At 70.8% G+C, this 57406-nt stretch carries 54 protein-coding genes and 1 tRNA gene (1 of these 55 running past the window's edge); 19 read left to right on the top strand and 36 right to left on the bottom strand.

Features of this window, described 5'->3' with window-relative positions; all coding sequences use genetic code 11:
- Nucleotides 1–84: 84 nt before the first annotated feature.
- Nucleotides 85–543 (top strand): GNAT family N-acetyltransferase, encoded by a 459-nt coding sequence (locus KZ829_RS01985; RefSeq protein ID WP_220142140.1) that lies wholly within the window; start codon nucleotides 85–87, stop codon nucleotides 541–543.
- Between the two features lie 378 nt (nucleotides 544–921).
- Here KZ829_RS01985 and KZ829_RS01990 read toward each other — a convergent pair whose 3' ends face one another.
- The 4 genes from KZ829_RS01990 to KZ829_RS02005 all read right to left on the bottom strand — a co-directional run bounded on the left by KZ829_RS01990 (nucleotide 922) and on the right by KZ829_RS02005 (nucleotide 3869).
- On the bottom strand, nucleotides 922–1227 hold the full coding sequence (locus KZ829_RS01990) for a hypothetical protein (protein ID WP_308285303.1): 306 nt from the start codon (nucleotides 1225–1227) through the stop codon (nucleotides 922–924).
- A gap of 191 nt (nucleotides 1228–1418) precedes the next feature.
- Nucleotides 1419–2255 (bottom strand): Bax inhibitor-1/YccA family protein, encoded by an 837-nt coding sequence (locus KZ829_RS01995; RefSeq protein WP_220142141.1) that lies wholly within the window; start codon nucleotides 2253–2255, stop codon nucleotides 1419–1421.
- A gap of 177 nt (nucleotides 2256–2432) precedes the next feature.
- Nucleotides 2433–2518: transfer RNA gene (locus KZ829_RS02000), tRNA-Leu, on the bottom strand.
- Nucleotides 2519–2573: 55 nt separating this feature from the next.
- Nucleotides 2574–3869, bottom strand: coding sequence for an NAD(P)/FAD-dependent oxidoreductase (locus tag KZ829_RS02005; RefSeq protein WP_246635000.1), 1296 nt, complete (start codon nucleotides 3867–3869; stop codon nucleotides 2574–2576).
- On the opposite strand from KZ829_RS02005, the gene KZ829_RS42585 reads away from it, so the two are divergent.
- Nucleotides 3810–4004: a hypothetical protein gene (locus tag KZ829_RS42585; RefSeq protein ID WP_229794917.1), complete on the top strand. Its 195-nt coding sequence runs from the start codon at nucleotides 3810–3812 to the stop codon at nucleotides 4002–4004. The genes KZ829_RS02005 and KZ829_RS42585 overlap by 60 nt on opposite strands.
- A 15-nt stretch (nucleotides 4005–4019) precedes the next feature.
- Here the strand turns inward: KZ829_RS42585 and KZ829_RS02010 are convergent, their stop codons facing one another.
- The 14 genes from KZ829_RS02010 to eno form a co-directional block, all read right to left on the bottom strand.
- Nucleotides 4020–4586: a hypothetical protein gene (locus KZ829_RS02010; RefSeq protein ID WP_229794893.1), complete on the bottom strand. Its 567-nt coding sequence runs from the start codon at nucleotides 4584–4586 to the stop codon at nucleotides 4020–4022.
- Nucleotide 4587: 1 nt separating this feature from the next.
- Nucleotides 4588–5943 (bottom strand): DUF58 domain-containing protein, encoded by a 1356-nt coding sequence (locus KZ829_RS02015; protein WP_220142143.1) that lies wholly within the window; start codon nucleotides 5941–5943, stop codon nucleotides 4588–4590.
- Nucleotides 5936–6976: an AAA family ATPase gene (locus tag KZ829_RS02020; RefSeq protein WP_246634898.1), complete on the bottom strand. Its 1041-nt coding sequence runs from the start codon at nucleotides 6974–6976 to the stop codon at nucleotides 5936–5938. Before KZ829_RS02020 ends, KZ829_RS02015 begins: the two co-directional genes overlap by 8 nt.
- Nucleotides 6939–7517 carry a hypothetical protein gene (locus tag KZ829_RS02025; RefSeq protein ID WP_220142145.1) on the bottom strand — a complete coding sequence of 193 codons (579 nt, stop codon included), beginning with the start codon at nucleotides 7515–7517 and terminating at the stop codon, nucleotides 6939–6941. The genes KZ829_RS02020 and KZ829_RS02025 overlap by 38 nt, the downstream gene beginning before the upstream one ends.
- A gap of 49 nt (nucleotides 7518–7566) precedes the next feature.
- On the bottom strand, nucleotides 7567–8268 hold the full coding sequence (locus KZ829_RS02030) for a DUF4129 domain-containing protein (protein ID WP_220142146.1): 702 nt from the start codon (nucleotides 8266–8268) through the stop codon (nucleotides 7567–7569).
- 46 nt (nucleotides 8269–8314) lie between these two features.
- Nucleotides 8315–9067, bottom strand: coding sequence for a uracil-DNA glycosylase (locus KZ829_RS02035; RefSeq protein WP_220142147.1), 753 nt, complete (start codon nucleotides 9065–9067; stop codon nucleotides 8315–8317).
- Between the two features lie 60 nt (nucleotides 9068–9127).
- Nucleotides 9128–9553, bottom strand: coding sequence for an LppU/SCO3897 family protein (locus KZ829_RS02040; RefSeq protein ID WP_220142148.1), 426 nt, complete (start codon nucleotides 9551–9553; stop codon nucleotides 9128–9130).
- 517 nt (nucleotides 9554–10070) lie between these two features.
- The gene (locus KZ829_RS02045) at nucleotides 10071–11132 is read right to left on the bottom strand and encodes an HAAS signaling domain-containing protein (RefSeq protein WP_220142149.1); all 1062 of its coding nucleotides are present in this window, start codon (nucleotides 11130–11132) and stop codon (nucleotides 10071–10073) included.
- Complete coding sequence (locus KZ829_RS02050; protein ID WP_183222961.1) at nucleotides 11129–11458, bottom strand: PadR family transcriptional regulator; 330 nt, start codon at nucleotides 11456–11458, stop codon at nucleotides 11129–11131. The genes KZ829_RS02045 and KZ829_RS02050 overlap by 4 nt, the downstream gene beginning before the upstream one ends.
- Before the next feature lie 70 nt (nucleotides 11459–11528).
- Nucleotides 11529–12443: a Ppx/GppA phosphatase family protein gene (locus KZ829_RS02055; protein WP_220142150.1), complete on the bottom strand. Its 915-nt coding sequence runs from the start codon at nucleotides 12441–12443 to the stop codon at nucleotides 11529–11531.
- Nucleotides 12444–12495: 52 nt separating this feature from the next.
- Nucleotides 12496–12990, bottom strand: coding sequence for an amino-acid N-acetyltransferase (locus tag KZ829_RS02060; RefSeq protein WP_183222959.1), 495 nt, complete (start codon nucleotides 12988–12990; stop codon nucleotides 12496–12498).
- Complete coding sequence (locus KZ829_RS02065; protein ID WP_183222958.1) at nucleotides 12987–13490, bottom strand: DUF501 domain-containing protein; 504 nt, start codon at nucleotides 13488–13490, stop codon at nucleotides 12987–12989. The genes KZ829_RS02060 and KZ829_RS02065 overlap by 4 nt, the downstream gene beginning before the upstream one ends.
- A gap of 10 nt (nucleotides 13491–13500) precedes the next feature.
- Complete coding sequence (locus tag KZ829_RS02070; RefSeq protein WP_220142151.1) at nucleotides 13501–14046, bottom strand: FtsB family cell division protein; 546 nt, start codon at nucleotides 14044–14046, stop codon at nucleotides 13501–13503.
- 101 nt (nucleotides 14047–14147) lie between these two features.
- Nucleotides 14148–15431 carry a phosphopyruvate hydratase gene (gene eno / locus KZ829_RS02075; RefSeq protein WP_220142152.1) on the bottom strand — a complete coding sequence of 428 codons (1284 nt, stop codon included), beginning with the start codon at nucleotides 15429–15431 and terminating at the stop codon, nucleotides 14148–14150.
- Nucleotides 15432–15604: 173 nt separating this feature from the next.
- Here eno and KZ829_RS02080 point away from each other — a divergent pair, with 173 nt between their 5' ends.
- Together KZ829_RS02080 and KZ829_RS02085 are read left to right on the top strand one after the other, a co-directional pair.
- A complete protein-coding gene (locus tag KZ829_RS02080; protein WP_220142153.1) occupies nucleotides 15605–16291 on the top strand; it encodes a hypothetical protein in 687 nt (228 codons plus the stop codon).
- Nucleotides 16292–16435: 144 nt separating this feature from the next.
- On the top strand, nucleotides 16436–17131 hold the full coding sequence (locus tag KZ829_RS02085; RefSeq protein WP_220142154.1) for a hypothetical protein: 696 nt from the start codon (nucleotides 16436–16438) through the stop codon (nucleotides 17129–17131).
- Between the two features lie 113 nt (nucleotides 17132–17244).
- On the opposite strand, the gene KZ829_RS02090 is transcribed toward KZ829_RS02085, so the two are convergent.
- Genes KZ829_RS02090 through mfd form a run of 4 tightly spaced genes read right to left on the bottom strand, consistent with a single transcriptional unit; the run spans nucleotide 17245 to nucleotide 24322 of the window.
- On the bottom strand, nucleotides 17245–18861 hold the full coding sequence (locus KZ829_RS02090) for a DUF885 domain-containing protein (RefSeq protein WP_220142155.1): 1617 nt from the start codon (nucleotides 18859–18861) through the stop codon (nucleotides 17245–17247).
- Between the two features lie 10 nt (nucleotides 18862–18871).
- The gene (locus KZ829_RS02095) at nucleotides 18872–19831 is read right to left on the bottom strand and encodes a nucleoside triphosphate pyrophosphohydrolase (RefSeq protein ID WP_220142156.1); all 960 of its coding nucleotides are present in this window, start codon (nucleotides 19829–19831) and stop codon (nucleotides 18872–18874) included.
- A complete protein-coding gene (locus KZ829_RS02100; protein ID WP_220142157.1) occupies nucleotides 19828–20643 on the bottom strand; it encodes a hypothetical protein in 816 nt (271 codons plus the stop codon). The genes KZ829_RS02095 and KZ829_RS02100 overlap by 4 nt, the downstream gene beginning before the upstream one ends.
- A 55-nt stretch (nucleotides 20644–20698) precedes the next feature.
- Nucleotides 20699–24322 (bottom strand): transcription-repair coupling factor, encoded by a 3624-nt coding sequence (gene mfd, locus KZ829_RS02105; protein WP_220142158.1) that lies wholly within the window; start codon nucleotides 24320–24322, stop codon nucleotides 20699–20701.
- Nucleotides 24323–24585: 263 nt separating this feature from the next.
- Here mfd and ppc point away from each other — a divergent pair, with 263 nt between their 5' ends.
- A complete protein-coding gene (gene ppc, locus KZ829_RS02110; RefSeq protein ID WP_220142159.1) occupies nucleotides 24586–27384 on the top strand; it encodes a phosphoenolpyruvate carboxylase in 2799 nt (932 codons plus the stop codon).
- A gap of 95 nt (nucleotides 27385–27479) precedes the next feature.
- On the opposite strand, the gene KZ829_RS02115 is transcribed toward ppc, so the two are convergent.
- The 8 genes from KZ829_RS02115 to KZ829_RS02150 all read right to left on the bottom strand — a co-directional run bounded on the left by KZ829_RS02115 (nucleotide 27480) and on the right by KZ829_RS02150 (nucleotide 34753).
- On the bottom strand, nucleotides 27480–28136 hold the full coding sequence (locus tag KZ829_RS02115) for an SMI1/KNR4 family protein (RefSeq protein ID WP_308285305.1): 657 nt from the start codon (nucleotides 28134–28136) through the stop codon (nucleotides 27480–27482).
- Nucleotides 28137–28194: 58 nt separating this feature from the next.
- Entirely contained in the window at nucleotides 28195–29373 is a 1179-nt protein-coding gene (locus KZ829_RS02120) for a hypothetical protein (RefSeq protein WP_220142160.1), read from the bottom strand.
- Nucleotides 29370–29585, bottom strand: coding sequence for a hypothetical protein (locus KZ829_RS42590; protein ID WP_246634899.1), 216 nt, complete (start codon nucleotides 29583–29585; stop codon nucleotides 29370–29372). Before KZ829_RS42590 ends, KZ829_RS02120 begins: the two co-directional genes overlap by 4 nt.
- A gap of 419 nt (nucleotides 29586–30004) precedes the next feature.
- Nucleotides 30005–30715 (bottom strand): ABC transporter permease, encoded by a 711-nt coding sequence (locus KZ829_RS02130; protein ID WP_220142161.1) that lies wholly within the window; start codon nucleotides 30713–30715, stop codon nucleotides 30005–30007.
- Nucleotides 30715–31668 (bottom strand): ABC transporter ATP-binding protein, encoded by a 954-nt coding sequence (locus tag KZ829_RS02135; RefSeq protein ID WP_220142162.1) that lies wholly within the window; start codon nucleotides 31666–31668, stop codon nucleotides 30715–30717. Before KZ829_RS02135 ends, KZ829_RS02130 begins: the two co-directional genes overlap by 1 nt.
- Nucleotides 31665–32522 carry an ABC transporter permease gene (locus KZ829_RS02140; protein WP_220142163.1) on the bottom strand — a complete coding sequence of 286 codons (858 nt, stop codon included), beginning with the start codon at nucleotides 32520–32522 and terminating at the stop codon, nucleotides 31665–31667. Before KZ829_RS02140 ends, KZ829_RS02135 begins: the two co-directional genes overlap by 4 nt.
- Complete coding sequence (locus KZ829_RS02145; protein WP_220142164.1) at nucleotides 32515–33429, bottom strand: ABC transporter ATP-binding protein; 915 nt, start codon at nucleotides 33427–33429, stop codon at nucleotides 32515–32517. Before KZ829_RS02145 ends, KZ829_RS02140 begins: the two co-directional genes overlap by 8 nt.
- A gap of 79 nt (nucleotides 33430–33508) precedes the next feature.
- The gene (locus KZ829_RS02150) at nucleotides 33509–34753 is read right to left on the bottom strand and encodes a glycosyl hydrolase (RefSeq protein WP_308285306.1); all 1245 of its coding nucleotides are present in this window, start codon (nucleotides 34751–34753) and stop codon (nucleotides 33509–33511) included.
- Nucleotides 34754–34922: 169 nt separating this feature from the next.
- Between KZ829_RS02150 and cysC the strand changes: the two genes are divergently transcribed.
- The 8 genes from cysC (at nucleotide 34923) to KZ829_RS02190 (ending at nucleotide 44925) form a co-directional block, all read left to right on the top strand.
- The gene (cysC, locus tag KZ829_RS02155; RefSeq protein WP_220142165.1) at nucleotides 34923–36443 is read left to right on the top strand and encodes an adenylyl-sulfate kinase; all 1521 of its coding nucleotides are present in this window, start codon (nucleotides 34923–34925) and stop codon (nucleotides 36441–36443) included.
- A 96-nt stretch (nucleotides 36444–36539) separates the two neighbouring features.
- Nucleotides 36540–38234: a Wzz/FepE/Etk N-terminal domain-containing protein gene (locus KZ829_RS02160; protein ID WP_220142166.1), complete on the top strand. Its 1695-nt coding sequence runs from the start codon at nucleotides 36540–36542 to the stop codon at nucleotides 38232–38234.
- Nucleotides 38231–39598: a hypothetical protein gene (locus KZ829_RS02165; RefSeq protein WP_246634900.1), complete on the top strand. Its 1368-nt coding sequence runs from the start codon at nucleotides 38231–38233 to the stop codon at nucleotides 39596–39598. The genes KZ829_RS02160 and KZ829_RS02165 overlap by 4 nt, the downstream gene beginning before the upstream one ends.
- Before the next feature lie 47 nt (nucleotides 39599–39645).
- The gene (locus KZ829_RS02170) at nucleotides 39646–40824 is read left to right on the top strand and encodes a hypothetical protein (RefSeq protein ID WP_308285307.1); all 1179 of its coding nucleotides are present in this window, start codon (nucleotides 39646–39648) and stop codon (nucleotides 40822–40824) included.
- Nucleotides 40825–40828: 4 nt separating this feature from the next.
- Nucleotides 40829–41707, top strand: coding sequence for a sulfotransferase domain-containing protein (locus KZ829_RS02175; RefSeq protein ID WP_220142168.1), 879 nt, complete (start codon nucleotides 40829–40831; stop codon nucleotides 41705–41707).
- A complete protein-coding gene (locus tag KZ829_RS02180; RefSeq protein WP_308285308.1) occupies nucleotides 41704–43206 on the top strand; it encodes an MATE family efflux transporter in 1503 nt (500 codons plus the stop codon). Before KZ829_RS02175 ends, KZ829_RS02180 begins: the two co-directional genes overlap by 4 nt.
- A complete protein-coding gene (locus tag KZ829_RS02185) occupies nucleotides 43203–43937 on the top strand; it encodes a class I SAM-dependent methyltransferase (protein WP_220142169.1) in 735 nt (244 codons plus the stop codon). The genes KZ829_RS02180 and KZ829_RS02185 overlap by 4 nt, the downstream gene beginning before the upstream one ends.
- The gene (locus tag KZ829_RS02190) at nucleotides 43930–44925 is read left to right on the top strand and encodes a glycosyl hydrolase (RefSeq protein WP_220142170.1); all 996 of its coding nucleotides are present in this window, start codon (nucleotides 43930–43932) and stop codon (nucleotides 44923–44925) included. The genes KZ829_RS02185 and KZ829_RS02190 overlap by 8 nt, the downstream gene beginning before the upstream one ends.
- Here the strand turns inward: KZ829_RS02190 and KZ829_RS02195 are convergent.
- Entirely contained in the window at nucleotides 44915–45289 is a 375-nt protein-coding gene (locus tag KZ829_RS02195; protein ID WP_220142171.1) for a VOC family protein, read from the bottom strand. The two genes, KZ829_RS02190 and KZ829_RS02195, sit on opposite strands and share 11 nt — an antisense overlap.
- 109 nt (nucleotides 45290–45398) lie before the next feature.
- Here KZ829_RS02195 and KZ829_RS02200 point away from each other — a divergent pair, with 109 nt between their 5' ends.
- On the top strand, nucleotides 45399–45980 hold the full coding sequence (locus tag KZ829_RS02200) for a DUF4262 domain-containing protein (RefSeq protein ID WP_220142172.1): 582 nt from the start codon (nucleotides 45399–45401) through the stop codon (nucleotides 45978–45980).
- Between the two features lie 3 nt (nucleotides 45981–45983).
- Here the strand turns inward: KZ829_RS02200 and KZ829_RS02205 are convergent, their stop codons facing one another.
- Complete coding sequence (locus KZ829_RS02205; RefSeq protein ID WP_220142173.1) at nucleotides 45984–46769, bottom strand: WecB/TagA/CpsF family glycosyltransferase; 786 nt, start codon at nucleotides 46767–46769, stop codon at nucleotides 45984–45986.
- A gap of 62 nt (nucleotides 46770–46831) precedes the next feature.
- On the opposite strand from KZ829_RS02205, the gene KZ829_RS02210 reads away from it, so the two are divergent.
- The 4 genes from KZ829_RS02210 to galT all read left to right on the top strand — a co-directional run bounded on the left by KZ829_RS02210 (nucleotide 46832) and on the right by galT (nucleotide 50607).
- Entirely contained in the window at nucleotides 46832–47764 is a 933-nt protein-coding gene (locus KZ829_RS02210; protein ID WP_220142174.1) for a sulfotransferase, read from the top strand.
- Nucleotides 47764–48678 carry a glycosyltransferase family 2 protein gene (locus KZ829_RS02215; RefSeq protein ID WP_220142422.1) on the top strand — a complete coding sequence of 305 codons (915 nt, stop codon included), beginning with the start codon at nucleotides 47764–47766 and terminating at the stop codon, nucleotides 48676–48678. The genes KZ829_RS02210 and KZ829_RS02215 overlap by 1 nt, the downstream gene beginning before the upstream one ends.
- Before the next feature lie 70 nt (nucleotides 48679–48748).
- On the top strand, nucleotides 48749–49525 hold the full coding sequence (locus KZ829_RS02220) for a DeoR/GlpR family DNA-binding transcription regulator (RefSeq protein WP_183222931.1): 777 nt from the start codon (nucleotides 48749–48751) through the stop codon (nucleotides 49523–49525).
- A complete protein-coding gene (gene galT / locus KZ829_RS02225) occupies nucleotides 49522–50607 on the top strand; it encodes a galactose-1-phosphate uridylyltransferase (protein ID WP_220142175.1) in 1086 nt (361 codons plus the stop codon). The genes KZ829_RS02220 and galT overlap by 4 nt, the downstream gene beginning before the upstream one ends.
- Before the next feature lie 64 nt (nucleotides 50608–50671).
- Here the strand turns inward: galT and adhE are convergent, their stop codons facing one another.
- Nucleotides 50672–53245 carry a bifunctional acetaldehyde-CoA/alcohol dehydrogenase gene (gene adhE, locus KZ829_RS02230; protein ID WP_308285310.1) on the bottom strand — a complete coding sequence of 858 codons (2574 nt, stop codon included), beginning with the start codon at nucleotides 53243–53245 and terminating at the stop codon, nucleotides 50672–50674.
- 160 nt (nucleotides 53246–53405) lie between these two features.
- On the bottom strand, nucleotides 53406–54623 hold the full coding sequence (locus KZ829_RS02235) for an NADP-dependent isocitrate dehydrogenase (RefSeq protein ID WP_220142176.1): 1218 nt from the start codon (nucleotides 54621–54623) through the stop codon (nucleotides 53406–53408).
- Nucleotides 54624–54815: 192 nt separating this feature from the next.
- Here KZ829_RS02235 and KZ829_RS02240 point away from each other — a divergent pair, with 192 nt between their 5' ends.
- Nucleotides 54816–55457, top strand: coding sequence for a hypothetical protein (locus KZ829_RS02240; protein ID WP_220142177.1), 642 nt, complete (start codon nucleotides 54816–54818; stop codon nucleotides 55455–55457).
- Nucleotides 55458–55526: 69 nt separating this feature from the next.
- Here KZ829_RS02240 and mdh read toward each other — a convergent pair whose 3' ends face one another.
- Complete coding sequence (mdh, locus tag KZ829_RS02245) at nucleotides 55527–56477, bottom strand: malate dehydrogenase (RefSeq protein ID WP_183222928.1); 951 nt, start codon at nucleotides 56475–56477, stop codon at nucleotides 55527–55529.
- 122 nt (nucleotides 56478–56599) lie between these two features.
- Nucleotides 56600–57406, bottom strand: partial view of a bifunctional phosphoribosylaminoimidazolecarboxamide formyltransferase/IMP cyclohydrolase gene (gene purH, locus KZ829_RS02250; RefSeq protein WP_220142178.1) — the 3' portion only. 753 nt of this gene lie beyond the right edge of the window; the window shows 807 of its 1560 coding nt (coding positions 754–1560); its start codon lies beyond the right edge, outside the window; its stop codon occupies nucleotides 56600–56602.

The raw sequence follows: 57406 nt of genomic DNA on the forward strand, positions 1-57406 counted from the left end.
GCCTGGCGGCTCCTGAACGGCCACCCCCACCCGGCGACGTCCGTGCGTGGTCACCCTCGAACCCACACCCCGTACGGTGCCCACATGCCGCCCACCCTGGTCCGAGTCACCCCTGAGCACGCCGGCTTCCCCGCCGCAGCCGCCCTCTTCGACGACTACCGGGTCCACTACGGTCGCCCTTCCGACCCGTCGGCCACCGCCGGCTGGCTCACCCGTCAGATCACCACCTACGGTCTGACCCTGACCGTGGCCCTCCAGAGCAGCCGCCCCGCCGGCCTGATCACCACCCTGGTCCTTCCCGCCTCGCTGCGCCTGGGCCAGGTCCGTTCCGTACGCGACCTCTTCGTCGACCCCGCCCAGCGGCGCGACGGAGTCGCCCGCACCCTCATGGAACACGCCATCGCCGAAGCCCGGGCCGCCGGCGCCCTGCGCATCTCCCTACAGACCGAGCCCGGCAATACCGCGGCCCAGGCCCTCTACGCCGAACTCGGCTTCCGCCCGGTCCCCGACCTCGACTCCCTAACCCTCCCGCTGACTTCCTGACCCCACACCACCCACACCCGCAACCGCCACCCGGCTAGAAACCCGGCTGGCTGTCAGGGCTGTCTCAAGCCGTGCGAGACAGCACTGAGCGCCAGCTGAGCAACACCGGCTGGCTGTGGGGGCTGTCTCGAAGCGCTTGAGACAGCGCTGACGGCCCGCTGAGCAAGATCGACCACAGCGCGTGGTCGCCGGAAAGGGACGCGCCCCGGCGGGCGACGGCCTTGACCATGCAGGTGGACCGGCGGGCGCGCTACGGCCTGGAGTGGGCAGCGCCTCGCGGTGCTCGGCGGGACGGGGAAGTGCGGTCGGGTGCGGGCTTTCCCGTACGAATGATGGGTTTTGAAGTCTGGGTGTTGAAATGCCGCTTTGCGGAGAGTGTCAGAGGGCGCGGCGGGTGTCGTCGACCGCGGTGGTGGCACGGGTCAGCAGGTCGGTGGAGGGGGCGGCGGCCAGAAGGTCGTCGGCGAGGACCCGAAGCTGGTCGCGCAGGACCAGGTCGTGGATGTGCGGGACTTGGCGGGTGGGGCGGGACTCGGCCTCGGCGCTCAGGTCGGCCAGGCGCTGCACCAGGTCCTGGACCAGCCGGGAGCGCGTGCCGATGGTGGCGGCGGCTCGCCAGCGTGGCTGGTCCCAGTGGTGGACCAGCGTGAGTAGCCGCTCGATGGAGGTGGCGAAGTCGGGCACCCGGCGACGATACCCGGACAGCTCCGGCGAAGAGATTCCCGCAAAGGCTCCGACGCGAACGGCTCCGGGAAGGCTTCGGGACAAGCGGAACCCGCCCGGCACAGGGCACGGGCGGGCTCGCGTCAAGCGGGGGACAACGCCCGGTTCGCGGGGAGGCGAGCCGGGCGTTGCTCGCGACGACGGACGAACCGTCAGTCGTCGCCTTGGAAGAAGCTCAGCAGGCGGAGGATCTCGATGTAGAGCCAGACGAGGCCCACCAGGATGCCGAACGCCGCGGTCCAGGAGTAGCGCTGCGGCAGACCCATCCGCACGCCCTCCTCGATCTCGTTGAAGTTCAGGATGAAGCTCAACGCGGCGACCACGATGCAGACCAGGCTGAAGATGTAGCCGAGCGGACCGTTGTCACGCAGACCGGTGTTGACGTCGAAGAGCGCCAGCACGAAGTTGATCAGCATGACCGCGAAGAGGCCGGCCATGACCGCGATCATCCCGCGGATGAACTTCGGCGTCGCCCGGATGACGCGAGCCTTGTAGAGCCCGGCCATCAGGAAGAACACACCGAAGGTGGCGACCACTGCCTGGAGGACGATGCCCTGGTAGCCGAGGATGTTCTCGAAGGCCTTGCTGACCATGCCGACGAAGACACCCTCGATGACCGCGTAGGTCAGCACGAGAGCGGGGTTGGCCATCCGCGAGAACGAGATGACCAGGCCGAGAACCAGGCCGACCAGCGCCGCGCCGATCCACGCGGGACCGATCAGGGCGTCGGGGATCAGGTTCCACGCGGCGACCGCGGAGATGCCGGTGACGCCGAGAAGCAGCACGGTCTTGACGACGACGTCGTCAATGGTCATCGGCTGAACGGCCGGAGGAGCGGAAGGGTAGCCCGCCGCGGTGGGGTAGGGATCGCCGTAGGCCGGCTGACCGTAACCCGGCTGCGGGGCCGGCCCATATGGCCCGTACCCGGCCGCTCGCTCCCGCTCGGCCGCCTGGCCAAGGCGCGAGAGCACCGGGTTCGATGTCTTCACTGTTTCCAGCCTCCCTTGAGGTTACGGCGCTGTGCCTGTCGTTCCAGGGTAAGCCGTATGTCCACATCCCGCTGCTTCCAGTAGCTGTGAGCCAGCTGAAAATGACCGACGTCAGTGCTGGTCAGCGGCATTGCGCTCAAGATCGCGGCCGCGGCGTGACGCCGCGGCCGCGGTAGATGGTGCCCGGGGCGGGTCTCGAACCCGCACGCCTTTTCGGGCAGCCGCTTTTAAGGCGGCCGTGTCTGCCATTCCACCACCCGGGCGGCTTGCGAACACCGTAGCTGGTGCCGCCCAGGCAGTGGAAACGGCATTACCGGATCAGCGGGATCCGGCGCCCACCTTCTTCTCCCGCGGCAGCTCGACCGGCGGGGTCACCTCGGTGAACTCCTCACGCGGGCGGTGCAGCTGGCCCAGCGCCACGGTCTCCCGCTTGAGGAACAGCGCCAGCGTCCAGTCGGCGAGCACCCGGATCTTGCGGTTGAACGACGGGATCCGGCTCACGTGGTAGGTCCGGTGCATGATCCACGCCGGGTAGCCCTTGACCTTGATGCCGTAGACGTGCGCGACACCCTTGTTCAGGCCGAGGCCGGCGACACCGCCGACGTGCTTGTGGCGGTACTCCTTCGGGGCGCCGCCGAGGATCACCTGAACGATGTTGTCGGCGAGCACCCGCGCCTGGCGGACCGCGTGCTGGGCGCTCGGCGAGCACCAGCCACCGGGGTTCGTCAGGTCGGGCACCTGCGCGCAGTCACCGGCGGACCAGGCGCCCTCCAGGACCTCACCGGTCTCGGTGTCGGCGACCTGGAGGGTGGGCAGGCAGTTGACGTGCCCCTTCGGCCCCAGCGGCAGGTCGGTGTTGGCCAGCATCGGCGACGGCTTGACACCGGCCGTCCAGACGAGGGTCTCGGCCCGGAACGAGTCACCGTCGGAGAGCTCGATCCGGCCGTCGGCGCACGACTTCAGGAAGGTGCCCAGACGCAGGTCCACGCCGCGGGCGGCGAGCTGGCGAGCGGTGTACGCGCCCATCTCGGGACCGACCTCGGGCAGGATCCGGTTGGTGGCCTCGACCAGGATGAAGTGGACCTCCTTGGGGTCCAGCTCCGGATAGTATTTCAGCGCGTCGGAGACCACGTCCTGCATCTCGGCGAGCGCCTCGATGCCGGCGAAGCCGCCACCGACGAACACGAAGTTCAGCGAGGCCTTGCGCACCTCTTCGTCGGGCGTCACGGCCGCGACGTCCAGCCGGTCGAGGATGTGGTTGCGCAGGTAGATGGCCTCGCCGATGGTCTTGAGACCGATGCCCATGTCACTGAGGCCGGGGATCGGCAGGGTCCGCGAGACCGAGCCGGGCGCCACGATGATGTGGTCGTACTCCAACTCGTAGGCGGGACCGTCGATCGGCTGGACGCTCACGGTCTTGCGCGCGTGCTCGACCCGGGTCACTTCACCGGAGACGATGCGGCACTTCTTCAACTCCCGGCGCAGCGGCACCACAGCGTGTCGCGGCGAAATGTTACCGGCCGCCGCCTCAGGCAGGAACGGCTGGTAAGTCATGTGCGGAACAGGGTCGATTACGACAACCTCGGCCCGATTGCGGTTCAGCTTCTTGGACAGGCGGAGGGCGGCGTAAAGCCCGACGTGACCTGCTCCTACGACGACGATGCGCGGCGGATTCACGCCTCTATTGTCGCGCGGGTGAAGCGATTAATGCGTGGTTCTGTGACGATCACAACGGCGGAAGTCAAGTGACCTAACACTCAGAATTCACCCGCGACGGACCATACGTGCTAGGACCATTGTCACGGCTGCGGCCGCGGCCAGACCGGCGAGCGTGGCCAGTTGGAAGGCGTCGCCACCCAGGTCGGCGGTCAGGCCGAGAGCCAGGACGATGACCACCGCGGAGATCAGCACCACGATCAGGGCACGGCCCAGCCAGAGCGCCGGCACGTCGAAGTTCACCATCGCGTCGTAGGGCAGGACGGCCGCGAGCGCGGTCAGCGTGTGTCCCAGATAGAGCAGGGTGGCCAGGGTCAACACCCGCCACAGGTCGATCGAGGCGCCGAAGCCGGCGGTGTTCACCAGCCACCCGGCGATCACGCTGAGCGCCGCGGCGGTGCCACCCCGGCCGCGGGGGGCCAGCGCCGCCCAGATCACGGCCGCCACCGGCAGGACCATGAGCCGGGGATTGGACAGCATCTCCAGCGGCCAGGCGACGGCGGTCGCCAGCAGGCCGGTGAGCAGGACGCCGCACCGGACCAGGAACGGCACCGTGGTGGCCCGTCCCGCGGCGGTACGCCACCGGTCCATCCGCCTGGTCAGGTCGTTCCGCACGTCAGCGCCCCCTCGGAACCGAGGCCAACCGGGCCACGTCACGCAGCACCAGGTCCAGGCTGCCGGCGCCGGCCCAGGCCACCACCGGTACGCCGTGCTCGCGCAGCCGGCCCAGCACGTTCTCCCGTTCCAGCCGCCACAGCCGGGTGGCCAGCGGGGTCCACTGGTTCTTCACCGGCGGGGCGGCCTGGGCGGGCAGGGTGTCCACCGCCACCACGTACCGGCCGGACTGGGTGAGCTGGGCCAGCATGTCGGCGGCCCGCGGGTCGACCAGCGGGGTCAACACCACGACCAGCGCGGACGAGGAGACGTGGTGGGCGCCGACGATGTTCTCGTACTGCTCGGAGTCGACCGGATCGGGCCGTACGTCGAGCAGCCACTCCAGCACCGTCAGGTACTGCCGGCGGCCGGAGGCGGGGCGCAGCCGGCGGGCGGTCGCGCCGTACTCCAGCAACGAGACCCGGTCGCCCCGGTGCAGGTAGTGCTCGGCGATCGCGGCCGCCGCCCGGACCGTGGTGTCCAGCACCGACGAACCGCCGCGGACCCCGCCGGAGAGGCCGATCTCGCCGAGCACGTCGAGCAGCAGCAGCACTTCGGCGTCCCGGTCCGACAGGGTGGAGGCGACGTGCAGGTCACGGGTCCGCAGAGAGACCCGCCAGTCGATGCGGCGCAGCCGGTCGCCGGGGGCGAACTGCCGGACCCCGGCCAGCTCACCGCCCTCACCGGGCCGCCGGGAGCGGTGCGCGCCGACCAGACCGGCCGCGGCCGGCATCGCCTCGGTGGCGTTGAACGGCTCGGTCACCGGGTAGACCCGCACCCCGGCGGCCGGTGTCACCACCGGACGGCAGGCCAGCAGGCCACCACAGGCGGCGGCCCGGGCGGCGGCCGGACCGACGTCCTGCCGGCCCCAGCGGGTCGCCTCGCCGGGCAGGTCGATCGCGGCCCAGCCGTCGGCGGCCACGGTGATCGCGAACGGGCGGTCGGCGTGCTCCAGCTTCAGCCAGCGGGAGGTACGCGTACGCACCACCACCAGGTCGTAGTCGATCGTGTCCGGGTTCGAGACGGTCAGCCCGGCGTCCACCGCGCCGCCTTCGACCAGGTACGACTCGTCGGTCCGAACCGTGATCTCCGGGGCCGCGGACGGGATCCGGCGCAGGTTGATCGCCGCGCCGATCGCGAACGGGGCGGCGAGCAGCGCCAGGTCGACGCGGCCCAGCGCCACGCCGAGGAGCAGCAGCAGGCCGGTGAGCAGGACCGTACGGCCGAGTGCCCGGGTCGGTGCCCAGACCGGCCCGGACGACGACTCGTCGGCCCCGCCCGCGGGCACGGCCGGGCGCAGGCGCAACAGGTCAGTCATGCCGGGCGTACGTCGGGAGCGCCCCGCTCGCCGGGGCCGGCACCGCGGTGAGCACCTCCTGCACCACGAACGACGGGTTCACCTGGCGCAGCCACATCTCCGGGCGCAGCGTTATCCGGTGGGCCAGCGCCGGGATCGCCACGTCCTTCACGTCCTCCGGCACCACGTAGTCACGGCCGGCCATCGCCGCCCGGGCGCGGGCCAGCAGCAGCAGCGCGAGCGAGCCACGCGGCGAGGAGCCGACCAGGACGGCGCCGTGCTCCCGGGTGGCCGAGGTGAGCGCCACGATGTAACGGCCGATCGAGTCCTCCACCGCGACGGACTCCAGCGCGCCCTGCATCATCTGGAGCGTACGAGCGTCGACCACCGGAGCGAGGGTGGTCTCCTCCTGGCGGCGGGCCATCCGGCGCTGCAGGATCGCCCACTCCTCCTCGGCCGTCGGGTAGCCGAACGACACCCGCAGCAGGAACCGGTCCAGCTGCGCCTCGGGGAGTGGGTACGTCCCCTCGTACTCGATCGGGTTGGCCGTCGCGATCACGTGGAACGGCGGGTCCAGGCGGTAGGTGACGCCCTCGACCGACACCTGCTTCTCCTGCATCGCCTCGAGCAGGGCGGACTGGGTCTTCGGCGGCGTCCGGTTGATCTCGTCGGCCAGCAGCATGTTGGTGAACACCGGGCCGGCCCGGAAGGCGAAGTCGCCCTTGCGCTGGTCGTACAGGAAGGAACCGGTGACGTCGGCCGGCAGCAGGTCGGGGGTGAACTGCAGGCGGCGGAAGTCGAGCCCGAGCGCCTGCGCGAAGGACCGGGCGGTCAGCGTCTTGGCGAGCCCTGGCATGTCCTCCAGCAGCACGTGGCCGCCGGCCAGGATCCCGGCCAGCACCAGCTCCAGCGAGTCCCGCTTGCCCACCACGACGGTGCCGACGGAGTCGAGGACCGCCCCGGCCAGCCGCCCGACCTCGTACGGGGGAAGAGCCTGCGTCACCGGCGCACCTTTCTCACAGTCGTTCCATGGCGTCGAGGTAGGTCTCGACATCCCGGGCCTTGAGCGCGCGGCGCCCCGGACCGGACAGCGTCGCCCAGAGGTCGTCCCCGAGCAGCTCACGGGCCCGGCGGGGGTCGCTGGCCCGGGTGATGCCGTGCCGCAGGCGCAGCCGTTCGTCGGCGAGTTCCGCGAGCACCGGCAGAACGTTACGCGCATGCAGATCCGGATCCGAGTGTGCCTTGTCCAGGTTCCGCTCCCAGCGGCGGACCGTCGCCCGCAGCGCGTCCACCGTCGGCGGGGCGTCCGCGCCGATCCCCGACCGCAGCCGCGGCCCGGGCGGCGGCGCCACCACCGCGACCGCGTGGATCAGCAGGCGCAGACCGGTGAGCAGGGCGATCAGCAGCAGCAGCGAGATGGTCAGGCCGAGCGACCGCAGACCGGCCGTCACCACCACTGTGGCCAGCCCGATCACAGCCGCGTTGCCGATCAGCGTGACGGCCACCGAGCGCCGCCTGGTGACGGGCTCCCGCTCCTCGGCGACGACCCGGCCGTCGGCCGCGCCGAACAGATCGTCCAGTCCTCCGTCGCTCACGCGGTCACCTCCGCCTCGCGCCGGCGGCCCCGCGAATGCACAAGCTCGCTCACGCGGTCACCCCGGCCCGGGTCGCGCCCAGATCGGCGCGCAGACGCTCCAGGGCGGACCGGGCCTGCTGCCGCATCTGGTCGTCGACGGTGTGCGTCGCGTACCTCGCCTCGCGATAGACCTCGAGCAGCGCGGCCAGCACGCGGGCGTCGACCTGCTGCTCGGCCAGCAGCCGTCCGACGTAGTCGGTGGGGCTGTCCCCCGGGTGCCGTGGCGTGCCGGCCGCGGCCGCCGCGTCCTCCAGCCGCACCCAGCAGGCGATCACCGCCCGGCGTGGGTCCCGGTCGGTGTCGGAGAGCTCCTCCAGGCCGGCGTCGAGCGCCGCCACCAGGTCGTCGGCCGTCCGGGTCGGGCGGCGCGGCTCGTGCTTGCCGCCGCGGGCCGGGCGCCGGCGCAGATAGTCACGGACCAGCGCCCAGCACAGACCGGCAACCATGAGCAGCGCGATCACGCTCAGCAGCACCAGCGTCACGGTGCCCACCCAACCGGGCAGCTGCCGCGCCGGCTCCGGAATGGACTCCGCCAGGCTGGGCGTCACCGACGGGCGCGGCGGCAGCAGCGGCGGGCGGGTCGTGGCGGTCGACTCCGGCTTGATCTGGTCGAGCTGCGGCGCGGACCGGGTCGCGGCCAGTGCGACCACGAAGAGCAGCCCGAGTACGGCGGCCAGTGGCCACCATCGGCGCAGTACGGCGAAATCCATGCGGAGGCTCAGATCCGTGACTCGGGGTTTGTCGACAGGCCTCGCATCATGCCAGGCCCGCCAGAACCTTTGCACGGGCGAACACCTCGTCGAGCATGTCCGGTGTCAGACGGCCGGTGAAGGTGTTCTGCTGACTGACATGGAAACACCCCAGCAGGGTGGGCGCTCCCGGCACGCTGACCTGGGCGCCGTGCCCGAATTTCGGGCGTGGCACCGGCGGGCGCACCCGATAGGCGGCGGTCATCGCGGGCCACCACGCCGCCCAGGCGAAAGCGCCGAGCGCCACCACGACGCGGACGGTCGGCTGGATCAACCGGAGTTCCCGCTGGAACCACGGCGCGCAGGTGTCACGCTCCTCCGGCAGCGGCTTGTTGTCCGGCGGCGCGCAGCGGACCGCCGCGAAGATCCGGGTGTGCCGCAACTCCAGGCCGTCGTCAGCGGCGACGCTGGTCGGCTGATTCGCCAGGCCGGCCCGGTGCAGCGCGGCGAAGAGCACGTCACCGGAGCGGTCGCCGGTGAAGATCCGCCCGGTACGGTTCCCGCCGTGCGCCGCCGGGGCCAGCCCCAGGATCGCGATCTCGGCGTCGGCCGGGCCGAACCCGGGGACGGGCCTCCCCCAGTACTCCTGGTCCCGGAAGGCCGCCCGCCGGGTCACGGCGACGTCGGTGCGCCAGGCGACCAGGCGCGGGCAGGCGAAACAATCCGCGACCCCGGCGTCGAGCACGCTCAGCGAGGCGGCCCCGGCCGCCTGGGCGACGACTTCCTCGGGGGTACGCGCGGACGCGCCGGACGGCAACACCCGTCCAGCACAGCATCCCGCCCGCACCCCCGCACACCCGGCCCCCGCACCGCGTCGCGGTCAGGGCTTGGCGACCACGCAGAGCAGGTAGTCGTCGCCGGCCAGGATGACGGCGTTGTCGCCCTCCTTGAAGTACTGGTCGCACGCCGTGCCCGTGACATCGGTGGTGCCCTCGACGCGGCCCACGATGGTGTAGCCGGCCTCACCGGAGGAACAGTCGACGACCTCGGCCGTGGTCTCGGACACCTCCGCACCCAGGTCCTTGCCGATCGAGACGCAGTCGCCGGTCTTGGCGTCGGCCGTCGCATCACCGAGCAGGCTGCTGATCAGAATCTTGATCACCACAACGACGACGATCACCACGATCGCGCCCAGGACGCCGAGGACCTTGCCCAGCGCCTTGTTCTTCCGTGGGGCGGCCTCCGCCGGAGGGAAGCCGGGCGGAGGAAAGCCCGGTACCGGGGCACCCGGATAGCCCGGAGCCACACCTTCTGCGGGCGGCGCAGCCGGCCCTCCGGCAAAGCCCGGAGCCGCAGCCGGATAACCCGGCGCCCCAGCGGGCGCGGACGGGAAGCCCGGCGCCGCTCCTGGATCCGTGAGGTAGCCCGGAGCCGCGGCTGGGGATGAGGAGGGATCCGGCGCTGCAGTGGGCGCGACGGTAGGGGCCACTGCGGGGGCCGGGGAGCCGGTGGGCGGAGCGGTGGCCGGGGAGAACTCGGACCCGGAGGCACCGCTGGTCGGCGGCAGGACGGTCCCGGCCTCGGCCGGCGGGACGGTGCCGCCGGGCTGAGAGGGCACAACCGGGTCAGTCATCAGGGGTTCCTTTCCAGGGGCACGACCGGATATCGATCGCCGGCACGCGAGGATAGCGATCACTGTCGCTCGCGCGCGATCCCCCCTTCCAACCCGGCCCTACCTTGCCTCCTGGGACAGGTCCGTCAATACGTCTGCAAGAGCACGCACTCCCGGAACTGGGCGCTCCGGGTCGGCGGCGTGCAGCGGGCTAGCCGACCCGGGCCGGGACGGAGGGCTTGGCGCTGTCGGCTGGGTCCTTGGCCTCGGGCGTCTGGGCGCCGCTGGAGGGTGCGGGCGGCTTCGAGGGCGAAGCTGCCGGGGCCGAGGCGTTCGGGGAAGCCGCCGGGGCGGACGGGGCCACGGAGGCCGGGGCGGGTGGGGTGACGGCGGAGGGGTCGCCGGGGTGGTACGGAGCGGCATCCGGGCAGTGCGGGTAGCCCAGCGTGCGGCTCGGGACGCTCATGCCGCTGGTCGGGTCGTCGCAGTAGGGCTCGCCCAAGCGGATCGGGTTGCCGTCCTGGTCGTAGAGCTGCACGCCGGAGATGAGCCGGCCGTCGCCGTCGTAGACGTAGACGTCCCGGACGCCGGTGAACTCGTTCCAGCCGCTGTAGCCGACCTCGTTGTAGCCGTCGCGCTGGGCCGCGGAGTCGACCTCGAAGAAGCCGATCAGGGCGAAGAACACCAGGTACACCGTGGCCAGGCGGAGGGCGCGCCGGGGCCACTTGCGGGCCGGTGCGCCGCGGCGGCCGAGCCAGATCGAGCCGAGGATGCCCAGGGCCAGCAGCAGGACGGCCGCGAAGTCGTCGCCGCCGAGCCGGGGCATCAGGCCGAGGCGGGAGTTGCCGTCGAACATGAACGCGATCGCCATGGCCGCCAGGTAGCCGCGCAGCACCCACCAGGCAGGACGGAGGAGCACCAGGAATTCGCTTGCCCTCGCATACCCCAGAATGGGCCCGACCCGGACGTCGGCCCGCTGCACCGCCTCGCTGATCCGCGCACGATGCCGGGCGGCCCTGCCGGTGACCGCCGCGTAGCGTGAGGTGGGCTGCCCGGCCGTGGCGAAGCCGGCGCTGGCGCTGAGCTCGGCCGCATAGGCCTCCGGTGGCCCGAGCCGGTCGGTGAGTGATCCGCCGCCCTCGGCGAGAACCTCGGCCAGATGTTCGGGCAGGTCTTCGAGCAGCTCGTCCCGGGTGGCGGGCGGCAGACCGGCGAGTGCCAGCCGAACGCCCTCCACGTAGACGGCGATCTCGTCCTGTGCCGTGAGGTTCACGCCTTCCCCCGCTCGCGAAGAAGATCATCCATGATCGATGCGAAGCCGCTCCAGACCTTGCCCGAGCGTTGCAGCTCGGTGCGGCCGGCCGCGTTGAGTGCGTAGTACTTCCGGTGCGGGCCCTCGTCACTGGGCACGACATAGCTGTTCAGCAGGCCGTTGTTGAACAAGCGGCGCAGTGTGCCGTAGACGGAGGCGTCACCGACGTCTTCCAGCCCGGCCGCGCGCAGGCGGCGAAGGATGTCATAGCCGTAACCGTCCTCGTCGCGCAGGACGGCGAGGACGGCGAGGTCTAGCACGCCCTTGAGCAACTGGGTCGGATCCACGCGGAGCACACTACTGCGCAATCCGAAGTACCGTCAACAGCGTACTACCCTCCAGGGGCGGTGCGGAGAATCAGACGGCCAGGCCGAAGGCGATGCCGTCGAGGATGTCGTGCTCCGAGGCGATCACGAAGTCGTGGCCGGACCGCTCGATGATCAGCTTCATGATCAGGGCCCCGGCGCCGATCACGTCGGCCCGGCCCGGGTGCATCACGGGCAGCGCGAGACGCTCGGCGACGGTCATGGCCAGCAGCTCGGCGGTCACCCGGGCCACGGCCGGAGCGTCGGCCCGGCTGTGGTGGATGCGCGCGGAGTCGTACACCTCGAGGTCGTGAGCGAGAGCCGCGACGGTGGTGACCGTCCCGGCGAGACCGACCAGCGTCCTGGCCTCCCGGCCGTTCACGGCGGCCAGCGCCGTGTCGACGGCCTCGATGATGTCCGCCTCGGCGGCGGCCAGCTCGGCCGCGGTGGGCGGGTCGCCGTGCAGGTGCCGCTCGGTCATCCGGACGCAGCCGATGTCCATCGAGATGGCCCGCTCGACGCCGGTCGTGCCGGTGACGAACTCGGTGGAGCCGCCGCCCAGGTCGAAGACCAGGTAGGGGCCGTCCGCGCGGAGGCCGCGGACGGCGCCGTCGAAGGAGAGCTGCGCCTCCTGCTCGCCGGTGATCACCTCGGGGTCGACGCCGAGCACACCGCGCACCATGTCCCGGAAGTCCTGCGCGTTGGACGCGTCCCGGCTGGCCGAGGTGGCGCACATCCGCACCCGGGTGACGCCCAGTTCGGCGATCTCGGCCGCGTAGCCGAGCAGCGCCTGCCGGGTCCGCTCGATCGCGGCCGGGGCGAGCATCCCGGTACGGTCGACGCCCTCCCCCAGCCGCACGATCTCCATCCGCCGGGAGACGTCGGTCAGCCTGTCCCCGTCGATGTCGGCGATCAGCAGGCGGATCGCGTTGGTGCCGCAGTCGATCGCGGCAACCCGGGCGCTCATGACGCTTCATCCCGGCATCGCCATGAGTTCCGGACCGGGCTCGATGACCCGCTCATAGGTGCAGCAGCATTCTCGTGTTCCCCAGGGTGTTGGGCTTGACCCGTTCCAGGTCGAGGAATTCCGCCACGCCCTCGTCGTAGGAGCGCAGCAACTGCTCGTAGACCCCGTGCGGCACGGCGGCCCCGTCGATCTCGGTGAACCCGAAGGACCCGAAGAACCGGGTCTCGAACGTGAGGCAGAACACCCGGCGTACGCCGAGTTCGCGCGCCTGGTCGAGCAGAGCCGACACGATCCGGTGGCCGATCTTCTGACCGCGCCGTGCCGGGTCGACCGCGACCGTACGGATCTCCGCGAGGTCCTCCCACATCACGTGCAGGGCGCCGCAGCCGATGACCCGGTCCGTCTCGTCGGCCGCCACCCAGAACTCCTGCACCTGCTCGTACAGGGTGACGGTGGCCTTGCTGAGCAGACGCCGATCGGTCGTGTACGTGTCGACCAGCGCCCGGATCGCCTTGATGTCCCCGGTCCGGGCACGACGGATGATCACTCGTCGCCGGCCGGGCGCACGCAGGGGCCACCGGCCCAGTACGGCTCGATCGCGTCCCGCACCTCGTCGCCGAACGGGTTGACGCCGCGGCCCGCGGCCAGCGCGTGCCCGAGATGGACGTGCAGGCACTTGACCCGGTCCGGCATGCCGCCCGCCGAGACGTGGCTGATCTCCGGAACGTCCTCGATGGCGGTCCGCCGGTCCAGGTAGTCCTGGTGCGCGGCCGCGTACCGCTTGGCCAGTTCGGGATCGGTGCTGAGACGCTCCTGCATGTCGCGCATCACACCGGCCGACTCCAGGCGGCTGCATGCGGCCGTGGCGTGCGGGCAGGTCAGGTAAAAAAGGGTGGGGAACGGTGTGCCGTCGTCGAGGCGCGGCGAGGTCTCCACCACGTCGGGGTTGCCACACGGGCAACGGTGCGCGACCGCCCGTGTGCCGCGGGGACGACGGCCTAGCTGGGCCGCCACGATGTCGAGGTCGGCGGTTGTGGGTTCTTCCATCAGTCCGAAATCAGTCCTGGGGCTCTGCGTTGGCGGCTTGGACACTGCTCCACAGCGTGTCGTACCAGCGGTCGGGGGCGGCCGCCGGGGTCTGCTCGGCGGCGGTGCGGGCGGCGCGGTCCTTGTCATCGACGACGAGCAGGGGCGTCTCACCCGGGCGCACGTAGAAGATCCGCTCCCGGGCCTGAATCCGCAGGTACTCCGGGTCGTTCCACTTCTCCAGGGTCTTCGCCGTCTCGGCGATCTCGCCCCGCTGCACGGCCTGCGCCCGCTCCATCTCGGCGATATCGGCCTCTTGCTTCAAATACACCCGGACGGGGTACGTGTAGGCCAGTGCCAGCGCCACGACCAGCGCGATCAGGACGGTGGCCCGGCCGGTCAGCGCGCGCGGGCGTGGTGCCTCGGTGCGCTTCGCGGCTGCGCCGCCGGACCCCGAGGACGTACGCCGCGCGGCGGGCACCCGGATCGGGCCGGTATTCCTGGTCCGGGGCGGGGTGGGGCGGCCACCGGCTCGCCGGGCCGGGCCCTGGCCGCTCGGTGTGCGGCGTTCCGCCATCTCACCCTCCCCGCTGACCGTCACGTGTTCGTGGCACCCACCCCGGAAATCTATGTCTCCGAAGGCGGGTGCCACAAACCCGATGATCCGACGCCGGAGGGTCAGCCGACGCGGTAACGCGGGAACGCGCCCGCACCGGCGTACCGGGCGGCGCTCTCCAGCTGCTCCTCGATGCGCAGGAGCTGGTTGTACTTCGCGACCCGGTCGGACCGGGCCGGGGCGCCGGTCTTGATCTGGCCGGAGCCGACCGCGACGGCCAGGTCGGCGATGGTGACGTCCTCGGTCTCGCCGGACCGGTGGCTCATCATCGTCTTGAAGCCGGCCCGGTGGGCCAGGTCCACGGCGTCCAGCGTCTCGGTCAGCGAGCCGATCTGGTTCACCTTGACCAGCAGCGCGTTCGCCGACTTCTCGGCGATGCCGCGGGCCAGGCGCTGCGGGTTGGTGACGAACAGGTCGTCGCCGACGATCTGGATCTTGTCGCCGAGCTCGGCGGTGAGCGCGGTCCAGCCGGCCCAGTCGTCCTCGCCCAGCGGGTCCTCGATGGAGACGATCGGGAAGTCGGCGGCCAGCTTCGCGTAGTACGCGATCATCTCGTCGGTCGACTTCGGGGTGCCCTCGAAGACGTACGCCCCGTCCTTGTGGAACTCGGTCGCGGCGACGTCCATGGCCAGGACGATGTCGCTGCCCAGGTTGTAGCCGGCGGCCTGCACGGCCTCGGCGATCAGCTCCAGGGCCGCGACGTTCGCCGACAGGCTCGGCGCGAAGCCGCCCTCGTCGCCGAGGCCGGTGGAGAGGCCCTTCTTCTTCAGCACCGACTTGAGCGCGTGGTAGACCTCGGCACCGCTGCGAACGGCCTCGCGGAAGGTCGGCGCGCCGATCGGGGCGATCATGAACTCCTGCACGTCGACGTTGGAGTCGGCGTGCGCGCCACCGTTCAGGATGTTCATCATCGGGACCGGCAGCAGCGACGCGTTCGGCCCACCGAGGTAGCGGAAGAGCGGCAGCTCGGCCGAGGCGGCGGCGGCCTTGGCCACCGCGAGGGAGACGCCCAGGATCGCGTTGGCGCCGAGGGAGGACTTGGTGTCCGTGCCGTCGATGTCGATCATCTTCTGGTCGATCAGGCGCTGGTCGGAGGCCTCGTAACCGACGAGCTCCTCGACGATCTGCTCCTCGATGTTGTTGACCGCCTTCTCGACACCCTTGCCGAGGTAGCGGCCCTTGTCGCCGTCGCGCAGCTCGAGCGCCTCGAAGGCCCCGGTCGACGCGCCGGAGGGCACCGCGGCGCGGCCGACCGAGCCGTCGTCCAGGCCGACCTCGACCTCGACTGTGGGGTTGCCCCGGGAATCGAGGATCTCGCGGGCGACGATTGCTTCAATGGTGGCCATTGGTCGTGTCGCTCCCTAACGTTTGTACGAATACACAGTTTCGGTCCGCGACCCTGCGGGCCGACCACACCGGAGAGCGTATCGAGTCGGGCAATGTCTTGTTCGCGGGGCCGGTCAACTCGTCGCCCGCTATGCCTCAAACCCGGGCCGGACCTGCCGAATCCTTGGGCACTATGACCAGTAGCCTGTTTCCCGCCGACGGGTCACACGTCGAGATGGACCTCGGGGGCCGGACCCTCCCGGAAGTCCGGGTGGTCCGGGTCACCGACGCCGCCGTGACCCTGTCCCTCGCCCGCGCCGACGTCCCGCAGACGACCGGCTCCCCGGTGACCATCCGCTGGCCGGCGGGCCCCCGTGGCCGGTACGTCCACCACGGGACCGTGGTGAGGATCGACGAGAACCGGATCGACGTCACCATGCCCGGCGAACCGGAGATCGAGCAGCTGCGGCTGTACGTACGCGGCGGTGGAGGCGAGGCCATCCTGCTGGTACGCGCCGACAAACCGCAGGTCACCGGCCGGGTGCACGACATCAGCGAGCGGTCTGTGCGGGCCCACTTCAGCGACGTCGACCTGCGGCCGGGCGACCAGATGCTGCTCCGCGTGCAGCTGGGCAGCGAGGTGGTCGAGTTCCCGGCCACCGCGCTGCGGGTGAGTTCGCTGCGGCAGCAGGTCCCGGTACGCGGTCCGGTCATGGTCGAGATGGTGGCGATCTTCGACCGGAACGAGCACCAGGCCAAGATCATTCGCCGGTACGTCTTCCGGCTCCAGGCCATGGCCCGCCGCGAGGCCGCGGCCGCCGAGGCGATCGCGGACGAGATGATCGCCGAGATGATGGCCGAGGCCGCCAACCTCCGGTGATTACCGGACATCGGACGGGAAATGCCGATTCTTAAATAAGGACTTCCGGCCCGTTAATTGTCCGTCCATTGACCCTCGATTCATCGAAGGTCGCCACGGGATACTCGATTGCGCGGGGTGGCACGGGTGCGTAAGGGTGGTCACGTGCCCGCCACCCCGCGCCGCATCCGCGCCGGCTCCGTGCTCGCCGGTTCCCTGCTCGTCATCGGCCTTCTCGGCACCTCCGGCTGCACCGGGATCGAACCGGCCGGCGCCGCCGGTGTCGCCGGATCGGACCTGGTCAGCGAGGTCGCCGACCGGCTGGCCGGCTCGGGCGGCCAGAGCTGGACGGCCACCTACCGGCTGGCCGGCGGGAAGACCGCACGGATCACCCGCGCGCAGCGGCCGGCCCGAATCGCCTACGCCTTTCCGTCCGGCAATCTGATCCGGACGCCGGACGCCCTCACCAACTGCGTGACCGCCGGCACGGAGACCGTCTGCACCGCCACCGACCCGCACGGCGCCCCCGACGAACTGCCCGCCACAGCAGGCCTGGTCACCCCGGACACGGTTCTCGCGCTGTTGAACGCGGCGGCGATCGACTCGGATCTGGCGGTCCAGACGCGGGAGACCACGATCGCCGAGCGGACCGCCTCCTGTCTGCGGCTGGGTGGCGTCGATCACGTGCCGGCCCCGGACTTCGACGTCTGTGTGACGGTCGAGGGCGCCATCGCCGGTTTCACCGGAACGGTCGCCGGCATCCCGGTGGAGATGGTGCTGACCGATTACCAGGCGCGGGCCGGCGACCATGACTTCGCCATGCCGCCGGGCGCCCGGTTCGTCGACCGCCGGGCCGACTGAACCACCTCACCGCCCCCGGGCAGGCCGACGGTTCACTGACCGCCTCACCGCCCCCGGGCAGGCCGACGGTTCACTGACCGCCTCACCGGCCGGTTCGCTCTGCGCCGGAGAGGTCAGACGCCCAGCAGTGCGCGCAGGTGGCGGGGCGGTGGGGAGCCGTGCGCCAGCATGGCGTCGTGCCACGCCTTCGGGGTGGCGCCGAACGGCCGGGCCGCCGCGATCGCCGCGACCTCGGTGTAGCCGACGAAGTAGGTGGACAGCTGCGTCGAGGTGAGTTGCGCCCGCCGCCACTTGCCGGCCGCCTCGCCCTCCTCCTGGAAACCGCGCCCGGTCATCAGCTCCATGGCCTCGGACTCGGGCAGCCCCTCGCAGTGCGTGAGCTGGTCGATGATCGCGTTGAGGCTCATCCGCAACTGCATCTTGAGCTGCTGCAACCGGACCGGGAGGCCACCGAAGCCGAGGCCGGTCATCAGCTCCTCCGCATAGACCGCCCAGCCCTCGACGAACGGGCCGGACCAGCCGAGCGAGCGCACCCGGGTGGCCGCCCGGAACCGCCGCGAGTGGGCGATCTGCAGGAAGTGGCCGGGCATCGCCTCATGGACGGTGAGGTTGCGCAACATCTCGTCGTTGTACTCCCGGTAGAAGCTGGTGATCCGCTCAGCGGGCCAGTCGGCCGGGGCCGGGGCGATGCAGTAGAAGGTGGGGACGTCGGCCGTCTCCAGTGGACCGGGCGGGTCACAGTAGGCCACCGCGACGCCCCGGGCGAACTCCGGCATCTCCTCGATGACGCACGGATCGTCCACCAGGGACACGATGTCGTGCGCCCGGACGAACTCGGTCGCCTCCCCCATCGTCACCTTGGCCAGCCCGACGATGGTGGTGTTGTCCGGATGCCGCGCGGCGATCGAGTCGAGCGCCCGCCGGACCGTCTCGTCGGTGGCCGGGCCACCGGCCAACTCGGCGGCGGCCTCCCGCAGCGCCTCGCCGACGCGGTCCAGATTCTTCCGGGCGCGGGACAGCACCTCGGCGGCGGACAGTTCGGTGTCGAGAGTGTGCCAGAGCCGGGCCTCCCACAGGCGCCGGCCGAGCCGTGGGTCGCGGCCGGGATCGCCGCTCTCCAGCCGGGCACGAAGCCAGCCGTCGAACTCGCCGAGCGCGGCCAGCGCGGCCTCGGCCACCGGCTCCACGGTCGAGCGCAGGCCCGGCTCCCGGGTCAGCAGGGCGGGGATCTCGGCGCGGATCAGCCCGGCCGTGCCGGCGAACTGGCCGACCGCGGTCTCGGCGTGGACGCGGGGCACGTCACCCAGCACAGCGCGAGCCGTGGCCAGGGCGTCGGGAATCGCGCCGAGCCGGCCGGCCAGGCTGGTCAGGCGCTCGCCGAGCGGCGCGAACGGGCGGGCGATCAGCCCGTGCAGCAGTGGACCGGGATTGTGCTCCAACGGGTTCCACTCGTGCTCGCGGATCTCGGTGAGCTCGAACAGCGCCCGCTCCACCTGGGCGGTCAGGATCGCGTGGTCGACCTGGTCCTCCGGGTCGAGGCCGTCGGGGTCGACGCCGCTGAGCGCGTCACCGGCGTCACGCAGCATGGCGGCCCGGCCGGACACGCCGGCGTCGGAGTGGTCGGGCAGGCGGTCGTCGAAGCGGTGGTCGCCCGCGTAGGAGGCGGTGGCGGGGTCGCTCTCCAGCAGGGCGTCGACGATCCGCTCGGCGAGCGGTACGAACTCCGGCATGCCGTGAAACCTACTCGGAGGGACCGACATTTTCCGCCGCACGCACCGCCTCTGCGAAAGTCAGCGTGGCGGCCCGCAGTTCGGCCTCGGCGTCCAGGCCCGCGGCCCGGGCCTCGGCGACCACCCGCAGCAGCAGGCCACCGAGGTCGTCACCGGCCGGCAGCGGCACCGCGAGACCGGCCCGTTCGGCCCGGTGCAGGATCTTCGCGGCCAGGGCGAGGGACGGCTGGCTCATGGCGATCCCGTCCAGCACGGAGTCCCGCGTCTTCTCCTCGCGCTTGATCCGCTCCCAGTTGGCGGTGATCTCCTCGATGTCCTCGATCCGCTCCCCGGCGAAGACGTGTGGATTGCGCCGGATCATCTTCTCCACCAGGCCGGCGGCCACGTCGTCGATGCTCCACCGGTCGCTCTCGTCGCGCTCCTCGGCGAGCCGGGCGTGCAGCACCACCTGGAGAAGCACGTCGCCGAGTTCCTCGCGGGCCGCGTCCGAGTCGCCGCCGACGATCGCGTCGTACGCCTCGTACGCCTCCTCCAGCAGGTAGGGGGCGAGCGTCTGGTGGGTCTGCGCCCGTTTCCACGGGTCGCCGCCGGGTGAGGCCAGCCGGTCCATCACGGCGACGGCGTCCAGCAGCCGGGCTCCGGGCGGATCCCACGAGCCGTACATCAGCTCCAGCTCGGCGAGGCCCGGCTCGCGGGCCAGGCGCAGCCCTAGCTGCCGGGCGAAGTCCTGGTCGCCGTGCGGCCCGGCGAGCCAGACGGCGGCCGGCCGCCCGGCGATCGCGTCGAGCAGGCCCTGCGCGTCCGTCTCGAGGATCGTGACCGGCACACCGGTCACCCGTAGGGCCACGGCCTGGTCACTGTCCGCGGCGGCGAAGACGGGGTACGCCCGGACGGCGTCCCACGCCTCCGCGGTCAGCAGCCCGGCCGGTAGCCGGGGTGAGGTGACCAGCAGGATGATCCGGGCGCTCAAGGGACGTCGGCCACCGATACGGGCTGCTCGATGCCCAGGTCGGTGCCGATAAGCTGGAGCGGGTCGCTCTCGCCCTGGATCTCCAGCACGCTCACCTCGAACGGCTGGTAGCGCGGGTTGACCTTGACGTTCAGCTCGTCGGCGGCACCCTCGACCTGCTCACGAACCTGCGCGGCGGCGGCCACCACCTGCCGGTTCTGCGGGGACTGGAGGGACAGCCAGGTGGTGAAGTCCTGGCCGGGCTCGACGCCGCCGCTGGCGCCCAGGCTGTTGTAGACCTGGAGCATGTCCGCGTCAGCCGGCGGGGTCTCCGACAGGAACGACTGGATCAGCAGACTCTGCATGTACAGGTTGTCGATGTAGAGCTTGGTGTACTCCGTGCCGACGGGCAGCTTTCGCTGGGCGGCCTCCTGCTCGTACGGCACCTGGGCGGGCAGCGTGACCGAGCGGTCGGCGGCGACCCGTTCGTACAGCTCCCGGGTGACCAGCTCGTTCACGACGTCGCCCCGGCTGAACGGCATCTGCACCGGCGCCGGGGTGACGGCCGGCGCGGGCTTCACGTCCTCCCCGGCGTTCCGCAGCGCCTCCTCCTTGAACCGCTGCTGCGAGGTGGCCTCGTCGGCCTCGGCCTGGGCCTGGACGGCGAGGTCGGCGTGCGTGTCGTCCCAGATCCGCTGGACCTCTCGCTCGGACACCTGGCCGGCGTCGCCGAGATAGGCGGCCACGCTCGGCTCCGAGTCGCAGGCGGAGAGGCCGCCCACGGCGAGGGACGCGGCGGCAACGGTGGAGGCGAGTCGGCGGGCACGCAGCATGGTCAACACTCTCTCACGGCGATTGTGATCTTCATCGCCCCGCCCCGTATCGATTTCATCCCTTCACCACGATGGGCGCCGGGGCCGGGACATCGCCGAGCACGTCCTTGAGCAACTGGGCGCACCACTCCAGCAGAGCCAGGTCGCGCAGCGGCTCGCCACCGACCCGGCGGGTGCTGGGCCGCGGGACGCTGACCTGGTCGGCGCCGGTCTTGTAGACGGCGTCCGGGTGATAGCGCTTGAGCCTCAGCTGCTTCGAGTCCGGCAGGGCCAGCGGGGAGAAGCGGATGTGTTTGCCCTGCATGGACACGTCGGTGAGCCCGTACGCCCGGGCCAGCAGCCGGAACCGGGCGACCGCGATGAGGTTGGCGACCGGGGCCGGCGGTTCGCCGTACCGGTCGGTCATCTCGGCGACGACCTCCTTGAGCCGCGGCTCGTCGCGGGACTCGGCCAGCTTGCGGTACATCTCCAGGCGCAGGCGCTCGACCGAGATGTACTCGGTGGGCAGGTGCGCGTCCACCGGCAGGTCGATCTTGACCTCCGGCTCCTCCTCCGGGCGCTCACCCTTGAACTGGGCGACCGCCTCGCCGACCATCCGCACGTACAGGTCGAAGCCGACACCCTCGATGTGGCCGGACTGCTCACCGCCGAGCAGGTTTCCGGCGCCGCGGATCTCCAGGTCCTTCATCGCCACGTACATGCCGGCGCCGAGCTCGGTGTGCTGGGCGATGGTGGCCAGCCGCTCGTGGGCGTGTTCGGTGAGCGGCTTCTCCCGGGGGTAGAGGAAGTAGGCGTAGGCCCGTTCCCGGCCGCGGCCGACCCGGCCGCGGATCTGGTGCAGCTGGGCGAGACCGAGCAGGTCGGCGCGTTCCAGGATGAGGGTGTTGGCGTTCGGGATGTCGATGCCGGACTCGACGATCGTGGTGCAGACCAGGACGTCGAACTCCTTCTCCCAGAACCCGACCATGACCTTCTCGAGCTGTTCCTCGCTCATCTGGCCGTGCGCCACCGCGACCCGGGCCTCGGGCACCAGCTCGCGCAGCTTGCGGGCCGCCCGGTCGATCGACTCGACCCGGTTGTGCAGGTAGAAGACCTGGCCGTCGCGGAGCAGCTCGCGATGGATGGCGGCGGCGACCTGCTTCTCGTCGTAGGCGCCGACGTAGGTGAGGACCGGGTGGCGTTCCTCCGGCGGGGTGGCGATCGTGGACATCTCCCGGATGCCGGTGATCGCCATCTCCAGGGTCCGCGGGATCGGGGTGGCCGACATGGTGAGCACGTCCACCGACGCGCGCAGGGCCTTGAGCTGCTCCTTGTGCTCGACGCCGAAGCGCTGCTCCTCGTCCACGACGATCAGGCCGAGGTTCTTGAACCGGGTGGTCTTGGAGAGCAGCCGGTGCGTGCCGATGACGATGTCGGCGGTTCCGGCGGCGGCCTGCTCCAGGGTGAGGGTGGCCTCCTTCGGCGTCTGGAACCGGGACAGCTGCTTGATGGCCACCGGGAACTGGCTCATCCGCTCGGTGAACGTGTTGTAGTGCTGCTGGGCGAGCAGGGTCGTCGGCACGAGCACGGCCACCTGCTTGCCGTCCTGCACCGCCTTGAACGCCGCCCGTACCGCGATCTCGGTCTTGCCGTAGCCGACGTCGCCGCAGATCAGCCGGTCCATCGGGACCTGCAACTCCATGTCCTGCTTGACCTCGACGATGGCGGCCATCTGGTCGGGCGTCTCGGTGTACGGGAAGGCGTCCTCCAGCTCGCGCTGCCACGGGGTGTCCGGCCCGAAGGCGTGCCCCTGGGAGGCCTGGCGTGCCGCGTACAGCTGGATGAGCTGGGCGGCGATCTCCTTGACCGCCTTCTTGGCCCGCGCCTTGCTCTTCTGCCAGTCGGTGCCGCCCATCTTGTGCAGGCTGGGCTGTTCCCCGCCGACGTAGCGGGAGAGCTGGTCGAGCTGGTCGGTGGGCACGTAGAGGCGGTCGCCGGGCTGGCCGCGCTTGGACGCCGCGTACTCGAGGACCAGGTACTCCCGGTCGGCGCCGTTGACCGTCCGCTGCACCAGCTCGATGTAGCGGCCGATGCCGTGCTGCTCGTGCACCACGAAGTCGCCGGTCTTGAGCTCCAGCGGGTCGATGGTGTTGCGCCGCCGGGCCGGCATCTTGCGCATGTCCTTCGTGGAGGCGCCGCGGCCGCCGGAGATGTCGTTGCCGGTGATCACCGCGAGCCGGGACGCCTCGTCGACGAAGCCGTGGTTCAGGGCGCCGCAGGTGATCAGCAGCTGCCCGTCCGCGATGGGCGCGGCGATCGCGTCGACCGGGGTGACGCCGAGACCGGCGTCACGCAGCACCTCGGCGGCCCGCTGTGCGGTGCCCTTGCCCTCGAAGACCAGCGCGATGGCCCAGCCCCGAGCGGCCCAGCCGGACAGGTCGGAGGCGAGCCGGGCGGTGTCGCCGTGGTAGAGCGGGACCGGCTGGGCGGCCAGCGCGACGGCGTCGCCGAGATCCGGGCTCACCTCGACCGGGGCGGCGTCCTCCCAGGGCAGGGCCTCCGCCGTCGACTCAGCCGTGGCGAGGCCGAACGGCGAGACGGTCCACCACGGCTGCTTGAGAACGGCCGCGTGTGCCCGTACATCCGCAAGGCTTTTGAAAGCGACGGCGCCGACGTCGATCGGCGCCTGGCCGCCGACGGCGGCCGCCGCCCAGGACGCTTCGAGAAATTCATCGGAGGTACGGGTGAGGTCGTGCGCCCGGGTGCGGATCCGCTCGGGGTCGCACAGCAGCACGTGCGTGCCGGCCGGCATGCAGTCGATCAGCAGCTCCATGCTGTCGGTGCCGCGCAGCAGGGCCGGCGCCAGCGACTCCATGCCCTCGACCGGGATGCCCTCGGCCAGTTTGTCGAGGATCTCGGCCAGCTCCGGATGCTGGGCGGACAGCTCCCGGGCGCGCTCCCGCACGGCCGGGGTCAGCAGCAGCTCCCGGCAGGGCGGCGCCCACAGTCGCGGCACCTGGTCGATGGTGCGCTGGTCGGCGACCGCGAAGGTGCGGATCTCCTCCACCTCGTCGCCCCAGAACTCGACCCGGGACGGGTGCTCGTCGGTGGGCGGGAAGACGTCCAGGATGCCGCCACGGACCGCGAACTCGCCGCGCTTGGTGACCAGGTCGACCCGTGCGTACGCCATGCCGGACAGCCGCCGCGCGACATCCTCCAGCTCCGCCGCGCCGCCGCCGGTCAGCTCCACCGGCTCGAGGTCGCCGAGGCCCTTGAGCTGCGGCTGGAGCAGCGACCGGACCGGGGCCACGATGACCCGCAGCGGCGCGCCGCCGGGGTGGGCGAGCCGCCGCAGCACGGCGAGCCGGCGGCCGACCGTGTCGGAACGCGGCGACAGGCGCTCGTGCGGCAGCGTCTCCCAGGACGGGTAGACGGCGATCAGGGCCGGGTCGATCAGGCAGCCCAGGGCGTCGGCCAGGTCGTCGGCCTCGCGCGAGGTGGCGGTCACCGCGAGGACCGGCCGCTGCGCGCCGCCGACGTCGGCCGCGCCGGCCACGGTGGCCACCACGAACGGCCGGAGCGAGACCGGCGCGGTCAGGTCCAGTGAGTCCGAATCGACGAAGCCCTTGGCCGCCAGGTCACGCGCGCGGGCCAGACCGCGGTCGCGCAGGGCGGCGGGAATCAGACCGGAGAGTTGCATGGAGAAAACCCCCTGAGGGCACGACGAACGACCCCGGTCCGGATACGCGGGCGGGGGTGCGTCCCTCAGCTTAGTCCGACACAGGCCACCGGCCCGGCCCACGGGACCCTCGCCCGCAGGTCAGTGGTACCCCACCTGCGCACGGTCCCACGCCGGGCCATGAGACTCTTGACTCAATTCACCCCCTGACCGGGGTACGCCGATAACATCGGCGATGTCGGGACAGCGCCGTCCTGGAGCCATCCGAGCGAAGGAGCGCCCCGATGACAGAGCAGCCTGCCCAACTCGAGGAACGAGAGGGATCCGACGCCGCGCTACGTGCCGATATCCGTCGGATCGGCACGCTGCTCGGCCAGACGCTGGCCCGCCAGGAAGGGCGGCCACTGCTGGATCTGGTCGAGGAGATCCGGGCCCTGGTGCGGCAGGACGCCCCGGCGGCCGCCGACCGCCTCGCGGCGATGGACATCACCACCGGCACGAAGCTGGCCCGAGCATTCTCGACCTACTTCCACCTGGCCAACGTCACCGAGCAGGTGCACCGGTCCCGGGACCTGCGCCGCCGCCGCGCGGAGAACGGCGGCTGGCTGGACCAGGCGGCCAAGCGGATCGCCGAGAAGGGCGTCCCGGCCGACGAGATCGCCGCCGCGGCCCGCCGCCTCGCGATCCGCCCGGTCTTCACGGCCCACCCCACCGAGGCCTCCCGCCGGTCGATCCTGTCGAAGCTGCGCCAGGTCGCCGACTCGCTGGACGCCGAGTCGGCCGCCGCCGCGCTGTTCGGCGACACCGACACCACCACCTCCACCAAGCGTTTCGCCGAGCTGATCGACCTGCTCTGGCAGACCGACGAGCTGCGCCTGGACCGGCCGGACCCGACCGACGAGGCCCGCAACGCCGTCTACTACCTCAAGGACCTGTACGCGGAGGCCGCCCCGCAGGTGCTCGACGACCTGGCCGACACGCTGCGCCGCCTCGGTGTGGAGACCGCGCCCACCTCGCGGCCGCTCACCTTCGGCTCGTGGATCGGCGGCGACCGGGACGGCAACCCGTTCGTCACGCCGGCGGTCACCCGGGACGTGCTGCTCATCCAGCACGAGCACGGCATCCAGGCCACCGAGAAGGCGATGGACAAGCTGATCGACGAGCTGTCCGTCTCCCGGCGGCTGCGCGGCGTCTCCCTCGACCTGTCCGCCAGCCTGGCCCAGGACCTGGACAACCTGCCCGAGGTGGCGCAGCGGTTCCGCCGGGTCAACGCCGAGGAGCCGTACCGTCTGAAGGTCCGGGCGATCAAGGCGAAGCTGGCCAACACCCGGGCCCGGCTGGTCAACGGCACCCCGCACGTGCCCGGCCGCGACTACCTGGGCAGCGCCGAGCTCATCTCCGACCTGGAGCTGATGCGTGCCTCGCTGGCCCGCAACTCCGGGCAGCTGCCGGCCGTCGGCGTGGTCGCCACCGCGATCCGCAAGGCGTCCGCGTTCGGCATGCAGCTGGCCGTCCTCGACGTCCGCGAGCACGCCGAGAAGCACCACGAGGTGCTCCAGCAGATGTACTCGCAGGTCGGCGAGGTCGACGACTACGCCGCTCTGGACCGGGCCCAGCGCACCAAGCTGCTCGCCACCGAGCTGACCGGGCGGCGGCCGCTCTCCAGCGCCGACACCCCGCTCACCGACTCGGCGCGCAAGACCTTCGACGTGTTCCACACGATCCGGGAGTCGCAGGCGCGGTTCGGTGACGAGGTCGTCGAGTCGTACATCATCTCGATGACCCTCGGCGTCGACGACGTGCTGGCCGCTGCCCTGCTGGCCCGCGAGGCCGGCCTCGTCGACATCCACACCGGGCGGGCCCAGGTCGGCATCGTGCCGCTGCTGGAGACCCCGGCCGAGCTGGACGCCGGCGGTGACCTGCTGGACGAGATGCTCTCCACCCCGGCGTACCGGGAGATCGTCCGCGCCCGCGGCGACATCCAGGAGGTCATGCTCGGGTACTCGGACTCCAACAAGGAGGCCGGCATCACCACCAGCCAGTGGCGGATCCACAAGGCGCAGCGGTCGCTGCGTGACGTGGCGGCCCGGCACGGTGTGCGGCTGCGCCTCTTCCACGGCCGCGGTGGCACGGTCGGCCGGGGTGGCGGTCCCACCCACGAGGCGATCCTGGCCCAGCCGTACGGCACCCTGGACGGCGCGATCAAGGTGACCGAGCAGGGCGAGGTCATCTCCGACAAGTACATGATCCCGTCGCTGGCCCGGGAGAACCTGGAGCTGACCGTCGCGGCCGTGCTCCAGGCCACCCTGCTGCACACCACGCTCTCGGTCGACCCGGAGCGCCTCATCGTGTGGGACTCGGTGATGGACACCGCCTCGGACGCGGCGTTCACCCGGTACCGCTCACTCGTCGAGGACCCGGACCTGGCCGCCTACTTCTGGGCCGCCACCCCGACCGAACTGCTCGGCGCGCTGAACATCGGCTCCCGCCCGGCCAAGCGCCCCAACGCGGACGCCGGACTGAGCGGGCTGCGGGCCATCCCGTGGGTGTTCGGCTGGACCCAGACCCGGCAGATCGTCCCCGGCTGGTTCGGTGTCGGCACCGGCCTGGCCGCGGTCCGCGCCGCCGGCCTCGGCGCCGAACTCGACGCCATGCACGAGCATTGGCAGTTCTTCCGTACGTTCCTGTCGAACGTCGAGATGATGCTGGCCAAGACCGACCTGTCGATCGCCCGCCGCTACGTCGAGACCCTGGTCCCCGAGGAACTGCGCCCGATCTTCACGAAGATCGAGCAGGAGTACGCCCTGACCGTCCAGGAGGTCCTGGCGATCACCGGCGGCACCGAGATCCTGTCGAACCAGCCGGAGCTCTCCCGCACCCTGAGCGTCCGCGACACGTACCTGGAGCCGCTGCACCACCTCCAGGTCGCCCTGCTCCGCCAGTACCGCGACCTGAGCGACACCAGCCGCCAGATGCCGACCGCCCCGGGCGCCCGCCGCGGCCCGTCCGACTCGACGGCCCTGGAACGCGCCCTGCTCACCACGGTCAACGGCATCGCCGCCGGCATGCGCAACACCGGCTGATTCGCCACACACCTGGGAATGAGGCCGTCCGGCGATCGCCGGACGGCCTCTTCACTGTTGTTCCGGCGCCCACAGCGCACCACAGCGACAGGGCTTCATGGATAGGACGCCAAGAACTCCGCATTGGTGAGCCAGGTGCGGTACCAGTCGGCGAAGTTCATCGGGCTGCCGTCGGGGTTCTGTTCGGGCTGAAAGCCCTCACCGTCGGTCGTGTAATCGGTCCAGATCTGGCCACGGGAGGGTCCACTCACCACCAGGACCACCCACAGGGCACAGCCGAGATGGCACAGAAAGAGCAGACCGTGCCGGTGGGCCGGGTTATAGGCGAGCCGATCGTGCATCGCCCACCAAAGCTCCTCATCCCGGTCGATAGCCGGGCCGTCGAGCAGGCCGTCGAGCGGGTTGAAGCCACGGATGTGCCCGAACGGCCGGATCAGCGACTCCCGGTCGTGAGACGGGCCGCCATCGCTGTCCAACTCCCATCGACCGTCCACCCGGCGCAGTGGGAAGAGGCCATAGCCCGGGCCTGCGCCACCGCGGCCGGCTTCCAGCAGGAACCCGCGGTATTCTCCGGGAAGATCGACACCGAACTGCGACTCCACCTCGGCGAGTTCCGCGGCGGTCAGCGGCGGCGCCAACTCTCCGCTGCCCAAAGTTGCGCCCTTCCCGGCCAGTACTGCGAGTCGTGGCCGAACATCCGACCAGTCGATCTCCGGCACGGCCCGCGAGCCACCGACGTGGGCGGCGAACACCGGGCCGGTAGGCACCGTTCCGCCCCACTCCCACAGGGGCAGCAGCCCGGAGGGCTCGTCACTCGTCACGATCGGCCACAACCTGGAAGGCCGACGGATTCGTCAGATACAGGCGGGTTCCCCGTCGTACTAGATCCCCGCGGACAGTGACCGATCGCATCTCCTGATGCGCCCTCGTGGCCTGGGTATAGTCCCCATCCCCAAGGGGCATCCACACACGGCGTAGCCGGTCTTCCCCCTCTATCGTCCCAGCGACGCTGATCTCACCTGATCCGACTCCCTCCCGATGTAACCGCACGACATTGCCGACGATCAGGACTCCTTCATCGGCGACTCTCTCCCTCAGCTCTTGGGCAGCCGATGCCAGGACCGGCAGATGATCGCGTCGGAAGCGGATCGGTTCGAGAAGGGCGCGTGCGCGCAGGGGGCGCGCAATCGCGAGACGCATCGTCAGTTCGAAGGGATGGCCGGCCTCGCCGCCGAGACCTACCAGTGCCTCGCACAGGTTGGCACTGATTCCGCGTGGAACCGCATCAGTGAAGGCGTCCAGACCATTGCTGGAGATCAGAGCGTCGTTCGCCGCGTCGTTCGCGGCTCGCACGGCGTCGTAAAGCTTCAACGAGACTCTGCGTTCGAATGGCTCCGCGGGCTCGAGAGCGTCCGAAACGTCATCGTCGAACAGCGAGGGCTGTCCGGACAACCGGGGCGGGATCGGCGTGTGCACCGACAACACGAAACTGCCCTCGACCGGCGCGCCGATCGCGACCTCCCGTAGAAATCTCAAAACCTCGGCGGGCTTCCGAGCCGGTTGTACAGCACGCGGCTGCTCCGAACTGACCGCATATGCGGCGGCCACGACCAGGCTCCGCAGACTTTCGTAGGCTTGCACGCCGTCATCCAGGCCGATCAAACCTGGCCCATGATCAGCCGGGAACGTCCGGATCGAGTGCACATCCATCGAGACATCGGTGATGTCGGCGAGGACATCCAGTTCCGAGCGGTCCTCGGCGGAGGCGAGTACGGATAGCAGGTCACGTACTCGGGAGGGATAGTCCCGAAGAGCGGAGTCATGTGGCTGCAGCACCTCGAACTCATCGGAGCCGATCACCTTGACCCAGATGATGCCGCCCCTGTCGCGTTCGCGAATCGCCCAGGCTTTGGCGCGGAGGTACATCGCCAATTCGGAAGGTGACCTGGCGGCCAGCACGGCACGGTCGGTGATTCGGGCCTGGATCATTGCGCCGCCCTCTCCAGATCGCCGTCCAGTAGGTGCTGGAGAGTCGTCACGGTAAGCAGGTTCCGTAACGGGACCTCGACCACGACACTGCTCGGCTGCTCGTCACCTGTCGGCCGAATGTCCTGGTCCGCCAGCGAAAGCCAGTATGCGGCGGTGGACAGCGTCATGCTCTCATCCGTGCAGACCGCATACCGGGCGGCGTCGGTCGGCACCGACACCAAGGTCAGGAAGCGGGGTATCTGGAACCCTGGGCCGGCCAGGTGGTTGAAGTGCGTGACCGCATCCGATGGCGGATCTTCCCGTCTCTGATGTCAATCTCAGTCGCGGTTTTCACCTGCACCTCGATCTTGGGCGAACGAGTCGTGCCACGCGGGCCGGGGTACGCGATCTGCCAGTCGACCCCCTCAAGGTCCAGGTTCATCTTGGAGGTGGTGAAGCCGCCCGCGCACGCCATCGCATGGATGAACCCCTCTCCGTGCAGACCTTGGTGAACGTTTCTGTTCAACGCACTCCACCCTGAGAATCATCAACATAGCGTCAATAGACTAGTTGCCCTATGCCTATATAGGGAAGGGCCTCCCTCGCATGGTGGACATGCGGGAAAGGCCCTTCTACTCGGCGTCGTGCCGGGTCAGCTTGTCTCGCCGGCCAGGCTGAAGGAGCCGAGGCGGTTGATGGCGAAGACGGTGCCGGCGACGGTGAAGATCGCGCTCATCACGATGGCCGTGGTGAGGCTGACCGGGGTCTGCATCATGCCGTTCGGGGCGATCTTGTCGGTGATGGCGATGACGTACTGGCCGATGGCCAGGTTCTTGGTGCCGCTCACGAAGTTTCCGAGCAGGCCCTCCCAGACCAGGATGTAGACCAGGCCGACCAGTACCGGGCGGCGGCTGACCAGGCTGAACAGCAGGAACAGGGCGGAGTAGGCGAAGGCGCCGACGGTCGCGGCGACGGCCAGGGCGCCACCGAGCTTCGCCGAGCCGGCCAGGACGCCGGTGAGGAACAGGGGTACGGCCGAGACCACCGTGGTGACCGAGGCGGCCACCGCGTACTTCGCGAGGATGATGTCGCGGCGGGCCAGCGGCTTGGTGAGGATGTGCACGATCGTGCCGTCGTCGACCTCGGAGCCGAGGACGCCGGTGCCGACGATCAGGGCGACGACCGGCAGCACCACGGCGAGACCCAGCGCGACGATCACCGCCTGGCCCCACATGTCGGGCGACACGTCGTACATCCGGCAAAGGAGTGCCAGACCGACCAGCAGGATCGGCAGGGGCAGGAGCAGCAGTGCCCGGCGGCGGCCGAACAGGCCGCGCGCGGTGATGAAAGCGACCGTGGACATCAGCCCTCCAGCAGGTAGGAGAAGACGCTCTCCAGGGACTCGTCGGACGGCACCAGCTGGTGCAGGCGGATCCCCTGGTCGAGTGCGATGCGGGGCAGCACGCGGGTGAAGCTGCCGTAGTCGGAGGCGCGAACGGTCAGGCCGGTGGCCTCGATCTCGATGCCGGCGACCGACTTCTCGGCCATCAGCGCGACGGCCAGCCGGCGGTCGTCGGAGCTGCGTACGGCGAAGACGTGCGGCCGGTTGGTCATCAACCGGCGGATCTTGCGGTAGTCGCCGGAGGCGGCGAGCCGGCCCGCCACGATGACCTGGACCAGGCCGGCGACCTGCTCGACCTCCTCCAGGATGTGCGAGCTGAACAGGATGGTGTGGCCGCGGTCGCCGAGCGAGTGCAGCAGCTCCATCATGTGCATCCGCTGGCGCGGGTCCATGCCGTTGAACGGCTCGTCCAGCAGCAGCACGCGGGGCTCGTGGACCAGTGCGGCGGCGACCCGGGTGCGCTGGCGCATGCCCTTGGAGAACGTCTCGATGCGGCGCTCGGCGGCGCCGGTCATCTCGACGAGTTCCAGGGCCCGCTGGGCGGCGGCCTCCGGGTCCTTGAGCTTCTGCATCTTGGCGCAGGCGGTCACGAACTGGCGGGCGGTCAGGAAGCCGTGCACCGCCTCGCGCTCGGTGACCAGGCCCAGGTCGCGGTAGACGGCCGGGTTGCGCCAGGTGGGCTTGCCGTCGATGGTCACCATGCCCCGGGAGGGGGCGAGGAAGCCGGCCATCATGTGCAGCACGGTGGTCTTGCCGGCGCCGTTGGGCCCGAGCAGGCCGGTGACGCCGGGGTTGAGCGACATGGTGATGTCGTTGACCGCCACCACGTTGCCGTACCAGCGGGAGACGTTGACCAGGTCGACCACGCCGAGGGTGGCGGCGGGCGTCTCGGCCGGGAGCGTCTGGGTGGTCACAGCGAGGCCACCTTCCGGTAGCGGGCCAGCAGGATGAGGATGCAGGCGGCGATCAGGCAGACCGCCTCGATGCCGTAGACCGGGCCGAACCGGCCGATCTCAAGGTCGAATCGGCCGCCCATCCACTGTCCGACCCCGGCGAGCAGGGTCATCGGGCTGGCCAGGAAGGCCAGCTGGTTGGCGGTGGTGGAAGGCAGCGAGCCGAGCACGCCGACGATCGGGGTGGTCACCAGGAAGACCGCCACGATGCCGCCCGCCGCGAACGCCTGCTTGCCGGTGAAGGAGGCGACCAGCAGGCCGATGGCGGCGAACATCAGCGACCAGAGCAGGCTGTAGCCCAAGCCTGGCACCAGGTCGAGGACCTCGTTCCACACACCCTTGAAGCCGGTCTTGGTGGTGAACGCGGCGCCGAGGAACATGATGAACTGCGGCACGCCGAGCAACAGCCAGATCGCGCTGACCATGGCGGCGAACTTGGCCGAGACGTAGTCGGCGGCGCGCAGCGGCCGGCTGAAGTACAGCGGTAGCGTGCCGGCCCGCAGATCGCGGGAGACCAGCTGGGGCGCCACGATCGCGGTAAAGAAGATGATCAAGAAGCTCATCTGGCCGGCGAACTCGAGGTAGCTGAGCACCGACTCGCCGGTGACGGAGCGGACCGCGGCCACGATCACCGCGACCAGCAGCATGATGCCGAAGACCAGCCAGGGGAAGATCTTCGCCTTGGCGGAGCGGCCCAGCCCGTACGCGGCCCGCAGCCCGTGCACGTAGAGCGCCTGCTGCATGGCGAAGCGGCCCAGACGGGGTCCGTCGTACCGCTGGTATCCAATGTCATGGATGACGCCGGCCTCAGACATCGGCGGTCTCCTTCGTGGTGAAGAGCTCGGCGACGCGGTGCCGACGCTGGTCGAGGCGGTGCAGGTTGAGGTCGAGATCGGTGACCGCGTGGAGGATCCGGTCGTACGCCTCGTCCGACTCCAGGGACACGAGCAGCTGCCGGCCCTCACGGGTGACCGCCAGGCCGCGCTCGGCGAGGGCGGTGGCCAATTCGTCCGCACCGTCTGCGACCTCGACCGCCAGGATGTCGGACACCTCGGTCATCGAGGAGATCCGGTCGGCGCGCAGCAGGCGGCCGCCCTCGATCGCGATGAGCGAGTCGCAGATCCGCTCGACCTCGCCGAGCAGGTGCGAGCAGACCACCACGGAGATCCCGAACTCGGTGCCGATCCGGTGAACGAGGTTGAGCATCGCGTCGCGGCCGGCCGGGTCGAGGCCGTTGGTGGGTTCGTCGAGCAGCAGCAGGTCGGGGTCGTGCACGAGCGCCTGGGCCAGCTTGACCCGCTGCTTCATGCCGGTGGAGTACCCGCCGATCTGCCGGTAACGCTCCTCGTACAGGCCGACGTGCCGCAGCGCCTCGGAGGCGCGCTCCCGGGCGGCGGTCTTCGGCAGCCCGCTCATCCGGCCCAGGTGGGTGACGAACTCGGCGGCCGAGACGTCGGGCGGCAGGCAGTCGTTCTCCGGCATGTAGCCGACACGGGCGCGGACCCGGTCGGTCTGCGTGACGGGGTCGAGGTCGAAGACCCGGACGGTGCCGCCGCTGGGCGGCACCAGCCCCAACATGATTTTGATGAAGGTGCTCTTGCCGGCGCCGTTGGCGCCGACGAGCCCGATGACGCCGGCATCGACCGCGACGGTGAGGTCCGCGAGGGCGGTCACCCCGCCGCCGTACGTCTTGGTCAGCCCGTCCGTAACGATGATGGTCACGGGGTCAGCCTATGAAGGCGGCGCACCTCGATGGATCGGGAAAACCCCTGAGCCCCTCTCAGGGTCTCTCAGCCGGCTCTCAGTTTACCGACACCTGGAACACCGGGAGCCTGCCGAGACGACGGTACTCGCGCAGCGCGGCCGGGGTGCTGTCCACCGACGAGTCCTGGCCCTTGTGGTTGGCCGGGGTCTCGAAGTGCACCATCGCCTTGATGCCGGGGAAGCGGCCGATCTGCTGTCCCACCTCGCGATAGAACTCGGCCATGTGGCCCGGGTTGCGCTCGGAGAACCAGACGGCCCACTCGGCCACCATCAGCGGCTTGTCCGGGTGGCGCCCACGGACCCAGTTGTAGAAGCCGGGCCAGCCGGGTTTGCTCGCCGAACGGCGGTTGAGCAGCTCGTCGAAGTCGCCGTGGCCGTAGCCGGGGTCGCTGTAGGAGTAGGTGTCGAAGCCGATCCAGTCGACCACGTCGTCGCCCGGGTACATGTGCTGGAACCAGCTCTTGGTGGTGTGCGGGACGTAGGCCATGTGCACCAGAACGGTCACCACGTTGGTGGCGCCCTTGGCCCGCAGCCGCTTCACCACGTGCCGGAACATCGCCGCGTAGTCACGGGCCGTGTAGCCGGAGCCGACCCGCTCGCGTACCTGGTCCTCGGCCTCGTGGTGGATCGCGAAGAAGAACCGCTCCCGGAAGTTCTCCCGCAGGTGTTCGGCGAGACGGTCCAGGAATTCGTCGGTATGCCGGTCCCCGCGCGCGATCCGTGCCCAGGTGGTGGTCTCCGGCTTCCAGTTGAGCAGGAGGATCCGCTCGCGCCCGGGCTCGCGGGCGATCCGGATCTCCTGCTCGGTCGGGAACAGTTGACGGGTGCCCTTGTGGTACCCGTGGAACACCGCCTGATGCCGCCCGGTCTTGCGCTCGAACTCGTTGAGCGCCCACGAACCCTGTGCCTCGGTGTGCGCCCCCGGAGCCACGCCCCACAGGATCCCGCAGGTCGGCACCAGCCTCGCCCCGGTACGGCACGTCCGTTCCCGCCCCGACTCGGAACGGTGCCCGACCGGCACGATCCCGGGCCGCGGCCCGGCGGTGTCCGGGCCCGGCACGGGCTCCGGCGCGAGGTTGGACGGCGGCCCGGGCGGAACCGGCAGGGACGTGCCCGGCGCGGTGACGGCCGGGTCCACGACGACCGGAGGCCGGTACGGCGGCGGGGCGCCGAGCCGGTCGGCGCCTCCCGTCCACGCCCAGGAGAGCGTCACGGTCACGGACATCGTGAAGGCCGTGGTCAGTACGGCGAGGTGCAGTAGTCGGGATCGGGTCTGTCTCACAAAGGCCGAGTATCAGATGATCAAGCATGTTTGTCCAGTAACAAGCGGTTTTGTACTGAGATTGCTTTATATGGCTTTCGTACCGACTGAGGGAAGACCGAGATCCCGACTCGACCGGTTGGATCGAGGCTGCGAAACTGTCCCCCAAATACCTGCAGGGGGATTCGAAGTGAATGGTTCGGTACTGCCCGAGGACGTGCTCCGGGACGCTCCCTCCTTCACCCCGCGCCCCTACGAGCTGGCGGACCTCGAGTTGCTGCTCTCCGGCGCCTACGCGCCGCTGACCGGTTTCCTCGGCCGCGCCGACCTGGCCTCGCTGGCCCGCCGCGGCCGGCTGGCCGACGGCGCGTCCTGGCCGGTGCCGGTGACCTGCGAGATCCCCGGCGAGGTGGCGTCCGCGCTGGACCCGGCCGACCCGGCCCGGCGGACCCTGGTGCTCACCGACCCGGAGGGCGCCCCGGTCGCCGCCATCGAGGTGACCGACATGTGGCGGACCGGGGAGAACCGGTTCGGCATCGGCGGCCCGGTGCGCCGGATGGGTGACGGCGGCCACGGCCCGTTCCAGCGCCTGCGCCGCATGCCGGAGGAGGTCCGGGCACTGCTCCCACCGGGCCGGGTGCTCGGGGTGATCGCCGACCGGCCGCTGCACCGGCCGCAGCTCGCCCAGATCGCGCACGCCGCCCGTACCCTCGCGGCCCACCTGCTGATCCTCATCCCGGTGAGCGGGCCCGGCCCGGACGGCCTGCCGCCGGAGGCGCTGGTGCGCTCGATCTTCGCGGCCCGCGACCGGATGCCCCCGGCCACCGTGGTGGCGGTGCCGCTGCTCACCCGCGGCGACGAGATGCGCGACGCGCTGCTGCGCGCGCGGGTGGCCCGGGCGTACGGGGTGACGCACGTCCTGTCCACCGGTGATTCGCTGTCCGGCGCGGGCCTGCGGGTGCTGCTGCCGCGTGAGCTGGCCTACGACAACCGGGACGGCCAGTGGCGCTGGCGTGACGACATCCCGCCGCGCAACCGGCGCCTGGCGATGTCTCCGGCCGAGATCGACGACCTGCTGGACCGCGGTTTTCCGCTGCCCGAGTGGCACACCCCGCCGGCCGTCGCCAAGGAGCTGTCCCGGGTGCGGCCGCCGCGCCGGCAGCGCGGTCTGGTGGTCTTCTTCACCGGCCTGTCCGGCTCCGGCAAGTCGACCATCGCCCGGAACCTGGCCGACGCGCTCCGGGAGACCGGCGACCGGACCGTGACGCTGCTCGACGGCGACGTGGTCCGCCGTGAGCTGACCGCCGGGCTGGGCTTCAGCAAGGCCGACCGGGACCGCAACGTCCGCCGGATCGGCTGGGTCGCCGCCGAGGTGGGCCGGCACCGGGGCATGGCGGTGGCCTGCCCGATCGCGCCCTACGAGGCGGCCCGGGCGGCGGCCCGGAAGATGGCGGTGGAGGCCGGGGCCGGGTTCATCCTGGTGCACGTGGCCACGCCGCTGGAGGTGTGCGAGAGCCGGGACCGCAAGGGCCTGTACGCACGGGCCCGCGCCGGTCAACTGCGCGGGATGACCGGGATCGACGACCCGTACGAGGAGCCGACCGACGCCGAGCTGACCGTGGACACCACCACGATGACAGTTCCGGAGGCGGTCGAGATGGTCCTCGGTTACCTGGTCGAGAGCGGTTGGGTGGAGCCGAAACTCTCGTAGCCATCACTCACGGCGGGAGTGTGGCGTTGTCACTCTGGGGCGAAACGCCCAAAGCTGACACACACACTCCTCTCCCGGAAGGGCCGCCGAAGACTGATGGAACCGTCTCGCCCCTCGTCCGATCTCTCGCACTACCTGGGTGCCTTCCGCCGCCACTGGTGGATCGCCCTGGTGGCCACGGGTGCCGGCCTGGGCGGCGGCACGGTCCTGACACAGGCCATGCCACAGGTCTACGAGTCGTCGGCCTCGGTGCTGGTGGAGCCGGTCGGGCAGGACACCAACGCGCAGGGCGGCCGGACCAAGGGCGCGGTCAACCTGGACACCGAGGCGCAGCTCGTCGGCTCCGGTGCGGTCGCGGTCAAGGCGGCCACCCTGCTGCGCAGCGACCAGTCGCCGATCGAGCTGGCCAAGTCGGTGTCGGTGCAGGTGCCGGCGAACACCACGGTCCTGGTGATCACCTTCCGGTCGGACGATCCGCGGAAGGCGCAGGCCGGGTCGCACGCGTTCGCCGAGGCGTACCTGCGCAACCGGGAGGAGAGCGCCCGGGCCCAGCTGGACCGGCAGATCAAGTCGCTCAACCTCAAGGTGCGGCAGCTCACCACGGTGCTGGCCGGGATCAACGCGAAACTGGCGATCGCGGCCAAGGACAGCCCGATCGCCGGCAACCTGCAGAGCCTGCGGAACAACTCGCAGAACCAGCTGAACTCGCTGACCGGGCGGCTCAACGAGCTGACCACCACCATGGTCGGCGGCGGCAGCATCATCAGCGACTCCCGCCTGCCGGAGACACCGAGCAGTCCGAACACGCTGCTCAACGTGGGTACCGGCGGCATGCTCGGGCTGCTGCTCGGGCTGTCCCTGGCGTACCTGCGGGAGCGGTTCGACCGGCGGCTGGTCACCCCGAACGACGTACGGGACCGGGGCCGGGTGCCGGTGCTGGCCGCGCTGGACGAGCGCAGCACGCCGCACTTCGACGACGTCCTCCAGCCGTACGGGCCGGGCGGGCGGGTCTTCAACCGGCTGCGCAACGAGGTGCTGGCCAGCCTGGGCGAGCGCGACCAGATCATCGTGGTGACCGGAACCAGCCGGGGTTCGGCCAGCACCCTGGTCGCCGCGAACCTGGCGGCGGCGCTCGCGCGTACCGGAAGTGAAGTCGTTCTGATCGGCGCGCACCTGCCGGACAGCGTGATCGATGCCGCGCCGCTGGCGCGGATGTTCGGGGTGTCGGCCATGCCCGGCCTCTCCGACCTGCTCGCCGGACGGGTCGGCCTGCCCCGCGCCCTGCAACGGACGCCGCGGATCCCGTCGCTGCGGGTGATCACCACCGGCGGCACGGCCACCGCGGCCGGGCTGATGCAGTCGCAACGGCTCCGGGACACCCTCCAGGCACTGCGCAAGCAGAGCGGGTACGTGGTCATCGAGGCCCCGTCGACCAGCAGCAGCGCCGACGCGCAGAGCCTGGCGAGCCTGGCCGACGCGGCGATCCTGGCGGTGGAGCTGCACCGGTCCCAGCGCCCGGCCCTGCTCGACGCCACCGACCAGCTCCAGCGGGTGGGCACCCGGCTGCTCGGCGCCGTGGTGCTGCCGCGGCTCACCGTGACGCGCCCGAGCGAGCAGGCCGAGCCGGCCGTCTCCCTGCCGGTGCCGGACGCCGGGGACGCGCCGTTGGAGGGCCCGACCCAGCAGCTGTCCTTCGCCGGCCGGCAGCGCCCGGGTGGCACCGAGAACCAGGACGCCACCGCGATCATCGACCTCTCCAGCGCGGGCGCCGCGGACGGCGACGACAAGTGACAGCGGTCGCGGCGGTAGCGCACGCCGGGACCGCGCCTGAGATCTCCCCCAAGAGCCGCTCGCTGCCGTCCTGGCCGGTGGCCGGCATCCTGCTGCTCTATCCGCTGTGGTGGGCGCTCGGCCTGGGCGTGCTGATCTTCCCGATGATGGCCGCGCCGATGGTGTTCCTGCTGCTTCGCCGGCGCTCGGCGGGCCGCCCGGTGCGGTTGCCACCCGGCTTCGTCTGGTGGGTGATCTTCCTGGCCGCGGTGGTGATCAGCATCGCCGCGCTGGGCGCGGACCCGCCCGGCACGGTTCCGGAACGCGCGGGCGAGCGGTTGGTCGCCGTCGTCTACAAGCTTTCGATGTACGGGTCTCTCACGGTCCTTCTGGTGTACGCCGGCAATCTGACCGACGCCGAGCTGTCCCGCCGCCGGCTGGTCCGCCTGCTGGGCGGGATGTTCGTGCTGACCGTGCTGGGCGGGCTGCTCGGCATGGTGGCCGGGAACTTCGAGTTCACCTCGCCGGTGGAGTGGCTGCTGCCCTCCGGGGTGCGCAACAAGGGTTTCGTACGGTCGCTGGTGCACCCGTACGCCGCACAGATCATGGACCTGGTCGGGGGCGAGAAGCCGCGCCCGGCCGCACCCTGGGGTTACACGAACACCTGGGGCAACAACTTCTGCCTGCTGGCGCCGTGGCTCGTGGTGGCCGCGTGGGCCAGTCACCGTACCGGCCGCAGAGCGCTGGCCGTGCTCTGCCTGGCGGTGTCGGTGGTGCCCGCGGTGGCGTCGCTCAACCGTGGCCTGTGGATCGGCGTCGGGTTGCTGCTGGTCTACGTGGCGGTGCGTCACGTGATGGCCGGCCGGCTCTGGATCCTGGTGCTGCTGCCCCTGCTGGGCGCCACGCTGACGGTGGCGCTGACCGCCACCCCGCTGGGCACGACGGTGCAGGCGCGGCTGGACAACGGCAAGTCCAACGGGGTCCGGTCGTTCCTCGTCGACAAGGCCCTGGACGGTTTCACCGGGTCGCCGGTGATCGGGTACGGCGGCACCCGCGACACCCTGGGCGGGCGCAACTCGATCGCGGTCGGCGAGAGCGCCGGCTGCGAGCGGTGCGGCAACTTCACGGTGGGTGGCAACGGCCAGCTCTGGCAGCTGCTCTACGCGCACGGCGCGGCCGGCACGGTGGGATATCTCGGCTTCTTCGGGTACGGGCTGTGGCGGTTCCGCCGGGACCGCACCCCGATCGGGATCGCCGGGAGCGCCGCGCTCGTCTCCTCCTTCTCCGCGATGCTCTGGTACAACTCGCTGGTCACCCCTCTGGCCTTCATGGTTCTGGCATATGCGCTGCTCTGGCGCAACTGGATCGAGGGGAACACCGATTGAGCCCAGTTAGAACGGCTCCCGCTGAGTTGACGGCCGGGGACGCGGCGTTGCGGACGCAGTACCTGACCGAGGTGATGCACCTGCTCTACCCCGCGCCCTGCCGAACCGACGGCACGCCCGGTCCCCTGGTCACCGAGTACCTGGTCGTTCCGAACGCGCACCGGCCCCGGCTGCTGGTCCCGACGCACTCGCCCGTGATCGCGGCGGCCGCCGTGCGCCGCTACGCCGAGCCGCAGAGCCGGATGGCCCGGCTCAAGCGGGGCGCCGTGGTCGCCGCGGTGCACGCGCGGGCCACCGGCCTGGTGTTCCGGGACCGGATCCGGGTGACCGGCCCGCTGTCGGCCGGCATCGACGGCTACCTGAGCGAGGCGCTGCGCCGGGATCTCGCGATCAGCATCCACATCGGCCCGGCGCGGGCCAACCGCAAGCCGGTGCTGCAACTTCTCGGCCCGGACGGCGACACCTTCGCCTTCGGCAAGCTGGGCACCGGCCCGCTGACCCGCCGGCTGGTGAAGGCGGAGACGGCGGCGCTGACCACGCTCGGCAGCAGCGGCCTGACCAAGCTGACCGTGCCACGGGTGATGCACGCCGGGCAGTGGCGGGGCATGCAGGTGCTGGTCCAGTCGGCGCTGCCGGTCTGGCTGCCGCGGGCGTCGCTCAGCCTGCGGCGGCTCACCGCGGCCATGATCGACGTCGCGGGCTGCCGCGGCTACACGACCGGGCCGCTCACCGGCAGCGGGTACTGGCAGGACCTCCAGGCACGGCTCGCGACGGTCGCCGACCGGCCGGAGGGTGCGGGACTGGCCGCCGCCGTGGACGTGCTGGCCGCGCACAGCGGCGAGACGACGATGCGGTACGGCGCCTGGCACGGCGACTGGGCCCCCTGGAACATGGCGAACCTGGCCGACACCCTGCTCGTGTGGGACTGGGAGCGGTTCGCCACCGGGGTGCCGCTCGGCTTCGACGCCATCCATCACGAGCTGCAGAAACGTATCCAGTCCACCGGCGACGCCCGGGCCGCGGTCGAGGCGACCGTGCACCGGGCCGACGAACTGCTCGCCCCGTTCGGGGTGACGCCGGTGGCCCGCGAGATCACCGCCCTGCTCTACCTGGTCGACCTCGCCGTTCGTTACCTGACCGACAGGCAGGCCGAGGCGGGCGCCCGGCTTGGCGTGCTCGGGACCTGGCTGCTGCCGGTGCTGATCCGGCGCGTGGAGGAGCTGTAGAACCATGCACGTACGCAATCTGCCCGCACCGGTGAAGCGGGTCGTGCACCTGGGCTCCCGGTCCTTCGGACGGCTCACCGCGGAGAGCCGGATGCTGCCCTCGTTCCTGATCTGCGGGGGGCAGCGCTGCGGCACCACGTCGCTCTACCGCGCGCTGGCCGCGCACCCGGTCGTGCTGAAGGCGGTGCTGCACAAGGGTGTGCACTACTTCGACACGTCCTACCAGCGCGGGCCGGAGTGGTACCGCGGCCACTTCCCGACGCTGCGCAGCGCCGAGCGGATCGCCGAACGGCACGGGGTACGCGCGCAGACCTTCGAGTCCAGTCCGTACTACATGTACCACCCGCAGGCGGCCGCCCGGATCGCCCACGACCTGCCCTACGCCAAGCTCGTGGTGCTGGTCCGGGACCCGGTGGAACGCGCCTACTCGCAGCACCACCACGAGGTGGCCCGGGCCTACGAGTCGGAGCGGGACTTCGGCGCGGCCCTGGCCCTGGAGCCGGCCCGGCTGCACCGTCAGGAGGAACGGCTCACCCTCGACCCGTCCTACTACAGCTTCGCCCACCAGCATCACGCGTACCGGTCCCGTGGCGAGTACGCCCGCTACCTGAGCGTGGTGGCCCAGCATGTGGGCCGGGAGCGGATCCACGTGGTGGAGAGCGAGCGCTTCTTCAGCGACCCGGAGCCGGTCTACGACGAGGTCTGCGCCTTCCTCGGGCTGCCCTCCGGGCTGGAGCGGCCCACCTTCGAGCAGCACAACGCCCGCCCCCGGCAGGCCGACATGGATCCCGGGCTGCGCCGCGACCTGTACGCCTACTACCAGCCGCACGACGAGGCGCTGGCCGGCTGGCTGGGGCACACCCCGGTCTGGCGCCGCCGGTGACGGCAACGACCGCACAGGCGGATCCGCGCGGCACCACCCGGGACACGGCCCGCGGCGGGCTGGCCAACATGGCCGGCTCGGCGCTGGCCGGCGGCACCGGTGTGGTGGTCACCTGGATCGTGGCCCGGGCACTCGGCGCCGAGCAAGCCGGTGCGTTCTTCGCCGCCACGGCCGCGTTCGTGCTGGTATGCGGGCTGGCCAAGCTCGGCACCCAGACCGGGCTGGTGTACTGGCCGGCCCGGCTGCGCAGCACCGGGCAGGACCATCTGCTGGGCGCCTGCCTGCGCGCCGGCATCCCGCCGGTGGCCGGGTTCTCGCTGCTCCTGGGCGTGGCGATGTGGCTGGCCGCGCCGGCGATCGCGCGCCTCACCGCGGGCGAGGCGCCGGAGGTGGTCGCCGGGCACACCGCCGGGCTCCGGGTGCTGGCCGTCTTCGTCCCGCTCCAGGCGCTCACCGACGTGCTGCTCACCGTGACGCGCGGCTACCGGAGCATGCGGCCGACCGTGCTGCTGGACCGGGTGCTGCGCAGCGGGCTGCAACTGCTCGCGGTCGGCGCGGCGGGGGTGGCGGCGCTCTGGGTCACGGCCTCGCTGCCGGTCTTCGCGCTGGCCTGGGCCGCACCGTATCTACCGGTGGCGATCCTGGCCGCGGTGGCCGCGCGTCGCGCGTACGCCTCGGGCCGGACGAGGGTGAGCACCGACCGGGGTGAGCGTCGCCGCGTGCGCCGGGAGTTCTGGGTCTTCACCGCCCCGCGGGCGGTGGCCGCGGTCGCCCAGCTCGCGTTGCAGCGGGTGGACGTGCTGCTGGTGGCGGCGCTGGGCGGGCTGGCGCCGGCGGCCGTCTACGCGGTGGCCGGCCGGTTCGTGGTGCTGATCCAGTTCGCGAACCAGGGTCTGTCGCAGTCGGTGCAGCCGCGTCTGGCCGAGACGCTGAGCACCGGTGACCTGGCCGCCGCGAAACGGCTCTACCAGATCGCGACCGGCTGGCTGGTCCTGGTGACCTGGCCGATCAGCCTGACGGTGATGGCGCTCGCGCCCTGGTATCTGCGGCTGTTCGGCGACGGGTACGCCTCCGGCGCCCCGGTGGTGCGGGTGCTGGCCGCCGCGATGCTGGTGGCGACCGGCTGCGGGATGGTCGACATGGTCCTGGCGATGGCCGGCCGCACCTCGCTGAACCTCGGCAACGTGCTGATCGCGCTGACCGTGACGATCGGCCTGGACGTGTGGCTGATCCCGCGCTGGGGCGCGCTGGGGGCGGCGGCCGGGCTGGCCGGGGCGATGGTGGTGAACAACCTGCTTCCGCTGGCCCAGGTCCACCGGAGCACCGGTCTGCACCCGTTCGGCCGGGGGACGCTCACGGCGGCGCTCCTGGCCCTCGTCTGTTTCGGATTCATCCAGTTTTTCCCGGCGGCCATCGTGATCGCCGTCCCGGCGTACGCCGCGGGGGCGTGGCTGCTACGCGGACCGTTGATGCTCGGCGCATTCAGGAGGAAGAGTTGACCAGCGATTACACAGGGGTGTTCCAGGACACCGAGGCGGTCGAGAAGTACGAGACCGTGACGTACGCCCCGGACAGCTACGCGTCGCGGATCAACGACCGCCAGCGGGACTACCTGCGCGCCCTGGTGCGCCGCGAGTTCCCCGAGCATCCACCGGTCCAGCACGACTTCGCCTGCGGCACCGGGCGGGCCGTCCGGGCGCTGCACGGCCTGGTCCGGGAGGCGCACGGGTACGACACGTCGGCCGAGATGATGTCGAAGGCCGCCGAGGTGGGGTCGCGGGCCTACTGGCACCTGGTTCCCCAGGAGGGTCCGGTGCCGCAGCCGGTGGCGGCCGGCTTCCCGGCGATCGTCACGATCTTCCGGCTGCTGCTCAACGTCGACGAGGGGGTCCGGGACCGGGCCCTGGCCTTCGCCGCCAAGGTGCTGCCGCACCGCGGATCCGGGCTGCTCGTGGTGGAGAACCACGGCAACGCCGGATCTGTCCGGCACCTGCGGGCCCGGCGGCACAGCGGGGAACGCTGGTTCGCCGAGCTCTCCCACGATGAGGTGGGGCGGCTGCTGGCCCGGCACGGTTTCGAGATCGTCGAGCGGCGCGGCTTCTCGATGCTCACGCCGTCGCTGCACGACCACCGGGTGGCCCGGCTCGCCGACGCGGCGGCACGACGGATGCCGGGCAGCGACGCGTACGCGGTGAACGTCCTCTACACCGCCCGGCGGCTCCATGCGTAGCGGGCTGATCGCCACCGCCCTCGTGCTCCTGCTGCTCGGGGGCTGCTTCTCGGGCGACCGGGAGGAGCCCGTCCCGACGCCGTCACCCGACCTGAGCAGCCCACCGCGGGCGGTCGCCATCAACCGGGGCCCGTTCCAGGCCGGGCCCTTCGAGGCGCCCCAGCGCGGCGCCTACCTCGGGGCGTGGATCAAGCCGGACGAGCTGACCCAGGTGGGCCGGCTCGCCGCGGTCGGCGCCCTGGAGCAGTCGCTGGGCCGGAAACTGCACTTCATCAACACGTACCGCCGGTTCGAGCAGATGATGGGCACCCCCTCGGACGCGGCGTTCCTCGCCGACGGCGCCAAGCTGATGATCAGCTGGGCCACCGGGGACAACCGGTCCATCCTGGCCGGGGAGCACGACGAGCTGATCCGCGAGCAGGCCCGGGCGATCCGGAAGATCAAGGACCCGGTGATGCTGCGGATGCGCTGGGAGATGGACCGGCCCAACCTGCGGGCCACCATGTGGTCCGGCGAGGACTACATCGCGGCCTGGCGGTACGTCCGGAAGATCTTCCGCGAGGAGAAGGCCGACAACGTCTCCTGGGTGTGGTGCCCGACCGCCGAGGGCTTCATCCGGGGCGACGCGCCGGCCTTCTACCCCGGCGACGACCAGGTGGACTGGACGTGTGTGGACGTCTACGCCGGTTTCGAGTTCCAGCCGATCGGCACGCTGATGGGGCCCTTCCTGGAGTGGGCCGCCCAGCGTCCGAAACCGATCGTGATCGGCGAGTTCGGCGTGGCCAAGGCCTGGGGGTCGGAGGGCCGGGCCGCCTGGCTCAAGGACGCCGAGCGCACCTTCAAGGTGAACAAGCAGATCAAGGCCGTCGCCTACTTCGAGTCCGATCCCGACGGGAACGGGCCGAACCAGCAGTTCCAGCTCGCCGGGGACGAGCGGGCCTTCAAGGCGTTCCTGCGGCTGGTCCGGGACCCGTACTTCAATCCCTGATCCGCTCGAGGAACTCCAGCCGGTTGCCGTGCCCGTCGGCCGAGTAGAGCCGCCGGTGACCCGGGAAGTGGGGATCCCACTCGACCGGGTGCCCGGCGGCTGCCAGCCGCTCGGCCAGCGCGTCCAGGCCGTCGATCAGCACACCCGGATGCGACTTGAGCGCCGGCACGAAGTCCGGGACCACGCTGAGATGCGTCTCCCAGCCGCCCGCCCGGAACCAGCAGCCACCGCGCGCGGCCAGCACCGGCGGTTTCACGACCTCGGCCATGCCGAGGACGCCGCTGTAGAAGGCCCGGGCCACGCCCTCGCCACCCGGTGGGATCAGCAGCTGCACATGGTGCAGGTCATCGATGCGAAAACCCATGATCCGATCTTAACCGTACGAGCGTACGGTTTGCCAGCCCGGAAAAGTGTCGTACGTGTGTTCCATAGTGAGCTCAGCCAGTTCGGGCCGAGCCACGGGGGTGTCACCGATGTCCTACCTCGACGACTTCTTCGAGGAGCAGAGCGAGATCATCGAGCGGTTCGGGTGGGCCGTGGTGCACGTCCTGCCGGGTGAGGACGATCCGGCCGAGACCGTCCCCTTCGCATACACGGTGGGCCTGACCGGATACGGCTATCCCGAGCTCACCATCGCCGGCGTGTCCCCGGAGATCGGCCACCAGCTGCTCAACGAGGTGGCCGGGCGGGTCCGCGACGAGGGTCTCCAGCTGCGCCACGGTCACCGCATCCGCGGCCTCATCACCGGCCAGGAGGTGCGGGTCGTGGGCGGCGAGATCCGGGCCGAGCTGTTCCCCGGCGCCGCCCTGATGCGCTACGGCGACGACCGGGTGCGGTTGCTGCAGCTCGCCTGGCCCGACCCGGGCGACCGTTTCCCCTGGCAGAGCGGTTACGACGCGGCGGGCTTCCCACAGCCGACGCTGGGCGTGCCCCTCACCCGGGCCGGCCGCCGTTGCGCCGCCTTCCGCGGGGTCCCGGGCAGCGCCCGCCGCCGGCGAGCGCCCCGCTCCCGGCGCGACTCCCCCGGCGGCGAGGGCGGCAACCTCCGTCCCTGACGATCAGCGACGACCGGCCCAGCGCGGGGCCCAGGCCAGGAGGCGCAGGGCGTAGGGGGCGTCGCGGCGGAGGTAACGGCCGGCCAGGCGGCGCGGTTCGACGCCGAGGCGGTGGACCCACTCCAGGCCGCTGCGCTGCATCCAGAGCGGGGCGCGCCCGAGGTCGCCGGCGACGAAGTTGACCGCGGCGCCGCAGCCGACGAACCAGGTCCGGGGCAGGTCACCGCGGAGGCGCTCGATGACGTCCTCCTGCTTGGGGAAGCCCAGGCCGACGAAGACCAGATCCGGTTCGGCGGCGATCACCTTCGCACAGAAGTCGGCGTAGGTGCTCTCGTCGAGTTCGAAGCCGTAGTCGGGGCTGATCGTGCCGGCGATCCGCAGACCGGGGCACGCGGCGGTGAGCCGGGCGGCCGCCCGGGCCGCGCCTCCTCCGGCGGGGGCCGGGGTTCCGCCGACCACGAAGACGGAGCGGCTGTCGCGGCCGAGGCCCTCGGAGAGGGACCAGATCAGGCTGCTGCCGGCCACCCGCTCGGGGAGCGGGGCGCCACCGAGGCGGCTCGCCCAGATCAGTGGCATGCCGTCGGCGACGATGAGGTCGGCGTCGTCGAGGTGGCGCCGGACGGCCGGGTCGGCGGCGGCGCGGCGAAGGATGTCGATGTTCGGGGTGACGATGCGGCCACCGCGGCCGTGGGCGAGAGCGTCCCGGACAACGGCCACGACCTCGTCCTCGGTAATGCGGTCGATACCGGTGCCATCTAGGTGCACACGGTCGAAAGCCTCGATAGTCACCTAACGCCTCCTTCTGCCTGTTTCACTCGTTACCTGAGCGAAACGAGCGAAGGCGAGCCAAAGTGGCACAAGTGCTTTTTCTGGGCGGATTCGGACGTAGTGGGACAACACTCGTCGAACGCCTGCTCGGCGAACTGCCCGGGATGTGCGCTCTCGGCGAGGTCGTTCATCTCTGGCAACGCGACATCCGAGACGACGAGCGGTGCGGCTGCGGCGCCCGGTTCTCCGGCTGCGCGTTCTGGCGGCGCGTCGGCGACCTGGCCTTCAACGGCTGGGCGAACGTCGATGTCGACCGGGTCCACAAGCTCCGCGACGCGGTCGAGCGAACCCGGCACATCCCGCGCCTCGCCTCGGCCACCACCGCCACCGACGAGGTCCGCGAGTACGCCTCCTACTACGCCCGGGTCTACGCCGCGGCGGCCGAGGTGTCCGGCGCCCGGATGGTGATCGACTCCTCCAAGCACTCGGCACTGGCCCACGTGCTGCGCTGGGCGGACGACCTGGACCTGCGCGTGGTGCACGTGGTGCGGGACGCGCGCGGGGTGGCGTACTCCTGGACCAAGACGGTGAGCCGGCCGGAGACCGACGGCGCCGACCAGATGACCCGCTACTCCCCGGGCCGCTCGGCGGTGCTGTGGAACGCGCACAACGCCGCGTTCGGCCTGCTGGCCCGCCGGGGCGTGCCGGTGTACCGGATCCGCTACGAGGAGTTCCTCACCGACCCGCGGGCCGGTCTGATCCGCCTGGCCGACTTCGCGGGCCTCCCCCTGCACCCGGAAGACCTGGACTTCCTCCGGACCGAACACGCCGACCTGCGGGCCGGGCACAGCGCGGCGGGCAATCCGATGCGCTTCACCGTCGGCCGGCTGGCGCTGCGCCGCGACGACGCCTGGGTCCGCGCCCTGCCCAGCACCCAGCGCCGCCTGGTGGGCGCGGTCTGCGGGCCGCTGCTGCGGGCGTACGGCTACCCGCTGAACATCGCTTCGGAGGCATGATGAACTGGCCGTCGGTCGGGGTCGTGATCCCCACCCGGAACCGCCCCGAGCTGGTCCGCCGCGCGATCGCCGCGGTGCGCGGGCAGCGCTACCCGGGCGACCTCAAGGTCGTCGTGGTGTACGACCAGACCGAGCCGGACTATCTGCTGGCGTCCACCGACGGCGTACCGGTGCTGGTCCTGACGAACTGGCGGGCCGCCGGTCTGGCCGGCGCCCGCAACACCGGGCTGATGGCGCTGGACACCGAGCTGATGGCGTTCTGCGACGACGACGACCAGTGGCTGCCGGACAAGCTGCGCCGTCAGGTGGCGGCGCTGCTCGCGGAGCCGTCGGCCGAGTTCGCCACGTGTGCGATCGAGGTCGAGTACGAGGGCCGCCGCACCCCGCGACTGGCCGGCCGCAGCCGGGTGACGGTGGAGGACCTGGCCCGGTCCCGGATGGCGATGCTGCACTCGTCGTCGTTCCTGCTGCGCCGGGAGGCGCTGGCCGAGGACGCGATCGGGATGGTCGCCGAGGACGCGCCGGGCAGTCAGAACGAGGATTGGGACCTTTTGCTAAGGGCGGCCCGCCGGAGTCCGATCGTTCATTTGGACGAGCCGTTGGTCCGGGTGCTCTGGGGGCGGACCTCGCAGTACGCGTACGAGTACGCCACCAAGATCTCGTCGCTGCGCTGGATGATGCGGCGGCACCCGGAGATCAGCGGCTGCGGTCCGGGGGCGGCCCGGGTGTACGGACAGCTGGCCTGCTGGTCGGCGGCGTCCGGTAACCGGGGCGCGGCCTGGCGCTACAGCAAGGAGGCGGTCCGGGCCAACTGGCGCGAACCGCGAACCGCGATCGCGCTGGCCGCGATGACCGGAGCGGTGAAGGTGGAGAACGTGCTGTCGGCCCTGCACAAACGCGGCCGGGGTATCTGAACTCACCCTTTCGAACCGACCCGATCACGGGGTACTGTTCGAGTGTGTTCGAATTAGTTCGGTCCAACTGATGTTGGCTCAGCAGAGACAGGCCGCGATCCTCGACCGGGTCCGCGCCACCGGCGGCGTCCGGGTCACCGAGCTCGCCGCGGAGTACGGCGTCTCCGACATGACGATCCGTCGTGACCTGGAGGCCCTCGCCGACCGTGGTTTGCTGGCGAAGGTACATGGTGGAGCGACGACCGTCAGTCCCGGTTCGGCGCACGAGCCCGGCTTCGCCGCCAAGTCGGTGCGCCAGCGCGGGGAGAAGACGGCGATCGCCATGCGGGCGGCCGCCATGGTCTCCCCCGGCGACGCCATCGCCCTGTCCGCCGGCACCACCACGGCGGAGCTGGCCCAGCGCCTCGTCGATGTGCCGAGCCTGACCGTGGTGACCAACTCGATCCCGGTCGCCGACGTGTTCTACCGCGCCGGCCGCCCGGATCAGACGGTCGTGCTCACCGGCGGCACCCGGACCCCGTCGGACGCGCTGGTCGGCCCGGTGGCGGTGGCCGCCATCGGCACCCTGCACCTGGACATGCTGTTCCTCGGTGTGCACGGGATGAGCGAGCGCGCCGGATACACCACCCCCAACCTCATGGAGGCCGACGTCAACCGGGCCCTGGTGGAGGCCGCCGAGCGCCTGGTGGTGCTCGCCGACCACACCAAGTGGGGCACCGTCGGCATCTCCTCGATCGTGCCGTTGGCCCGCGCCGACGTGCTGATCACCGACGACGGCCTGGAGGCCGGCGCCCGTGACCTCCTCACGGAAACAGTTCCCGAACTCGTGGTGGTGAATCCCCAATGACCCCGACCCGATCGGCCGTCCGGCTCTCCGACGGCCGCGAGCTGATCTACTTCGACGAGGCCCCCGGCAGCGGCCGGTCCGGGTACCCGGACACCCGTCAGCTGCCGCCGCCCCCGCCGGCCTCGCAGTTGCGCCACGACCCGCTGACCGATGAGTGGGTCGCGATCGCCGCGCACCGCAACACCCGGACCTTCCTGCCGCCGTCGGACGCCTGCCCGCTGTGCCCGACCACCGAGCGGTTCGCCAGCGAGATCCCGGCGCCCAGCTACGACGTGGTGGTCTTCGAGAACCAGTTCCCGTCGTTCTCCGACCGGATCGTGCCGGACGAGCTGACCCAGGTGACCGACATGGTCCCGGTCCGGCCGGGCCACGGCCGGTGCGAGGTGGTCTGCTTCACCAGTGACCACGACAGCGCCTTCGGCTCGCTTCCGCCCGCGCGCGTTCGTACCGTGATCGATGCTCTCGCCGACCGGACCGCCGAGCTGTCCGCGCTGCCCGAGGTGGCACAGGTGTTCCCGTTCGAGAACCGGGGTGTCGAGATCGGCGTGACCCTGCACCACCCGCACGGCCAGATCTACGCCTACCCGACGGTGACCCCGAAGACCGCGGCCTACCTGCGGGCCGCGAAACGGCACTTCGAGAAGACCGGGCGCAATCTGTACGCCGACGTCCTCGCCGCCGAGCAGGAGGCGAAGGTCCGGGTGGTGGCGTCCAACGAACACTGGACGGCGTATGTGCCGGCCGCCGCCCGCTGGCCGTTCGAGGTGCACCTGGCCCCGCACCGGCAGGTCCCCGATCTGCCGGCGCTGACCGATGCCGAGCGCGACGCGTTCGGTCCGCTCTACCTGGACCTGCTGCGCCGCTTCGACGGGCTGTTCGGCAAGCCGATGCCGTACATCTCGGCCTGGCACCAGGCGGTCACCGGCGAGGGCCGCGAGCTGGGCTATCTGCACCTGCAGCTGTTCAGCATCCGGCGGGCCGCGGACAAGCTGAAGTTCCTGGCCGGGTCGGAGTCGGCGATGGGCGCGTTCGTCAACGACATCGTCCCGGAGGCCGCGGCGCAGCGGCTGCGCGACATCTGACACGACGGTGGGGAGGCCCGGGACAAGGCCTCCCCACCGTTCAACGAGCCGCGCGGGTTACCGGTTACTGCCCGTAGTAGGCCTCCTTCATGATCCGTTCGAGATCGGCCAGCATCGGCATCCGCGGGTTGGCCGGCGCGCACTGGTCCAGGTAGGCGTTCATGGCCTGCTGCGGCAGCGCGTCCAGGAACTCCTTCTCGTCCACGCCGGCGTCCTGGAAGGACGACGGGATGCCGACGGCCGCGCGCAACCGCTCGACGGCCTGGGCGTAGGACTCGACGCCCTGCTCCGGGGTGCCGGCGGGTAGGCCCAGGTGCCGGGCGATGTCCTGGAAACGCTCGGGGGCGATGTACCGCTCGTACTTCGGCCAGCTGTTCAGCTTCGACGGCACGGTGCCGTTGTGCCGGATCACGTGCGGCAGCAGAATCGCGTTGGTCCGGCCGTGCGCCACGTGGAAGCTGGCGCCCAGGGTGTGCGCCATGGCGTGCACGATGCCGAGGAACGCATTGCCGAACGACATGCCGGCGATCGTCCCGGCGTTGTGCATCTTCTCCCGTGCGACCGGGTCCTCGGGGCCGGCGGAGACCGCCCGCTCCAGGTTGCCGAAGATCAGCTTGATGGCGTGCAGGGCGAGGCCGTCGGTGAAGTCGCTGGCGTAGACCGAGACGTACGCCTCGGTGGCGTGGGTCAGCGCGTCGAAGCCGCTGTCCGCGGTGACCACCGGCGGCAGATCCTTGGTCAGGTGCGGGTCGATGATCGCCACGCTCGGGGTGAGCGCGTAGTCGGCCAGCGGGTACTTCTGCCCGGTCGCGGTGTCGGTGATCACGGCGAACGGGGTGACCTCGGCGCCGGTGCCGGAGGTGGTCGGCACGCAGACCAGCTTGGCCAGACCGCCCAGGGCCGGGAACTTGAAGGCCCGCTTGCGGACGTCGAAGAACTTCTCCTTCATGTCCGCGAAGTCGACGTCCGGGTGCTCGTAGAGCAGCCACATCACCTTCGCGGCGTCCATCGGTGAGCCGCCGCCGAGCGCGATGATCGTGTCCGGCCGGAAGGAGCGCATCAGAGCCGCGCCGGTCTGCACCGTCTCGATGCTGGGTTCCGGCTCGACGCCGTCGATCACCTGGATGGTCACCGGCTCCGGGCGCCGGCGCAGCACGTTGCTGATCCGGTCGACGTACCCGAGCCTGGTCATGGTGTGGTCGGTGACGATGGTGACCCGGGAGACGTCGGGCATGTCCCGGAAGTACCGGATGGCGTGCGGCTCGAAGTACATCTTGGCCGGCACCTTGAACCACTGCATGTTGTTCGTCCTACGGCCGATGCGCTTGATGTTGAGCAGGTTGAGGGCGGACACGTTGTCGGAGACCGAGGTGTGCCCGTAGCTGCCGCAGCCCAGGGTGAGCGAGGGGCGGAAGCCGTTGTAGATGTCGCCGATGCCGCCCTGTGAGGCGGGCGCGTTCCAGATGATCCGGACCGCCTTCATCCGCTTGCCGAACCGCTCCGACAGGCCGGCGTCCCTGGCGTGCACGACCGCGCTGTGCCCGAGCCCGTGGAACTCGACCATCTGCTCGGCGTACCGGATGCCCTGCTCCTCGTCGTCGGCCCTGAGCACGGCCAGCACCGGGCAGAGCTTCTCCCGGCTCAGCGGCTCGGCCGAACCGACCTCGCCGATCTCGGCGAGCAGCACCGAGGTGTCGGCCGGGATGGAGAATCCGGCCTGCTCGGCGATCCAGGCCGCGGACCGGCCCACCACGGCGGCGTTCAGTTTCCGCCCGTCCGGGAAGATGAAGTCCCGCAGCAGCCGCGTCTCGTCCTCGGTCGCCAGGTGGGCGTGCAGCCGCCGGAACTCCGCGAGCGCCTGCCCGGCGACCGGGGCGTCCAGGACGACGGCCTGCTCGGAGGCGCAGATCATGCCGTTGTCGAAGGTCTTCGACAGCACGATGTCGTGGACGGCGCGGACCACGTCGGCGGACGCGTGAACGTACGCCGGAACGTTGCCGGCGCCGACGCCGAGGGCCGGCTTGCCGGTCGAGTAGGCGGCCCGGACCATCGCGTTGCCGCCGGTGGCCAGGACCGTGGCGACGCCCGGGTGGTTCATCAGGGCCGAGGTGGCCTGGATGGAGGGCTGCTCGACCCACTGGACACAGTGCTCCGGTGCGCCGGCCGCGATCGCCGCGTCCCGGACCACCCGCGCCGCCTCGGCACTGCACCGCTGGGCGTTCGGGTGGAAGGCGAAGACGATCGGGTTGCGGGTCTTCAGCGCGAGCAGCGCCTTGAAGATGGTGGTGGAGGTGGGGTTGGTCACCGGCGTCACGGCGCAGACCACACCGACCGGGTCGGCGATCTCGGTGATGCCGTTGATGTCGTCGCGGTGGATGATCCCGACCGTACGCATACCGGCCATGCTGTTCGTGACGTGCTCACAGGCGAAGATGTTCTTGACGGCCTTGTCCTCGAACACACCCCGCCCGGTCTCCTCGACCGCCGACCTGGCCAACTCGCCATGCTTGTCCAGCGCGGCCACGGAGGCCTTGCCGACGATGTGGTCGACCTGCTCCTGGGTGAAGTCCGCGTAGTCGGCGAGGGCCTTCTCCGCGTGACGCACCAGCAGATCGATCGTCGCCTCCAGCTCGCTCACGATCCTCTTCCCCTCGCTCGGGTCAGCGGGGATCCATCCCCGCCTCCTTCATCCTTGGCGTGGCGGGAATCGATGTACGCGGCGTGAAGGCCCGTTCTGAAAGGACGAAGGTCCCGCCGGCACGGTGGCCGGCGGGACCTTCGAGGTGTTACCGCTGGAGTCAGGCGGCGAGCTTGCGCGCCAGGTTCTCGTCCAGAGCGTTCATGAACTCGTCGGTGGACAGCCACGGGGCGTCGCGGCCGATCAGCAGCGCGAGGTCCTTGGTCATCTGGCCACTCTCGACGGTCTCGATGCAGACACGCTCGAGCTTCTGGGCGAACTCGGTCACCTCGGGGGTGCCGTCCAGCTTGCCGCGGTGCTTGAGGCCGCCGGTCCAGGCGAAGATCGAGGCGATCGGGTTGGTCGAGGTCTTCTCGCCCTTCTGCCACTGCCGGTAGTGCCGGGTGACGGTGCCGTGGGCCGCCTCGGCCTCGACGGTCTGGCCGTCCGGGGTCATCAGCACGCTGGTCATCAGACCGAGCGAGCCGAAGCCCTGGGCCACCGTGTCGGACTGCACGTCACCGTCGTAGTTCTTGCAGGCCCAGACGTAGCCACCCTCCCACTTCAGGGCGGCGGCGACCATGTCGTCGATCAGCCGGTGCTCGTAGGTGAGACCGGCCTCCTTGAACTGGTCCGCGAACTCGGTCTCGAAGATCTCCGCGAACAGGTCCTTGAAACGCCCGTCGTAGGCCTTCAGGATCGTGTTCTTGGTGGAGAGGTAGACCGGGTAGTTACGGGCCAGGCCGTACCGGAACGAGGCCCGCGCGAAGTCACGGATCGACTCGTCGAAGTTGTACATCGCCATGCCGACGCCACCGGCCGGGAAGTCCGCGACGTGGAATTCCAGCGGCTCGGAGCCGTCCTCCGGCGTGAAGGTGACGGTGAACTTGCCGGCCTTCGGCGCGACGAAGTCGGTCGCCTTGTACTGGTCACCGTGGGCGTGACGGCCGATGATGATCGGCTTGGTCCAGCTCGGTACCAGCCGGGGTACGTTGCTCATGATGATCGGCTCGCGGAAGACCACGCCGCCGAGGATGTTGCGGATCGTGCCGTTCGGCGACCGCCACATCTTCTTCAGGCCGAACTCCTCGACCCGCGCCTCGTCCGGGGTGATCGTGGCGCACTTGACGCCCACACCGTGCCGCTTGATGGCGTTGGCCGAGTCGATCGTCACCTGGTCGTCGGTCTCGTCCCGGTACTGGATCGACAGGTCGTAGTACTCGAGGTTCACATCGAGGTACGGCAGGATCAGCTGCTCACGAATCTGCTTCCAGATGATCCGGGTCATCTCGTCGCCGTCGATCTCAACGACCGGGTTCTTGACCTTGATTTTCGCCATCGGCCGGCGCTCCTCTCCCGAAACACACGCTTAGCAGTACGAGCGTACTGCCCGCTCCCCGTAGATCGCCGGGCGGCCCCGTTCCGGCGGTCCCCTCTACCATCCCAGGCCGGGACGAATCGGTACGCCGATCCGCGCCACCGCTGCTCACCGGGCAGATCGGTGACGGTGCTCACCCATTAACATCGAGCGATGCCCAACGCCCGTCCCCGAAACCGGAGAGCCGGACGACGGTTCCAGACCGTAAAGACCAGGCCGAGCCGCGCGCAGGGCCTGGCGAAGCCGCCGCCGGAACCCGAACCGGCGCCGAAATCCACCGGCCTCTTCATGCTCCAGGCGTTCGGCTGGCTGGTCGCGGCCGCGGCGTACCTGGGGGTCATGGCGGCGGGCGAGATCACCGCGCGAAACTACGCCGAGGGCGCCCGCCAGATCACCGGCGGCCGGGCCGGGGGCATGGCCTTCGCCGGCTGGCTGATCATCGTCGCACTGTTCGCCCTGGCCTGGGCACTCATCCTGCTGCTCCGCAGAAAAGCCGCCAAACCGGCACGGTACGCCGTGGCCGTGGCCGCCGCCCTGCTACTGCCGACGGTCTTCGTGCTGTTCCCGTACAGCGGCAACTACGTGGCGGACCTGGTCGGTGGCGCGGGTGGCTCCGCCTTCATCACCGGGCTGCGGTTCGGCGCCTGGGCCGGGGTCGTCCCGTTCCTCGCGGTGCCGTTGGTGCTGTCCAGCCAGCGATTGAAGGACCGGTTCGGCGACGAGGCGGTCAGGTGGGTCACCACCGTGCTCACCGCTGTCTTCGTGGTCACGATGCTGGCCCTGGCCGTCGCGTAGAGACGACGAAGGCCGGGGCGCACCGCCCCGGCCCACGTCAGCGAAGTCGCTTACTCGCTCAGCGAAATCTTAGAGGTGCGCGACGTCCGCCTGCTTGGCGCGGACCGCCTCGGCGGCCTCCTTCAGGCCGGCCAGCTCGCTCTCGGTGAGCTTGTCCTCGACGACCTTCTTGATGCCCTGCGCGCCCAGCTCGGCCTCGACGCCCAGGTAGACGCCGGAGATGCCGTACTCACCGTCGACCCAGGCACAGACCGGCATGACCACGCCGGAGTCCTCGGCGACGGCCTTGGCCATGCGGGCCGCGGCCGCCGACGGGGCGTAGTACGCCGAGCCCGTCTTCAGCAGCGCGACCACCTCGGCGCCACCGTTACGGGTACGAACGACCAGCTCCTCGATCTTGTCGGCCGGCAGCAGGTCGGACAGCGGCTTGCCGTCGACGGTGCAGCGCGACGGAACCGGCACCATGGTGTCGCCGTGCGAGCCCAGGGTCAGCGCCTTGACGCTGGACACCGGGACGTTCAGCTCCTCGGCGATGAAGTTGGTGAACCGGGCGGTGTCGAGCACGCCGGCCTGGCCGAAGACCTGGTTCCGGGGGAACTCGGTGGCGAGCTGGGCCAGCGCGGTCATCTCGTCGACCGGGTTGGACACCACGATGACGACGGCGTTCGGCGCGTACTTCTTGATGTTCTCGGCGACCTGCCGAACGATCTTCGCGTTGACCTCGAGCAGGTCCATCCGGCTCATGCCCGGCTTACGCGGCAGACCGGCGGTCACGACGACCACGTCGGAGCCCGCGATGGCCTCGTAGCCCTCGCCGTTCGGGCCGGTGCTGACGCCGACGACCTTCGTCTCGAAGCCCTCGATCGACCGGGACTGGTTGATGTCGAGCGCGAGACCCGCCGGCTTTCCGTCGATGATGTCGGTGAGAACCACCGTCTCGAAGATGTCGTACTCGGCGAGACGCTGCGCGGTCGTGGACCCGTAGAAACCGGCGCCTACGACGGTTACCTTCTTGCCCATAGCTCTGCTCTCCCAGTGTCCGGGCGAATTTTCGCGACCGTATCAGCCGGTTAACGGACGATTACCAGCCGGTCGGCTGAACGGGAGATAAGCCACCTCAGCCGACCCTGCCAGCAATGTGATCAGTGGTAGAAGTGCCGCGTCCCGGTCAGGTAGACAGTCAGGCCGGCCTTCTCGGCGGCCTCGATCACCAGGTTGTCACGGATCGAGCCACCGGGCTGGACCACCGCCCTGATTCCCGCCTCGATCAGCACCTCGAGACCGTCCGGGAACGGGAAGAACGCGTCGGAGGCCGCCACGCTGCCCTGGGCCCGCTCGGCGCCGGCCCGGGAGACGGCCAGCTTCGCCGAGTCGACCCGGTTGACCTGCCCCATGCCGACGCCGACGGTCGCGCCGTCCGACGCCAGCAGGATGGCGTTGCTCTTCACGCTGCGGATCGCCCGCCACGCGAACACCAGGTCCGCCAACTGCCCGGCCGAAGCCGGCGCGCCGGTCGCGAGGGTCCAGTTCGCCGGGTCGTCGCCGTCGGCGTCGATCCGGTCCGCCGACTGCACCAGCACGCCGCCGCCCACCTGCTTGATCTCGGTGGCCGGGGGGTTCCAGGCCGGGGCGACCAGGACCCGCAGATTCTTCTTCTCGCGGAACAGTTCCAGGGCCTCGGCCTCATAGGAGGGCGCCACGACGACCTCGGTGAAGATCTCGCCGAGCTGCCGGGCGAGCTCCGCGGTCACCTCGCGGTTGACCGCCACCACGCCGCCGAAGGCCGACACCGGGTCGCACGCGTGCGCCTTGCGGTGCGCCTCGGCCACATCCGCCCCGACCGCGATCCCGCACGGGTTGGCGTGCTTGATGATCGCCACGCACGGCTCGGTGAAGTCGTTGGCGCTACGCCAGGCGGCGTCCGCGTCGACGTAGTTGTTGTAGGACAT

Source organism: Actinoplanes hulinensis, assembly GCF_019429605.1.
Classification (GTDB): Bacteria; Actinomycetota; Actinomycetes; order Mycobacteriales; family Micromonosporaceae; genus Actinoplanes; species Actinoplanes campanulatus.

Coding starts and splice junctions, on each gene's coding strand:
- KZ829_RS01985 (WP_220142140.1), top strand. CDS start 85: ATGCCGCCCACCCTGGTCCGAGTCACCCCTGAGCACGCCGGCTTCCCC.
- KZ829_RS02015 (WP_220142143.1), bottom strand. CDS start 5,943: ATGACTGACCTGTTGCGCCTGCGCCCGGCCGTGCCCGCGGGCGGGGCC.
- KZ829_RS02020 (WP_246634898.1), bottom strand. CDS start 6,976: ATGTCGAGACCTACCTCGACGCCATGGAACGACTGTGAGAAAGGTGCG.
- KZ829_RS02030 (WP_220142146.1), bottom strand. CDS start 8,268: ATGGATTTCGCCGTACTGCGCCGATGGTGGCCACTGGCCGCCGTACTC.
- KZ829_RS02055 (WP_220142150.1), bottom strand. CDS start 12,443: ATGAGCGCCCGGGTTGCCGCGATCGACTGCGGCACCAACGCGATCCGC.
- KZ829_RS02065 (WP_183222958.1), bottom strand. CDS start 13,490: ATGGAAGAACCCACAACCGCCGACCTCGACATCGTGGCGGCCCAGCTA.
- KZ829_RS02070 (WP_220142151.1), bottom strand. CDS start 14,046: ATGGCGGAACGCCGCACACCGAGCGGCCAGGGCCCGGCCCGGCGAGCC.
- eno (WP_220142152.1), bottom strand. CDS start 15,431: ATGGCCACCATTGAAGCAATCGTCGCCCGCGAGATCCTCGATTCCCGG.
- KZ829_RS02080 (WP_220142153.1), top strand. CDS start 15,605: ATGACCAGTAGCCTGTTTCCCGCCGACGGGTCACACGTCGAGATGGAC.
- KZ829_RS02090 (WP_220142155.1), bottom strand. CDS start 18,861: ATGCCGGAGTTCGTACCGCTCGCCGAGCGGATCGTCGACGCCCTGCTG.
- KZ829_RS02100 (WP_220142157.1), bottom strand. CDS start 20,643: ATGCTGCGTGCCCGCCGACTCGCCTCCACCGTTGCCGCCGCGTCCCTC.
- mfd (WP_220142158.1), bottom strand. CDS start 24,322: ATGCAACTCTCCGGTCTGATTCCCGCCGCCCTGCGCGACCGCGGTCTG.
- ppc (WP_220142159.1), top strand. CDS start 24,586: ATGACAGAGCAGCCTGCCCAACTCGAGGAACGAGAGGGATCCGACGCC.
- KZ829_RS02120 (WP_220142160.1), bottom strand. CDS start 29,373: ATGATCCAGGCCCGAATCACCGACCGTGCCGTGCTGGCCGCCAGGTCA.
- KZ829_RS02130 (WP_220142161.1), bottom strand. CDS start 30,715: ATGTCCACGGTCGCTTTCATCACCGCGCGCGGCCTGTTCGGCCGCCGC.
- KZ829_RS02140 (WP_220142163.1), bottom strand. CDS start 32,522: ATGTCTGAGGCCGGCGTCATCCATGACATTGGATACCAGCGGTACGAC.
- KZ829_RS02160 (WP_220142166.1), top strand. CDS start 36,540: ATGGAACCGTCTCGCCCCTCGTCCGATCTCTCGCACTACCTGGGTGCC.
- KZ829_RS02175 (WP_220142168.1), top strand. CDS start 40,829: ATGCACGTACGCAATCTGCCCGCACCGGTGAAGCGGGTCGTGCACCTG.
- KZ829_RS02190 (WP_220142170.1), top strand. CDS start 43,930: ATGCGTAGCGGGCTGATCGCCACCGCCCTCGTGCTCCTGCTGCTCGGG.
- KZ829_RS02195 (WP_220142171.1), bottom strand. CDS start 45,289: ATGGGTTTTCGCATCGATGACCTGCACCATGTGCAGCTGCTGATCCCA.
- KZ829_RS02200 (WP_220142172.1), top strand. CDS start 45,399: ATGTCCTACCTCGACGACTTCTTCGAGGAGCAGAGCGAGATCATCGAG.
- KZ829_RS02215 (WP_220142422.1), top strand. CDS start 47,764: ATGAACTGGCCGTCGGTCGGGGTCGTGATCCCCACCCGGAACCGCCCC.
- KZ829_RS02220 (WP_183222931.1), top strand. CDS start 48,749: ATGTTGGCTCAGCAGAGACAGGCCGCGATCCTCGACCGGGTCCGCGCC.
- galT (WP_220142175.1), top strand. CDS start 49,522: ATGACCCCGACCCGATCGGCCGTCCGGCTCTCCGACGGCCGCGAGCTG.
- KZ829_RS02235 (WP_220142176.1), bottom strand. CDS start 54,623: ATGGCGAAAATCAAGGTCAAGAACCCGGTCGTTGAGATCGACGGCGAC.
- KZ829_RS02240 (WP_220142177.1), top strand. CDS start 54,816: ATGCCCAACGCCCGTCCCCGAAACCGGAGAGCCGGACGACGGTTCCAG.
- mdh (WP_183222928.1), bottom strand. CDS start 56,477: ATGGGCAAGAAGGTAACCGTCGTAGGCGCCGGTTTCTACGGGTCCACG.